The organism is Stutzerimonas chloritidismutans, assembly GCF_020783375.1.
Lineage (GTDB): Bacteria > Pseudomonadota > Gammaproteobacteria > Pseudomonadales > Pseudomonadaceae > Stutzerimonas > Stutzerimonas kunmingensis.
This window is the reverse complement of record NZ_CP086067.1, coordinates 166781-223313: the sequence shown is the minus strand read 5'-3', so window position 1 is coordinate 223313 and position 56533 is coordinate 166781. Positions and strand designations below refer to the sequence as shown.

50 protein-coding genes, 1 other RNA gene and 1 pseudogene (2 of these 52 cut by a window edge) are annotated in these 56533 nt (G+C 65.1%); 17 read left to right on the top strand and 35 right to left on the bottom strand.

Translation table 11 applies throughout. From position 1 onward, the window contains the following. Window positions 1-2272 carry the 5' portion of an exodeoxyribonuclease V subunit gamma gene (gene recC, locus LLJ08_RS01085; protein WP_228207989.1) on the bottom strand. The gene continues 1028 nt to the left of window position 1, outside the view, so 2272 of the gene's 3300 nt are visible here — the first part of the coding sequence; it begins with the start codon at window positions 2270-2272; its stop codon lies off the left edge, out of view. Window positions 2273-2498: 226 nt separating this feature from the next. Between recC and LLJ08_RS01080 the strand changes: the two genes are divergently transcribed. Next, window positions 2499-3395 (top strand): cache domain-containing protein, encoded by an 897-nt coding sequence (locus LLJ08_RS01080; protein ID WP_228207988.1) that lies wholly within the window; start codon window positions 2499-2501, stop codon window positions 3393-3395. A 139-nt stretch (window positions 3396-3534) separates the two neighbouring features. Then, window positions 3535-5220: a Na/Pi cotransporter family protein gene (locus tag LLJ08_RS01075; protein WP_042928218.1), complete on the top strand. Its 1686-nt coding sequence runs from the start codon at window positions 3535-3537 to the stop codon at window positions 5218-5220. A gap of 16 nt (window positions 5221-5236) precedes the next feature. Here LLJ08_RS01075 and LLJ08_RS01070 read toward each other — a convergent pair whose 3' ends face one another. The 5 genes from LLJ08_RS01070 to LLJ08_RS01050 all read right to left on the bottom strand — a co-directional run bounded on the left by LLJ08_RS01070 (window position 5237) and on the right by LLJ08_RS01050 (window position 10563). Next, window positions 5237-6259: an AbrB family transcriptional regulator gene (locus LLJ08_RS01070; protein ID WP_228207987.1), complete on the bottom strand. Its 1023-nt coding sequence runs from the start codon at window positions 6257-6259 to the stop codon at window positions 5237-5239. Between the two features lies 1 nt (window position 6260). Further along, a complete protein-coding gene (locus LLJ08_RS01065) occupies window positions 6261-7775 on the bottom strand; it encodes a tripartite tricarboxylate transporter permease (protein ID WP_041015074.1) in 1515 nt (504 codons plus the stop codon). Window position 7776: 1 nt separating this feature from the next. After that, window positions 7777-8220, bottom strand: a complete 444-nt coding sequence (locus tag LLJ08_RS01060) for a tripartite tricarboxylate transporter TctB family protein (RefSeq protein ID WP_023443992.1) — start codon at window positions 8218-8220, stop codon at window positions 7777-7779. Between the two features lie 78 nt (window positions 8221-8298). Next, complete coding sequence (locus LLJ08_RS01055; protein WP_221103559.1) at window positions 8299-9273, bottom strand: Bug family tripartite tricarboxylate transporter substrate binding protein; 975 nt, start codon at window positions 9271-9273, stop codon at window positions 8299-8301. A 27-nt stretch (window positions 9274-9300) separates the two neighbouring features. Beyond that, complete coding sequence (locus LLJ08_RS01050; RefSeq protein WP_041015072.1) at window positions 9301-10563, bottom strand: OprD family porin; 1263 nt, start codon at window positions 10561-10563, stop codon at window positions 9301-9303. Window positions 10564-10744: 181 nt separating this feature from the next. Here LLJ08_RS01050 and LLJ08_RS01045 point away from each other — a divergent pair, with 181 nt between their 5' ends. Further along, window positions 10745-11416 carry a response regulator gene (locus tag LLJ08_RS01045; RefSeq protein ID WP_014818677.1) on the top strand — a complete coding sequence of 224 codons (672 nt, stop codon included), beginning with the start codon at window positions 10745-10747 and terminating at the stop codon, window positions 11414-11416. Further along, a complete protein-coding gene (locus LLJ08_RS01040; protein ID WP_090520740.1) occupies window positions 11409-12809 on the top strand; it encodes a sensor histidine kinase in 1401 nt (466 codons plus the stop codon). Before LLJ08_RS01045 ends, LLJ08_RS01040 begins: the two co-directional genes overlap by 8 nt. A gap of 14 nt (window positions 12810-12823) precedes the next feature. Here the strand turns inward: LLJ08_RS01040 and LLJ08_RS01035 are convergent, their stop codons facing one another. From LLJ08_RS01035 to LLJ08_RS01015, 5 genes are all read right to left on the bottom strand, one after another. Beyond that, entirely contained in the window at window positions 12824-14743 is a 1920-nt protein-coding gene (locus tag LLJ08_RS01035) for a sensor domain-containing diguanylate cyclase (RefSeq protein ID WP_228207986.1), read from the bottom strand. 208 nt (window positions 14744-14951) lie between these two features. Beyond that, complete coding sequence (locus tag LLJ08_RS01030) at window positions 14952-16874, bottom strand: sensor domain-containing diguanylate cyclase (RefSeq protein WP_046617466.1); 1923 nt, start codon at window positions 16872-16874, stop codon at window positions 14952-14954. 131 nt (window positions 16875-17005) lie between these two features. Continuing rightward, window positions 17006-18592, bottom strand: a complete 1587-nt coding sequence (locus tag LLJ08_RS01025; RefSeq protein WP_042928209.1) for a methyl-accepting chemotaxis protein — start codon at window positions 18590-18592, stop codon at window positions 17006-17008. 123 nt (window positions 18593-18715) lie between these two features. Then, window positions 18716-18880, bottom strand: coding sequence for a hypothetical protein (locus LLJ08_RS01020; RefSeq protein WP_014818674.1), 165 nt, complete (start codon window positions 18878-18880; stop codon window positions 18716-18718). Window positions 18881-19177: 297 nt separating this feature from the next. Further along, on the bottom strand, window positions 19178-20761 hold the full coding sequence (locus LLJ08_RS01015) for a methyl-accepting chemotaxis protein (RefSeq protein WP_228207985.1): 1584 nt from the start codon (window positions 20759-20761) through the stop codon (window positions 19178-19180). Window positions 20762-21371: 610 nt separating this feature from the next. On the opposite strand from LLJ08_RS01015, the gene LLJ08_RS01010 reads away from it, so the two are divergent. Further along, on the top strand, window positions 21372-22337 hold the full coding sequence (locus LLJ08_RS01010; protein WP_014818672.1) for a TAXI family TRAP transporter solute-binding subunit: 966 nt from the start codon (window positions 21372-21374) through the stop codon (window positions 22335-22337). 119 nt (window positions 22338-22456) lie between these two features. Beyond that, complete coding sequence (locus tag LLJ08_RS01005) at window positions 22457-25009, top strand: TRAP transporter permease (protein WP_228207984.1); 2553 nt, start codon at window positions 22457-22459, stop codon at window positions 25007-25009. 110 nt (window positions 25010-25119) lie between these two features. On the opposite strand, the gene LLJ08_RS01000 is transcribed toward LLJ08_RS01005, so the two are convergent. The 4 genes from LLJ08_RS01000 to LLJ08_RS00985 form a co-directional block, all read right to left on the bottom strand. Then, window positions 25120-26349 (bottom strand): nucleoside recognition domain-containing protein, encoded by a 1230-nt coding sequence (locus LLJ08_RS01000; protein WP_228207983.1) that lies wholly within the window; start codon window positions 26347-26349, stop codon window positions 25120-25122. 409 nt (window positions 26350-26758) lie between these two features. After that, window positions 26759-26929 (bottom strand): DUF1328 domain-containing protein, encoded by a 171-nt coding sequence (locus LLJ08_RS00995; protein ID WP_003282841.1) that lies wholly within the window; start codon window positions 26927-26929, stop codon window positions 26759-26761. Window positions 26930-27038: 109 nt separating this feature from the next. Beyond that, a complete protein-coding gene (locus LLJ08_RS00990; RefSeq protein WP_003303271.1) occupies window positions 27039-27275 on the bottom strand; it encodes a hypothetical protein in 237 nt (78 codons plus the stop codon). Window positions 27276-27454: 179 nt separating this feature from the next. Continuing rightward, entirely contained in the window at window positions 27455-27886 is a 432-nt protein-coding gene (locus LLJ08_RS00985; protein ID WP_228207982.1) for a PA2169 family four-helix-bundle protein, read from the bottom strand. A gap of 313 nt (window positions 27887-28199) precedes the next feature. Between LLJ08_RS00985 and algB the strand changes: the two genes are divergently transcribed. Genes algB through LLJ08_RS00970 form a run of 3 tightly spaced genes read left to right on the top strand, consistent with a single transcriptional unit; the run spans window position 28200 to window position 31756 of the window. After that, window positions 28200-29546, top strand: coding sequence for a sigma-54-dependent response regulator transcription factor AlgB (algB, locus tag LLJ08_RS00980; RefSeq protein ID WP_228207981.1), 1347 nt, complete (start codon window positions 28200-28202; stop codon window positions 29544-29546). Then, entirely contained in the window at window positions 29543-31330 is a 1788-nt protein-coding gene (locus LLJ08_RS00975) for a KinB sensor domain-containing domain (RefSeq protein WP_228207980.1), read from the top strand. Before algB ends, LLJ08_RS00975 begins: the two co-directional genes overlap by 4 nt. A 21-nt stretch (window positions 31331-31351) precedes the next feature. Next, window positions 31352-31756, top strand: coding sequence for a DUF1330 domain-containing protein (locus tag LLJ08_RS00970; protein ID WP_228207979.1), 405 nt, complete (start codon window positions 31352-31354; stop codon window positions 31754-31756). A 1-nt stretch (window position 31757) separates the two neighbouring features. Here the strand turns inward: LLJ08_RS00970 and LLJ08_RS00965 are convergent, their stop codons facing one another. From LLJ08_RS00965 to LLJ08_RS00945, 5 genes are all read right to left on the bottom strand, one after another. Beyond that, window positions 31758-32546, bottom strand: a complete 789-nt coding sequence (locus LLJ08_RS00965; protein WP_228207978.1) for an N-acetylmuramoyl-L-alanine amidase — start codon at window positions 32544-32546, stop codon at window positions 31758-31760. A gap of 130 nt (window positions 32547-32676) precedes the next feature. Then, window positions 32677-34500 (bottom strand): GGDEF domain-containing protein, encoded by a 1824-nt coding sequence (locus tag LLJ08_RS00960; protein WP_228207977.1) that lies wholly within the window; start codon window positions 34498-34500, stop codon window positions 32677-32679. Beyond that, on the bottom strand, window positions 34497-35366 hold the full coding sequence (locus tag LLJ08_RS00955) for an endonuclease/exonuclease/phosphatase family protein (protein WP_041015059.1): 870 nt from the start codon (window positions 35364-35366) through the stop codon (window positions 34497-34499). Before LLJ08_RS00955 ends, LLJ08_RS00960 begins: the two co-directional genes overlap by 4 nt. 6 nt (window positions 35367-35372) lie before the next feature. Continuing rightward, window positions 35373-36002 (bottom strand): thiol:disulfide interchange protein DsbA/DsbL, encoded by a 630-nt coding sequence (locus LLJ08_RS00950; RefSeq protein ID WP_228207976.1) that lies wholly within the window; start codon window positions 36000-36002, stop codon window positions 35373-35375. Between the two features lie 182 nt (window positions 36003-36184). Further along, window positions 36185-36817 carry a c-type cytochrome gene (locus LLJ08_RS00945; protein ID WP_014818660.1) on the bottom strand — a complete coding sequence of 211 codons (633 nt, stop codon included), beginning with the start codon at window positions 36815-36817 and terminating at the stop codon, window positions 36185-36187. A gap of 267 nt (window positions 36818-37084) precedes the next feature. On the opposite strand from LLJ08_RS00945, the gene yihA reads away from it, so the two are divergent. After that, window positions 37085-37738, top strand: a complete 654-nt coding sequence (yihA, locus tag LLJ08_RS00940; protein ID WP_125897330.1) for a ribosome biogenesis GTP-binding protein YihA/YsxC — start codon at window positions 37085-37087, stop codon at window positions 37736-37738. A 183-nt stretch (window positions 37739-37921) separates the two neighbouring features. On the opposite strand, the gene gcvP is transcribed toward yihA, so the two are convergent. The 10 genes and pseudogenes from gcvP to LLJ08_RS00890 all read right to left on the bottom strand — a co-directional run bounded on the left by gcvP (window position 37922) and on the right by LLJ08_RS00890 (window position 50258). Further along, window positions 37922-40798 carry an aminomethyl-transferring glycine dehydrogenase gene (gene gcvP, locus LLJ08_RS00935; protein ID WP_228207975.1) on the bottom strand — a complete coding sequence of 959 codons (2877 nt, stop codon included), beginning with the start codon at window positions 40796-40798 and terminating at the stop codon, window positions 37922-37924. Between the two features lie 58 nt (window positions 40799-40856). Further along, on the bottom strand, window positions 40857-41246 hold the full coding sequence (gene gcvH, locus LLJ08_RS00930; protein WP_003303288.1) for a glycine cleavage system protein GcvH: 390 nt from the start codon (window positions 41244-41246) through the stop codon (window positions 40857-40859). Window positions 41247-41298: 52 nt separating this feature from the next. Beyond that, window positions 41299-42381 carry a glycine cleavage system aminomethyltransferase GcvT gene (gene gcvT, locus LLJ08_RS00925; RefSeq protein ID WP_228207974.1) on the bottom strand — a complete coding sequence of 361 codons (1083 nt, stop codon included), beginning with the start codon at window positions 42379-42381 and terminating at the stop codon, window positions 41299-41301. 212 nt (window positions 42382-42593) lie between these two features. Beyond that, complete coding sequence (locus LLJ08_RS00920; protein ID WP_014818655.1) at window positions 42594-44210, bottom strand: ABC transporter permease; 1617 nt, start codon at window positions 44208-44210, stop codon at window positions 42594-42596. A gap of 118 nt (window positions 44211-44328) precedes the next feature. Then, entirely contained in the window at window positions 44329-45330 is a 1002-nt protein-coding gene (locus tag LLJ08_RS00915) for an extracellular solute-binding protein (RefSeq protein ID WP_014818654.1), read from the bottom strand. A gap of 109 nt (window positions 45331-45439) precedes the next feature. Continuing rightward, the gene (locus LLJ08_RS00910; protein ID WP_228207973.1) at window positions 45440-46660 is read right to left on the bottom strand and encodes a 2-octaprenyl-3-methyl-6-methoxy-1,4-benzoquinol hydroxylase; all 1221 of its coding nucleotides are present in this window, start codon (window positions 46658-46660) and stop codon (window positions 45440-45442) included. After that, a pseudogene (locus tag LLJ08_RS00905) lies at window positions 46660-47147 on the bottom strand (DUF4442 domain-containing protein). Before LLJ08_RS00905 ends, LLJ08_RS00910 begins: the two are co-directional and overlap by 1 nt. Before the next feature lie 25 nt (window positions 47148-47172). Beyond that, a complete protein-coding gene (gene ubiH, locus LLJ08_RS00900) occupies window positions 47173-48351 on the bottom strand; it encodes a 2-octaprenyl-6-methoxyphenyl hydroxylase (RefSeq protein WP_228207972.1) in 1179 nt (392 codons plus the stop codon). A gap of 1 nt (window position 48352) precedes the next feature. After that, window positions 48353-49687 (bottom strand): Xaa-Pro aminopeptidase, encoded by a 1335-nt coding sequence (pepP, locus tag LLJ08_RS00895; RefSeq protein ID WP_045666866.1) that lies wholly within the window; start codon window positions 49685-49687, stop codon window positions 48353-48355. 16 nt (window positions 49688-49703) lie between these two features. Further along, complete coding sequence (locus LLJ08_RS00890; RefSeq protein WP_221103574.1) at window positions 49704-50258, bottom strand: YecA/YgfB family protein; 555 nt, start codon at window positions 50256-50258, stop codon at window positions 49704-49706. A 130-nt stretch (window positions 50259-50388) separates the two neighbouring features. Between LLJ08_RS00890 and LLJ08_RS00885 the strand changes: the two genes are divergently transcribed. From LLJ08_RS00885 to LLJ08_RS00870, 4 genes are all read left to right on the top strand, one after another. Beyond that, the gene (locus LLJ08_RS00885; protein WP_003303302.1) at window positions 50389-50598 is read left to right on the top strand and encodes a TIGR02449 family protein; all 210 of its coding nucleotides are present in this window, start codon (window positions 50389-50391) and stop codon (window positions 50596-50598) included. Continuing rightward, complete coding sequence (locus tag LLJ08_RS00880) at window positions 50595-50909, top strand: cell division protein ZapA (RefSeq protein ID WP_003303305.1); 315 nt, start codon at window positions 50595-50597, stop codon at window positions 50907-50909. The genes LLJ08_RS00885 and LLJ08_RS00880 overlap by 4 nt, the downstream gene beginning before the upstream one ends. A 33-nt stretch (window positions 50910-50942) precedes the next feature. Next, window positions 50943-51121: non-coding RNA, 6S RNA (ssrS, locus tag LLJ08_RS00875), on the top strand. 6 nt (window positions 51122-51127) lie between these two features. Next, a complete protein-coding gene (locus LLJ08_RS00870) occupies window positions 51128-51730 on the top strand; it encodes a 5-formyltetrahydrofolate cyclo-ligase (RefSeq protein ID WP_023444013.1) in 603 nt (200 codons plus the stop codon). 28 nt (window positions 51731-51758) lie between these two features. Here the strand turns inward: LLJ08_RS00870 and LLJ08_RS00865 are convergent, their stop codons facing one another. Continuing rightward, a complete protein-coding gene (locus LLJ08_RS00865) occupies window positions 51759-51911 on the bottom strand; it encodes a hypothetical protein (RefSeq protein WP_014818647.1) in 153 nt (50 codons plus the stop codon). A 195-nt stretch (window positions 51912-52106) separates the two neighbouring features. Between LLJ08_RS00865 and LLJ08_RS00860 the strand changes: the two genes are divergently transcribed. Further along, the gene (locus LLJ08_RS00860) at window positions 52107-52556 is read left to right on the top strand and encodes an EVE domain-containing protein (RefSeq protein WP_045666867.1); all 450 of its coding nucleotides are present in this window, start codon (window positions 52107-52109) and stop codon (window positions 52554-52556) included. 1 nt (window position 52557) lies between these two features. Here LLJ08_RS00860 and LLJ08_RS00855 read toward each other — a convergent pair whose 3' ends face one another. After that, window positions 52558-52944, bottom strand: a complete 387-nt coding sequence (locus LLJ08_RS00855; protein ID WP_232019535.1) for a flagellar basal body-associated FliL family protein — start codon at window positions 52942-52944, stop codon at window positions 52558-52560. A 231-nt stretch (window positions 52945-53175) separates the two neighbouring features. Between LLJ08_RS00855 and LLJ08_RS00850 the strand changes: the two genes are divergently transcribed. Continuing rightward, window positions 53176-54156, top strand: coding sequence for an NADPH:quinone oxidoreductase family protein (locus LLJ08_RS00850; RefSeq protein ID WP_090520706.1), 981 nt, complete (start codon window positions 53176-53178; stop codon window positions 54154-54156). Between the two features lie 55 nt (window positions 54157-54211). Here the strand turns inward: LLJ08_RS00850 and secB are convergent, their stop codons facing one another. From secB to LLJ08_RS00835, 3 genes are all read right to left on the bottom strand, one after another. Then, complete coding sequence (gene secB, locus LLJ08_RS00845) at window positions 54212-54706, bottom strand: protein-export chaperone SecB (protein WP_014818643.1); 495 nt, start codon at window positions 54704-54706, stop codon at window positions 54212-54214. A 64-nt stretch (window positions 54707-54770) separates the two neighbouring features. Then, complete coding sequence (gene grxC, locus LLJ08_RS00840; RefSeq protein ID WP_041015047.1) at window positions 54771-55025, bottom strand: glutaredoxin 3; 255 nt, start codon at window positions 55023-55025, stop codon at window positions 54771-54773. 2 nt (window positions 55026-55027) lie between these two features. Next, complete coding sequence (locus LLJ08_RS00835; protein ID WP_014818641.1) at window positions 55028-55441, bottom strand: rhodanese-like domain-containing protein; 414 nt, start codon at window positions 55439-55441, stop codon at window positions 55028-55030. Window positions 55442-55581: 140 nt separating this feature from the next. Between LLJ08_RS00835 and gpmI the strand changes: the two genes are divergently transcribed. Continuing rightward, window positions 55582-56533: the 5' portion of a 2,3-bisphosphoglycerate-independent phosphoglycerate mutase gene (gene gpmI, locus LLJ08_RS00830; protein WP_014818640.1), read on the top strand. The gene runs 596 nt beyond the window's last position; 952 of the gene's 1548 nt are visible here — the first part of the coding sequence; its start codon is at window positions 55582-55584; its stop codon lies off the right edge, out of view.

Here is a 56533-nt window from a genome sequence, read left to right as displayed (position 1 = left end):
AAAACGGCTGCAGCGGGTGGGCGACGAGAATTTTCTGGCTGGCCGTCTTGGGTACGGACTCGCCGGTATGCTCGGAAGCCTGTGCAACGGGCAGTTCGGCGGTCATGTCCACTGCTTCGAGCACTTCGCTGAGCAGCACCGACGGCGGCAGCACAGCGTTGTCGCGCGGGTCGCGGCCGACATAGGACAGGTACAACGCCTCGCGCGCCGAGAGCAGGGTTTCCAGCAGCAGGTAGCGATCATCCAGCCGCCGGGCACGGTCGCCGCGGCGTGGATGCCGGCCGATCAAATCGAAGCCCGAGGGCGGCGTACGCCGGGGAAAGGCCCCATCGTCCAGCCCAAGCAGGCAGACCACGCGGAACGGCAAACTGCGCATCGGCACCATGGTGCAGAAGGTCACCGCGCCGGTAAGAAAGCCCGAGGCGCCACCACCCTGCTGCAAGGCGGTGCTGAGCTGCTGGTGCACCAGTTCCAGCTCGATGGGCTGCGTCAGGTCCGCGGCCTGTGCCTGGTCGCGCAACGCCGCGCAGGCCTGGGACAGCAAGAGCAGCGTGTCGCCGGCTTCGCGCTCGTCGAACAGGGTGTCGATCAGGATCTGCAGGTCATCGGCCCACTCGGCCAACGGACGCGGCCGCGCCAGCTGATCGGCCAGCGTGCCGAGCCGATCGACGAATTCCACCAGCCGCCCCAGCAACTGCCCGCGCGCGCCTTCCAGCGCATCCAGCGGCCAGTGCTCGCCGAGCAGTGGCGCGTGGTCGCCAGCCAGTTGTGGCGGCGCGGCGAAACCCAGCAGCAGCCGGTCGAGCCCCTGGCGCCAGGTAAAGGCCGACTCGTCCGGCAGCCCGAGACGTGCCCGTTGGCCGCCGTCACGCCCCCAGCGCACGCCCGCTTCGCGTAGCCAGTCGCGCAGCAGCGGCAGGTCTTCGCTTTCGATCCCGGCGCGCCGGGCAACCGCCGGCTGCTCCAGCCAGGCGAGGATTTCCTCCGCGGCAAATCTGCTCTGCGCCAGCATCAGCAGTTCGAGGAAGGCCTCGATCAGCGGCATCTCGGCGCGCAGGCTGCGGTCGGCCAGGCTGTAGGGAATTCGCGGGCTGCCCTCGCGTGGGGCGAACACGGCTTCGATAAAGGGTGCGTAGCGCTCGATATCCGGGGTCAGCACCACCACCTGATCGGGCGTCAGAGCAGGGTTGGCGGCGAAGCGCGCCAGCAGCTGGTCATGCAGGATTTCCACCTCGCGCAGCGGCGAATGGGCGATATGCACTTCCAGCGAGCGGTCGTCCTCGGCGAGCGTGATGCGCTCATCGGGCTGCCGGGTGCGCAGCCGCAGGATGTCGTTCTGCAGCGCGTGCAGCAGGCTGTCATCGCGCAGGTCTTCGTCCTCGGAATACAGGCCGAATTCCTGGCTGCCTTCGCTGGCGGTCAGGCTGAACAGGGAATCGAAGAAGTCCCGGCCCTGCTTGCCGAGACTGGCCAGCAGCGGATGGCCGACATCGAGATACCAATCATCAGCGCCGCTCTCGGGCTGGCGCGCCAGCTCACGGATATCGCGAATCTCGCCCCAGGCTTCGCGGCTCGGGTTGAGCGCGCAGACCACCACGTCGATATGTCGCGCCAGACCATCGAGCACGCGCAGGTGGTGCGGTGGCAGGCTGCTGATGCCGAACACCAGCAGGCGCTCGGGCAAGCCGGGCAAGGGCTCGTCGCTGTAAAGCCGCTGCAGCAGATCGTCGAGCAGCCGCGCGCGGTGCGGATGGCCGTCCTTGGTCAGTTCGCGCCAGAGCAGCGCCTGCCAGGCTTCGTCCGGGCCTAGATCGAAGGTTTCGCCACGCTCCCAGGCGGCCAGCCAGTCGTCGCGATAAAGCAGGTACTGGTCGAAGACGTCGGCGATCTTGGCCGCCAGCGACAGCCGCCGGCGCTCGTCGCCGCCATCGAGGTACTGCGCCAGACGCGGCGCCAGCTCGAGGTTGGTCGGCTCGCAGAGCCAGCCATAGAGGCGCCAGGTCAGGGTGGTCGGGGAAAACGCCGACTGCTCGGGCAGGCTGCCAAGCACCGTGCGGCTCAGGTCCCAGACGAATTTGGCCGGCAGCTGAATCTCCAGCTGCATGGCGATGCCCTGCTTGCGCGCCAGTTCCAGCGTTAGCCAGCGGCCCATGCCCTGGCTCGGCACCACCACCAGCGCCGGAGCGAAGGGATCGGCGAGCGGCTGGGCGAGCAGGCGCGTGGCCAGTTCGCCGAGGGTTTCGAGGTCAGGGGCGTGGTAGAGGCTGAGCATGAGTACACCGCGTGAACAGAAGTCGCTAGGTTACAGGCCGCTCTGCAGGGGAGCGAGCCGTGCACTTGAGTCTGTATCCCGGTTGCGACAACTCGTGTCGCGGCGAATCTCCTCCTTTCGCCCTGTCCTTTTGCTTCTCTCGACCAATATCAATTCCGCTGCTGCTGCCTAGCATGGGGATACGGGGCGGCCGCTTAGTCGCCCGCCATCAGGTCAGGAGTCGTTCATGAACCGGAACCGCAAGAAGCTGCTCGCCCTTTCCCTATCCGCCACGCTGGGCGCCGTGCCGCTGCTCCTGCACGCACAGGAGCCAGCCCAGCAGCGAACGCTCGGCTCGGTGGAGCGCAGCCACGCCAGCCAGGCCCGCGCCCTGCTCGACCAGGCCGTGCTGACCTTCCAGGCCAAGGGCCCGGAGCAGGCACTGGCCGCCTTCAACGACCGCAACGGTGAATTCGTCCACGGCCAGTACTACATCTTCGTGCTCGGCGAGGACGGCACCATGCAGGCCAGCAGCGGCCCTTCGGCCAGCCTGGTCGGACTGAACGTCGCTGAACTCAAGGATGCCGCCGGCAAATCCTTTATGCGTGAAATCCTCGACAAGTCGGCCAAGCAGGACAGCGGAGAAGTCGAATACCAGTGGCTCAACCCGGCCGACAACAAGGTCGAGAACAAGATCAGCCAGTTCCGCAAGGTCGGTGACCACGTGCTTTGCGTCGGCTACTACATCCCGCGTGCCACCGCCGAGCACGCCAAGGCGCTGCTCGACCGCGCCGTTCAGCAGGTCAAGGACAAGGGTGCCGAGGCCGCCTTCCGCAACTTCAACGACCCGCGTGGCGGCTTCGTCGTCAACGACGAGTACGTCTTCGCCATCGGCCTGGATGACGGTCGCTACCGCGCCAGCGGCAGCTCGCCGAACCTGGTGGGTGTCGATGTGCGCAACGTCAACGATGCCGCCGGCAAGCCGCTGTTCAAGGAGATGATCGAACTGGCCCGCAAGCAGGGCTCCGGCAGCGTCGACTACGTCTGGCGCAACCCGGCGACCAACGCGGTCGAGCAGAAGCACACGCTGATCCAGCGGGTCGACGACGTACTGCTCGGTGTCGGCTACTACACCCGTCCCTGAGGATCGGGCGATACGGGCTTTGTGACGTTTCGGTGAACGGGGCCGGCAGGCCAGGGTCAATCGAGTATCCCCGGTAAGCGCTGCGTCCTTGTGACGCAGGCTTTCGTCGTTGCTGCTCGCCGGGGCAGGAGCCCGACCGATGCTGACCCTGTTGCACCTGCTGTCGTCCATCGCCCTGCTGGTCTGGGGTACGCATATCGTGCGTACCGGGATCATGCGAGTGTATGGCTCGCACCTGCGACGGGCGCTCGGCCAGAGCATGGGCAATGCGCCGCTGGCCTTCGGTGCCGGCATCGGCGTCACCGCGCTGGTGCAGAGCAGCAATGCCACCGCGCTGCTGGCCATCTCCTTTGTCGCCCAAGGTCTGATGGCGCTGCCCACGGCGCTGGCAATCATGCTCGGCGCGGATGTCGGCACTGCGCTGATGGCCCGCGTGCTGACCCTCGATCTTTCCTGGCTGTCGCCGCTGCTGACGCTGCTCGGCGTCTGCCTGTTCCTCTCGCGCAAACAGACCCGCGTCGGCCAGATCGGCCGCGTGCTGATCGGCCTCGGCTTGATCATTCTCGCCCTGCAGTTGATCGTGCACGCCGCCGAGCCGATCACCGAGGCGCGCGGCATGCAGGTGCTGTTCTCCTCGCTGGCCGGCGACACCCTGCTCGCGGTGCTGGTGGGCGCGCTGTTCGCCGTGCTGTCGTATTCCAGCCTCGCCGCGGTGCTGCTGACCTCGACGCTGGCCGGTGCCGGCCTGATCAGCCTGCCGGTGGCGCTGGGCCTGGTGATCGGCGCCAACATCGGCAGCGGCCTGCTCGCCTGGTTCAACGCCAGCCTGCAGCCGGCTTCGGCGCGCCGCGTGGCGCTGGGCAACCTGCTGTACAAGCTGGCCGGGCTGATCGTGCTGCCGTTTCTCGGCATGCTGGTGGCCTGGATGGACACCCTGGGTGTCAGCGCACAGACCCAGGTGATCGGCTTTCACCTGATCTACAACAGCCTGCGCTGCGTGATCCTGCTGCCCACCGTTAAGCCGATGGCGCAGTTGTGTGAATACCTGCTGCCGGAGCGTGCGCTGGACAACGGCGTGGCGCAGCCTCGGCATCTCGACCCCGCCGCGCTGGATACGCCGAGCCTGGCGCTGGCCAATGCGGTCCGCGAAACCCTGCGCATCGGCGACATGGTGGAGCTGATGCTGGCGCGGCTGCTGGAGGTGCTGCGCGAAGACCGACCGGAGCCCGGCGACGAGATTCGCCGCCTGGACGATGACGTCGACGCGCTCTACAGCGGCGTGAAGCTCTACCTGGCGCAGATGCCGCGCGAAGACCTCGCCGAGCAGGAGGGCCGGCGCTGGGCGGAGATCATCGAGCTGGCGATCAACCTGGAACAGGCCGGCGACATCATCGAGCACATGGTGAGCAAGGTGCAGAACCTGAAGACGTCCAAGCGTCGCTCCTTCTCCGACAGCGGCCTGGAGGAGCTCGGCCAGCTGCATGCCCAGCTGAGCACCAACCTGCGGCTGGGGTTGTCGGTTTTCATCTCCGGCGACTCCCATAGCGCCCGCCAGCTGCTGCAACAGAAGCGCCAGTTCCGCAAGCTGGAGCGCGAACTGGCGCACTCCCACGTGCAGCGCCTGCACCAGCAGGTGGTGGAAAGCATCGAGACCAGCGCAGCGCACCTGGAGCTGATCGCCGACATGAAGCGCCTCAATTCACTGTTCTGCAGCGCCGCCTATCCGGCGCTGGAAGGCCCCGGCGGCAACAAGGCGCGCACAGCCGGCGAAGCGCCACGGGAGGTGATATCCGGAGAGCCCCACCTGCCGGGACGGCCGGCCTGATCCAGAGCCACGTCGGTCAGCAAGCGCGGCGTTGCCAGAGGCGAAACAGCGGCTCGGCGAGAAACATCACCAGAAACAGCCTGAGCACCTGCACAGCGGTGACCAGCGCCACCGACAGCTGCAGCGCTTCCGCGGTAAGGCACAGCTCGGTAATGCCGCCGGGCATCATGCCGAGCATCAGCGACACCTCGTCCAGCGCGGTCATCCAGCCCAGCGCGCCGCCCAGTGCGGCAGCGAACAGCATCGCCAGCAGGGTGAAAAGCAGAATGCGCAGCAGGAACGCCGGCGCACTGCGAAAGAACGGCCGGTCGAAATGACAGGCCAGTGAGCAGCCGATCAACCACTGGCCGAGCGCGCCGGCCCAGCCCGGCAGGCCGATGTGCAGGTCGAACGCCACACTGGCCAGCGCACAGGCGGTCAGCGGGCCGAGCATCCAGGGGTTGGGCTGGTTCAGCCGTTGCCAGAGCAGCGCCAGCAGACCGCCGGCCGGCAGCAGCAGCGCCAACCAGGGCCAGCTCACCGGCGCTGGCGCTGGCGCCTCCATCGACGGCAGGCCCCAGGTGAACAGCGCCGGCACGATCAGTACCACCAGCAGCAGGCGCAGGCTGTGCGCCGCCGCCACCCGCGCCGGTTCGGCCTGGTGCCGGTTGGCCAGCACCACCATCTCGCTGGCGCCTCCCGGCATGCTGGCAAAAAACGCAGTGGCGCGGTCGGTGCCACTGCGCAGCAGGATGAAGAGGCCGATCAGGCCCAGCAGCAGCGTGCCGACCGCGCCGGCGAGGATCACGCCTAGGTGCGTCAGCACCTGCTGCATGACCTCGCTGGTGAAGTGCAGGCCGATGGCGCTGGCGACGATCCATTGCCCGACCTGACGGCCGCGCGGCACCTCGCTCACCAGCCAGCCACTGCAGCGCACGGCGATCACCGCCAGCAGCGAGCCGATCATCCACGGCAGCGGCCAGTTGGCCAGGCTCGCCAGCCAGCCGCCGAGCGCACCGATCAGCGGGGTCGCCCACCAGCCCGGCAGCCGCCGATGCATGTCAGGCCTGCGCCTCGACCACGTTGCCGCGACGGCGCTTGAGGTACCAGCGCAGCGCCGGCATGCCGAGCATCGCCACGGTCAGCGCCCACAGCGCCAGGGTGATCGGGCTGCCCCAGAGGATGCCCAGCTCACCGTTGGAGATCGACAGCGCACGGCGCAGGTTGTCTTCCATCATCTCGCCGAGCACAAAGCCGAGAATCAGCGCCGACAGCGGGAAGTCCAGCTTGCGCAGCAAGTAGCCGAACACGCCGAGGCCGACCATCAGCACCAGGTCGAAGGTGGTGCTGTGCACCGAATACACGCCGACCATGCTGATCACGGTGATCGCCGGCACCAGCACCCAGTTCGGCACGGCGAGCATGCGCGAGAACAGGCCGACCAGCGGGATGTTCATCACCAGCAGGATCACGTTGCCGATGAACAGCGAAGCGATCAGGCCCCAGACCACGTCCGGCTGCTGTTCGAACAGCAGCGGGCCGGGGGTGATGTTGTACAGCGTCAGCGCGCCGATCATCACCGCGGTGGTGCCCGAACCCGGCACGCCGAGGGTCAGCATGGGGATCAGCGAGCCGCAGGCCGAGGCGTTGTTGGCCGCTTCCGGCGCCGCCAGGCCGCGCAGGTCGCCATCACCGAAGCGGCCCTTGTCGCCGGCCATGCGCTTCTCGCTCATGTAGGTCATGGCGCTGGCGATGGTCGCCCCGGCGCCCGGCAGCGTGCCGATGACGAAGCCGGCCACGGCGCTGCGCACCATGGTCCAGAAGGTCAGGCAGAACTCCTTGAAGTTGAACAGCAACCGGCCGCTGGCCTTCACCGCCTTCTGCCCGCTGTGGGTTTTCTCCAGCATCAGCAGGATCTCGCTGACGCTGAAGAAGCCGATCACCACGATGACGAACTGGATGCCGTCGGACAGGCTGACGCTGCCGAAGGTGAAGCGGTAGACGCCGGTAGTGGAATCGACACCGACGGTGGCCAGGGCCAGGCCCATCAGCGCGGCCATCAGCGTCTTCACCGGCTTGTCGCCGACCATGCCGCCAAGGCAGGCGATGGCGAAGATCATCAGCACGAAGTACTCCGCCGGGCCGAAGGCCACCGCCCACTTGGCCAGCAGCGGGGCGAACAGCACCACCCCGCAGGTGGCGATGGTGCTGCCGATAAAGGAGCTGACCGCGGACAGCGACAGCGCGATGCCCGCCTTGCCCTGGCGCGCCAGCGGGTAGCCGTCGAGGGTGGTCATCACCGCGGCGGCATCACCCGGCACGTTGAGCAGGATCGCCGAGATGCGCCCACCGTACTCGCATCCCAGGTACACCGCGGCGAGCAGGATCAGCGCGGTCTCCGGCGGCAGGCCGAGGGCGAAGGCCAGCGGCAGCAGCAGCGCCACGCCGTTGATCGGGCCGAGGCCCGGCAAGAGGCCGACCACGGTGCCGACGAAGGCGCCGAACAGCGCCACCAGCAGGTTGGTCGGTCGCGTGGCGACATCGAAGCCCTGCATCAAGAAATTCAGTGTTTCCATTTCAGCTCTCCAGCAGACGCAGCAGGCCAAGCGGCAGCGGCACGTCCAGCAGGTAATCGAACAGCCCGTAGAGCAGCACGCCAAGCAGCGCACCGCTGATCACGCTGGGCCACAGGCGACCGTTGAACAGCAGACCGAGGGCGAAACCGGCCAGGGCGGTGCTGATGACGAAACCCAGGGTTTCGAACAGCAGCGCGTAGGCCAGCAGGGCCAGCACGCACAGCACGGCGCGCTGCGCCTTGGGCCGATCGAACGCCGGCGTCGGCTCACCGTGCGGCTTGAACAGCAGCCACGCCGCACCACAGGCCATCAGCAACAGCAGCAGCAGCGGGTAGGCGCGCGGCCCGACCGGGTCGTAGGCAAAGGGCGCCTCGAAGCCCCAGGCGAGCAGGGCGAGGCCGGCGCAGGCGAGCAACCACGCCGCGGCGAAGACACGTACGTACATGACGGGATACCTCAGGGATTCGGCGATCCGGCAGCTGCCGGATCGACCGTGCGGCCCGCGAACGCGGGCCGGTTCGCGTTACTTGACCAGGCCGAACTCGCCGGCCAGCGCCTTGTAGTCCTGCACCTGCTTCTTGACGAAGGCCTCCAGCTCATCGCCGGTCATCGACAGCGGGAACAGGTCGCGCTGTTCGCGCAGCTTGGCGAAGTCCTCGTCGGCGAGCAGGGTGTCGAACTGGGTCTTCCACCAGTTGAAGTCCTCGTCAGGCACTTCCGGCCCCATGTAGAAGCCGCGGATCACCGGCCAGCTGATGTCGTAACCCTGTTCCCTGGCAGTAGGAATGTCGGCCAGCTTGCCCGGCAGACGCTCGTCGGAGAGCACGGCGAGGATGCGGATCTTGCCGGCGTCGAGCTGCGGGGTGACTTCGCCGAGGCCGCTGGAAGTGACCTGCACATGGCCGCCGAGCATGGCGGTGAGCGTTTCGCCGCCGCCCTCGAAGGCGACGTAGCGCAGCTTCTTCGGATCGACACCGGCAGCGCGGGCGATCAGCGCGGTCTGCATCCAGTCCTGGCCGCCGATGGTGGCGCCGGCGCCGAATACCACGCTGCCCGGGTCTTTCTTCACCGCAGCAATCAGCTCGTCGAGGTTCTTGTACGGCGCGTCGGCACGTACCGAAATGGCGCCGTAATCAGTGCCGACCGCGGCGAGCCAGCGCACGGCGCTCTCGTCGTAGCGGCCGAACTTGCCCTGGGCGAGGTTGAGCAGCGAGCCACTGGAGAAGGCGGTGATGGTGCCGGCTTCCGCCGCACGCTGGGCGACCACCGCGTTGTAGGCCACCGCGCCGACGCCGCCGGGCATGTAGGTGACACGCATCGGTGCTTCGAGCAGGCCGCTGTCCTTCAGGCCGCTCTGGGCCAGCTTGCAGGTCAGGTCGAAACCGCCGCCGGGCTTGGCCGGGGCGATGCACTCGGGGCGCTTGGGTTCGGCCAGCAGCTGGCTCGAGAGCAGCAGGCAGGACGACAGCAGGGCGAAACGGCGGAGTCTGGTTTTCATCGGGTAGTCCTCGCGTTCTTGTTCTGTTTACCAGATCGGCAGGCTGTAGCTGACGATCAGACGGTTCTCGTCGGCGTCGCGGGCGAAGTCGGAGCGGTACATCGCGTTGCGCCAGCGCAGCGCGACGTTCTTCAGCGGGCCGCTCTGCACCACGTACTTGAACTCGAAGTCGCGTTCCCACTCGCTGCCGTTGTTGCCGCCGCTGTACTCGGCGTTGTCGCCGGAGATGTAGCGGGTCAGGAAGGTCAGCCCGGGGATGCCCATGGCGGCGAAGTTGTAGTCGTAACGGGCCTGCCAGGAGCGCTCGTCGGCGTTGGCGAAGTCGTTGATCTGCACGAAGTTGACCAGGAACGGATCACCGCCGTCGATGTAGGCGTAGCCGGTATCGCCGCGCATCTGCTGGTAGCCGACGCTGACCTTGTGCCCGCCCAGGCTGTAGCCGAGCATGCCGTTCCAGGCCTGGTTATCGATCTTGCCGGCATTCGCCGCGCCGGTGTCGTCGCTGAGCATCACGCGCAGGTCCGCACTCAGCGCGGAGTTGTCGCTCAGCGGCTTATTCGCCAGCAGGCCGAAGAAGTGCTGGCGGTACACGTCATCCAGCTCGCCGTAGTAGTAGCGCCCGGTGAGGTTCTCGTTGAAGGCGTATTCGGCACCGGCGAAGGTCAGGTGGTCGGCCTCGGCGGCGCTGGCGAAGCGGCCGTTCTTGTTGTTCAGCTGCAGGTCCTGGGAGTTGGTCGAGGAGCGGTCGATCACCTTGTCCAGGCGGCCGCCGGTCAGGGTCAGGCCGTCGATATCGGTGGAGGTGACGGTAGCGCCCTCGAACACCTGCGGCAGCGTGCGGCTGTCGCTGGCCTTGACTACCGGCGTCTCCGGAATGTGCGAGCCATAGCGCAGTTCGGTCTCGCCGATCTTGGCCTTGGCGGTCAGACCCAGGCGGCTGAACTCGTCCGGCGTGCTGCCATCGTCGTGCACCGGCAGCAGGTCGGTGCCAGCGCGGCCGCCACCGGAATCCAGCTTGACGCCGAGCATGCCCAGGGCATCGAGGCCGACGCCGACGGTGCCTTCGGTGAAGCCCGACTGGACGTCGAGGATGAAGCCCTGGGTCCATTCTTCACGCTTGGACTGGCCGCTGCCTTCGCGGAAATCGCGGTTCAGGTAGATGTTGTGGGTCTGCAGGGTCGCGCTGCTGTCTTCGATGAATGCGGCCTGGGCCATGGGTGCCAGCGAGGCGGCGGCAACGGCCAGGGCGAGACGGGCAGGAGCGGGTGAACGTCTGACGGCAGTCAGCATCGGGGTATCTCCACTATTGTTTTTGTTGTGACGGCGCATGCGCCGCGCGTGGTGGTTCGAGCCACCTGCGAGCGATCCTAGGCGGTCAAGCTTTCGCCAGCCTTTCAGCGCTGAAAGCCAGCAGCGGCGTGAAAGTTCTGCCGCTACACTGGCGCTCCGTCGCCATCGCAGAGGACAGGCAATGCGAATTCTTCTGGTCGAGGACCACCCCCAGCTGGCCGAAAGCGTGGCGCAGGCAATGCGCGCCGCCGGCTGGACCGTGGACCTGCTGCACGATGGCGTCGCCGCCGACCTGGCGCTGGCCAGCGAGGACTACGCGCTGGCGATCCTCGACGTCGGCCTGCCAAGGCTCGACGGCTTTCAGGTGCTGGCGCGCCTGCGCGAGCGCGGCAAGACGCTGCCGGTGCTGATGCTCACCGCGCGCGGCGAGGTCAGTGATCGCGTGCATGGGCTCAACCTCGGCGCCGACGACTACCTGGCCAAGCCGTTCGAACTGTCCGAGCTGGAAGCACGGGTCAAGGCGCTGCTGCGGCGCAGCGTCGGCGGCGGCGAACGCCAGCAGCGTTGCGGCGCGCTGGTCTACGATCTGGATGCGCGGCGCTTCAGCCTGGCCGACGAGCCACTGACGCTGACCTCCCGCGAGCAGGGCGTGCTGGAAGCGCTGATCGCCCGCCCCGGTCGGGTGATGAGCAAGGATCAGCTGGCAGCCCAGGTATTCGGCCTGGACGAGGACGCCAGCGCCGACGCCATCGAGATCTACATCCACCGTCTGCGCAAGAAGCTCGAGGGCCAGCCGGTGCGCATCGTCACCTTCCGCGGCCTCGGCTACCTGCTCGAGGCGCTCGATGGCTGAGGAAGCGCTCGCCGGCAGCCTGCGCGCGCGGCTGCTGCGGCGGCTGGCGATCCTGCTCGCACTGCTGTTGCTGTTCGGCGGCCTGAGCGCCTACTGGAACGGCCGCGCCGCCGCCGATACCGCCTACGACCGCACCCTGCTCGCCTCGGCCCGGGCCATCGCCGATGGCCTGGTCACCCATGAAGGCGTGCTGCGCGCCAACGTGCCCTACGTGGCGCTGGACACCTTTGCCTACGACAGCGCCGGGCGCATCTACTACGGGGTGCTGGACATCCAGGGGCGCCTGGTCAGCGGCTACGAGAACCTGCCGGCGCCCGCTGCCGACGTCCCGCGCACCGACGACTACCCGGCGCTGGCGCGCTTCTACGACGGCGAGTTCCAGGGCCAGGGCGTGCGCCTGGTCAGCCTGCTGCAGCCGGTCAGCGAGCCGGAGGTCAACGGCATCGCCGAGATCCGCGTGGCCGAGACCCTCGGCGCCCGCGAGCGCATGGCGCGCGGTCTGCTGACCGACACCCTGTGGCGCGTCGGCCTGCTGGCGATCGCCGCGCTGGTGCTGGTGTGGCTGGCGGTCAGTGCCGCGCTGCGACCGCTGGGGCAGCTCAGCGAAGCGGTGCAGGAGCGCGCACCGGATGACCTGCGGCCGCTGCCGCTGATCAGCGTGCAACGCGAGCTGAGGCCGCTGGTGGCGGCGCTCAACGGATTCACCGAGCGCCTGCGCGGGCAGTTCGAACGCCAGGCGCGCTTCATCGCCGATGCCTCCCACGAACTGCGCACGCCGCTGGCAGCGCTCAAGGCGCGGATCGAGCTGGGCCTGCGCGAAGCCGAACCGGCGGTCTGGCGCAGCACCCTGGAAGACGCCGGACAGAGCACCGACAAGGTCATCCACCTGGCCAACCAGTTGCTCTCGCTGGCGCGCATCGAAAGCGGCGCGCAATCCATCGCCGAAGGCGGCGCGCAGCGCCTGGACCTGTCGCAGCTGGCCCGCGAGCTGGGCCTGGCGATGGCCGCGCTGGCGCACAAGCGCGGCGTCGCCCTGGCGCTGGAGGCCGAGGCACCGGTATGGATCGACGGCGAGCCGACGCTGATCAGCGAACTGCTGAGCAACCTGCTGGACAACGCGCTGGCGCATACCGGCGACGGCGGCAACGTGGTGCTGCGGGTGCTCGACGGCGCCGTGCTGGAGGTGGAGGACGACGGCCCGGGTATTCCGGCCGCCGAGCGCGATCGCGTCTTCGCGCGCTTCTACCGCCGCGACACCGGCGGCCATGGTGCCGGCCTCGGGCTGGCCATCGTCGGCGAAATCGTCCGCGCCCATCGCGCCGAGATCAGCCTGGATCAGGGCGCTCTCGGCGGCCTGCTGGTGCGGGTGCGTTTCGTACCGGCCGAGAGCTGAGGGGCGGCCGCGCCTCAGGCAAACACGGTCGCGCCATCCGGCCCGAGGTCGGCGGCCTCGACCACGCAGTTGCGCCCGCTGCGCTTGGCCTCATAGAGCGCACGGTCTGCTGCACTGAGCAACTCCAGCGGCGACGCCGCGGCTTGCGGATCGAGCGTAGCCACGCCAAAGCTGATGGTCAGGCTGACGCGCTCACCGTCGCAGTCGAGCTCAAGCCGCTCGACATCCTGCCGCATCCGCTCGGCCAGCAGCACCGCCTGCGGCCCGCCGGTTGCCGGCAGCGTGATGACGAACTCCTCACCACCGTAACGCGCCGCGAGATCACCGGCTCGCTGGCAATGCTGCTGGAGTACCGCCGCGACCCGGCGCAGGCACTCGTCGCCGAACGGATGGCCGTAGCTGTCGTTGACTCGCTTGAAGTGATCGATGTCGCCCAGCAGGACCGTCAACGGCGTGCCGTTGCGGCGTCCGCGACGGACCTCGTCTTCGAGTAGCTGATCGAACTGGCGGCGATTGGCGAGGTGCGTCAGCGGATCGGTGGAGCTCAGTCTGAGCAGCTCGGCATTCGCCAGCTCGAGACCGTGACGGACTTCCTCGAGCGCCTTGGTGCGCGCCACTACGCGCGTTTCCAGCTCTTCATTGGCACGCTGTTGGATCTGCAGTGCCTGTTGCTTGGCCTGCAGGTGCTGCTCGCGTTCGTCGGCCAGGCTGCGCGAGGTCTCCAGCGCCAGCTGCTGGGCGGCGATGCGTTGATCGCGCTCCAGGTTGATCCGTTCGGCAAGCGCCATCGATAGCAGCACGAACTCGATGAACATGCCTATCAGCTGGCCATGCAGCGTCAGCCGATTGAGTGGCATGTAGCCCCACAGCGCCAGGAGGTGAATGACGGTGAAACCCAGCAGCGTTATCCAGGCGATGCTGAACAGCCGCGCCGATACGTTGCCGCGGGCCCACAACGTGAGCGTCACCGCCAGGCTGATCAGGCAGTAGGGCAGCGCCACGTATTCCATGAACAGCCAGTGTGCATGCTCCGGAACCAGCAGCACCGCCAACAGCACCGTGATCCAGTAGCAGCCCAGCACCCAGGTGATGTGCCAGACCCAGCCGCCGTACTGGCGAACCTGCAGAAAGCGTACGACGAAAAGCAGCGGAGTAAGGAAGCACAGGGTTGCCGACAGCGTGTAGAAGCGCGCCGAGAACGGCGGTGCGCCGGGCCACAACACCAGCTGGCCGAAGCCGCTCATGGTGCCGACGTAGAACATTGCGCTGAGCAGATACAGCACGTACAGCAGATAGCTGAGGTCGCGGGTGAAAATCAGCAGGCTCAGGTTGTACAGCACGATGACGATCATGCCGCCGAAGAACAGGCTGAACAGCGCCGTATCGAGCACCTTGCCCTCGATGAAGCTCGTCTCGTCGACCAGCTCCAGCGGCAGCACCATCAGCTCGCTGGCCTCCAGCTGCAGATAGACCACCGCCTGCTCGCCGGGCTGCAGGTTCAGCGGGAAGACCAGGTTGTGATCGACCACCGGCCGCTGACTGACCGCCAGCGTATCGCCAGCGACCATGGGCTCACCCCATCGGTCCTGCCGCGGGTAGTAGACGCGCAGCGTAACGCGGTCGAGCACGGGCCACTTGAGCAACAGATACCAGCTGCTGGCATTTGCCTGGAGGTTGTGCACCGGGAATCGTAGCCATGCGCCTGCTGGCTGGCGGAGCAGATTGGGTACCTGCAGCGGCTGCCAACCCCGGTCGTCGCTGCGTGCCTGGTCGAAGCCAGACTCCAGCCGGCCAAGCGCGTACTCCGGTTGGCCAACCTGCAGCCCGGGAGCGTGCCGGCTTTCGATCATCAGGCTGTCTTCGGCCACAGCCCGGCCCGGCGCAGCACCAAGCAGAAGCATGAAGCACAGGATCAGCAGTGCATTGAACGGCATCGATTTCTCATGGCCGGTAGCGCCGCCGGAATCGAGCCGGAAACGCTTCGGAAGGACGTGGTGGTATCGGCGCGGCCCCGCCGTGCGACCGGAGCCTGAAGCGGGTCATTGTATGTAACTTTTTGTATTTAGGCGCGCAGCGGGCGGCCCCTTTTTCAGGGCATGCCAGCGAGCCGCGCGGACCTCGCGCAGGACCGTTTCATACCGCTCAAGCGTTGAGGGCCGGAGTCTGCTCGCCAGCATTGACCTCAGCGGCCAGAGCCACCTGGTCGCGACCAGCGTTCTTGGCCTGATAGAGCGCCGCATCCGCCGCCGCCAGCAGATCGGCCGGCGCGACGAGCGAGGGGGTCAGCGTGGCGACGCCAAGGCTGATGGTCAGCGCCACCGGCTGTTCGCCATGCTGCAGCTGCAGGTGCGCGATCGTGCAGCGGATCGATTCCGCCAGGGCGACGGCCTGTTCGGCGTCGAGCCCCGGCAGCAGGACGACGAACTCCTCACCGCCATAGCGCGCCGCGACGTCGCCGGCGCGCTGGCAGTGGGCAGCGAGCACTGCCGCGACCTGGCGCAGGCACTCGTCACCGAAGGGGTGGCCGTAGCTGTCGTTGACCCGCTTGAAGTGATCGATATCGGCGAGCAACACCGATAGTGGGCTGCCGGCGCGCCGCGCGCGGCGGATTTCCTCGTCCAGCAGACGATCGAAACGCCGGCGGTTGGCCAGCTGGGTCAGCGAATCGGTGGTGCTCAAGCGCATCAATTCGGCATTGGCGGCTTCCAGGCCGTGGCGGACTTCTTCCAGCGCACGGGTGCGTTCGTACACCCGCGCTTCGAGCACCTCGTTGGCGCGCAGTTGCAGATCCAGCGCCTCCTGCTTGGCCTGCAAACGGAGTGCGCGCTCCTCGGCCAGCGATTCCGAGGCGTGCAATGCCAGCTGCTGCGCGGCGATGCGCCGGTTGCGCTCGACGTTGATGCGCTCGGCCAGCGCCATGGATAGCAGCACGAACTCGGCGAACATGCCGATCAGTTGGCCATTCAGCGTCCAGGCGTTGAGTGGCAAGGTGCCGTTGAGCGCCAGCAGGTTGACCACGGTGAAGCCGAGCAAGGTGCTCCAGGCGATGCTGAACAGCCGCGCGGACGGATTGCCGCGCATCCACAGGTTGAGCGTCACGGCCATGGTCACGACGCAATGCAGCAGCGCGACGCTGTCCATGAACAGATAGCGCGCCAGGGTCGGTGCCAGCAGCAGCATGAGCACCGCCACGCCCCAGTAGCCGGTCAGGCTGATGGACACCGCCCAGACCCAGCCGCCATAGCGGCGTATGCCGAGAAAGCGCAGGGCGAACAGCATCGGCGTGAAGAAGCACAGCGCCGCGGAAAGGCCGTAGAAGCGTGCCGACAGCTCGGGGATTTCCGGCCAGAGGTAGAGCTGGCCGAAGCCGGTAATGGTCAGCACGTAGAACACCGCGCTGAGCAGGTAAAGCACGTAGAGGAAGTAGCTGCCGTCGCGGGTGAAGATCAGCAGGCTGCAGTTGTACAGCACGATCACCAGGATGCCGCCGAAGAACAGGCTGACCAGCGTGACGTCGCGAAGCTTGCCCTCGATCAGCTGCTTTTCGTCGATCAGCTCCAGCGGCAGGGCGAGGGTTTCCCTGGCCTGCAGCTGCAGATAGACCACCGCTCGCTCGCCCGCCGGCAGCTCGAGTGGATAGACGAAGTGATGGTCGGCCAGCGGTCGGCTGCTCAGTGCCACGGCATCCCCGGCCAGCATGGATTGCCCCCAGCGGTCGCTGTCCGGGTAGTACAGGCGCACCGCGACGCGGTCGAGCACCGGCCATTTCAGCAGCAGGTACCAGCGCTTCGCGGCGTCGCCCGTGTTATGCAGCCGGAGGCGCAGCCAGGCGCCGTCGCGCTGTTTGCCAAGGTTGGGTTTGTTCAGCCGCTGCCAGGGCAGATCCGCTGCGGCGATCTGGGTGAAATCCGCGTCCGGCCTGCCCAGCAGGTATTCCACTGCGCCAACCTGCAGCGTCGCCGCCCCCCTCGTCTGCAGCACCGGCGATGGCTCAGCCGCCATCGCGTTGCCGGTCCAGGGCAGCAACGTCAGGCAGGCGACCATCAGCAGTAAGGCGCGCATCATGTGGAAATGCCTCGTCGGCGCAGCAATGGCCAGCAAAGTGCCAGCCAACCGGCGTCATTTAATAAGCGCCGACGAGCGCATGATGCCACTCTGATATCAGTCTGTCCCGTGCAAGCGACAGACTGCAGCAATCACGCCCGCCGCCGCGCCCAGAACTGTTGCACCAGCTCGAGCATGCCATCGGCCAGCTGGGCGACACCGCAGGCGCTGCGCTGGCTGTGCAGACCGGTGGCAACGTGATTGTCCGAGCTGCCGCGGATGCTGACGATGCTCTGGGTGATCTCCTCGCTGGCCGAGCTTTGTTGATCCACCGCTGCGGCAATCTGGCTGCTCATGGCGCTGATCTCGTTGACCCGGCTGTTGATGCCGCCGAGCGAATGCTCGGCCTGGTCGGCATGGCTGACGCTGTGCTGCGCCTGCTCACGGCTACGCTGCATGACGTCCACGGCCTGGCGCGCACCGGCCTGCAGCGAGCCGATCATGCTCTGGATATCGGTGGTCGCGCTGGATGTGCGCGATGCCAGCTGACGCACCTCGTCGGCCACCACGGCGAAGCCGCGGCCCTGATCGCCGGCACGCGCCGCTTCGATGGCGGCATTGAGCGCGAGCAGGTTGGTCTGCTCGGCAATGCTGTGAATCACTTCGAGCACGCGGCTGATTTCCTGGCTGTGGCTTTCCAGCTGGTGAATGACTTCGGCGGCCTGCTGGATGTCACCGGCCAGCCGCGTGATGCTGCTGCCGGTGAGGCCGACGATCTCCCGGCCGCTAGCCGCTTCGCTGTCCGCGCGGGCTGCCACCTCGGCCGTGCGCTGCGCGTTGAGGGCGACTTCCTGCACACTGGCGGTCATCTGCCGAATCGCCGTGGCGATCAGATCGGTTTCCTGCTGCTGGCGCGAGGCGCTTTCGGTACTGCCATGCATGGCACCGAGCAGGTCGCGGGCGTGGCTGCTGAGCTGGCGGCTGCAGTCGGCGATGCGCCCGACCATGGCGCCGGCTTCGGTTTCCAGCATCTTCATGGCGAAGGCGATCTCGCCGATCTCGTCACGGCGTCCGGTGTAGATCAACTGGCTGACCGGGTTGTGGCCGATGCGTCGCGCCTGGCGCGCCAGCTGCGTCAGCGGTGCGAGCGCCAGCGCCGCCAAGCCAGTGGCCACCGCACCGCCAAGAACGACCGCGGCGGCAGCGGCGGCCAGCGGCGCACCGAGCAGCAACGCGCCGAGCGCCGCGCCTGCGGCACTGCCGAGGCCAGCCAGCAGCGCCACCCGGCCACGCAACCCGAGCCGCGAAGCGCGCAATGCGCCTGCGGCACGGCCCTCGCGCAGGCGTGCGTAAAGCGCCTCGGCGGCGCGAATCTGTTCGGGCTGCGCGCGGGTCCGCACCGACTGGTATTCGACGACCTTGCCGTCGCGGCCGACGGGCGTGGCGAACGCGCTGACCCAGTAGTGATCGCCGTTCTTGCAGCGGTTCTTGACGATGCCCATCCACGACCTGTTCGCCTGCAGCGTTTGCCAGAGGTCGGCAAAGGCGGCCTCGGGCATGTCGGGGTGCCGCACGAGGTTGTGCGGCTCACCGAGCAGCTCGTCTTCGCTGAAGCCGGAAATCGCCACGAAATCCGGATTGGCGTAAGTGATGGTGCCGTTCAGATCGGTGGTGGACAGGATGTTCGCCGTCTCGCCGACCGTGACTTCGCGGTCGTTGACGGGGAGGTTGGTGCGCATAAACAGATCTTCCTTGGAAATGGGGTCTGAGTACGCGAGGCAGGTTCGGCGCCGCTTCTGTTGGCAGCGCTCGCATGGATGCGGCGGACATCCTTGTACAGGGGGCCGGTTACGGTTTGGCGATCAGCGCTCGCCCTTCTCTCCCGTGTCGGTTTCCAGTTGCTCGAGCAGTTCAATCAGGCGCCGGCGCAGCTGGCCGAGCTCGCGCGATTTGAACGAGCGGCGCGTGCGTTCCAGTACCTGAATGGTTTCTTCCAGCGCAGTGCGCAGCGTCTCTTCGGTCAGCATTGATTCATCTTTCGTGCAAGCACATGCAGGTTGAGTGCCGATCTCTGTCAGGGCGCGCCTTGCAGCGAAACGAGCCCAAAAAAAAGGCGCCAGCCGTGGTGCACCCCCAAGGGAATGTCACGGCTGGCGCCTTAGCTATCAGGTCCGGTTGTCCTGAGCGGTAAAGCAGCTTTCGCAGCATGCGAAACTAGTGGCATTTTGCCTTTACGGGCGCAGCGTAACAAGCCCGGCGCAGATGGCGCGGGCAATGCGCCGCGCCCTCTCCAGCACGCACCATTTCGGCGCATCGGCAAGCCTTCAGCCGCGTCGCCGCGTCCAGAACTGCTGCACCAACATCTCCATGCTGCTCGCCAGCTCGGCGACGCCCGACGCGCTCTGCCGGCTGCGCAGGCCGCTCTCCACATGCTGATCGGAGCCGCCGCGAATGCTGACGATGTTCTGGTTGATGTTTTCGCTGACCGCGCTCTGCTGCTCGACGGCCGCGGCGATCTGTATGCTCATCGCGCTGATCTCGTTGACCCGGCTGTTGATGCCCTGCAGCGAGCGCGCCGCCTGGGCCGCGTGTTCGACGCTCTGCATGGCCTGCTCGCGGCTGCGCTGCATGACCTCCACCGCCTGCCGTGCCCCGCCCTGCAGCGCCCCGATCATGCTGTTGATCTCCTGGGTCGACTGCTGGGTCCGCGATGCCAGGCTGCGTACTTCATCGGCGACCACGGCAAAGCCACGGCCCTGCTCGCCGGCCCGCGCCGCCTCGATGGCCGCGTTCAGCGCCAGCAGGTTGGTCTGCTCGGCGATGCCGCGAATGACGTCTAGCACCTTGGTGATGTCATTGCTGTGCGCCTCCAGCTCATGGATCACGTCACCGGCTTGCTGGATGTCCTGCGCCAGTCGGCCGATGGCCGCCCCGGTACGGTTGACCACCTCGGTGCCGGTCGCCGCTTCGCTGTCCGCGCGGCTGGCTGCCTCGGCGGTGCGCTGGGCGTTGCTTGCCACTTCCTGCACGCTGACCGCCATCTGGTTGATCGCCGTGGCGACCTGATCGGTTTCGCTTTGCTGGCGTGCAGCGCTCTGCGTGCTGCTGTCCATCGCACCGAGCAGTTCGTGGGCATGCTGGCTGAGTTGACGCGAGGCATCGCCGATACGGCCGACCATGGCGCCGGCCTCGGTTTCCAGCATCTTCATGGCAAAGGCGATCTGGCCGAATTCATCACGCCGGCCGGCATAGACCAGCTGCCCCACCGGGTTGTCACCGACCCTGCGTGCCTGCTCGGCGAGGCGCTGCAGCGGCGCCAGCGCGACATAGGCCATTGCACCTGCGCCCAGCACGGCGGCAGCGGCGGTGGCCAGCGCAGCGATCAGACCCGCTCCAGCCAGCAGCGCGCCGACCACGCACGGCGCGGCACCCAGCGCCGCCAGAAGCGCGACGCGACTGCGGGCGCTCAGCGGTGCACGGCGCAGCGCGACCGGTGGACGCTTGTCGCGCAACTGCGCGTACAGCTGCTCGGCGGCTGCGATCTGAGCCGGTGCGGGCTTGGTGCGTACCGATTGGTATTCGACGACCCGACCGTTGCGGCTGATCGGCGTGACGAACGCGCTGACCCAGTAGTGATCGCCGTTCTTGCAGCGGTTCTTCACCATACCCATCCATGAGCTGCCGCCCCGTACGCTCGACCACAGGTCGGCGAAGGCCTCGGTGGGCATGTCCGGATGGCGGACGATGTTGTGGTGCTGACCAAGCAGCTCGCTTTCCTCGAAGCCGCTGATCTTGATGAAGTCCGGATTCACATAGGTGATGTCACCGTTGAGATCCGTGGTGGAGAGAATATTGGCGGTGTCGCTGATGGAAACGTCGCGGCCAGTGACCGGCAGGTTCATGCGCATGGTGGTCTCGTGAACAAGGCAAAGCGTGTTGTTCTTCTCCGCCACGGACGTCTCGGTCGATGCACCTTTTCGGTACCTCGTGCACTCTTTGCCAATATCGCCACCCTGCGGTGATCGCTCCTTGCTGCGGACGGCCCAGCGGGTCGTTTGTATCGGTTTTGTAGCGCCGAAGACGGGCACGAAAAAAGCGCCAGCATTGATCCACCCCTCTGGATGGCCCCTGATGGCGCTTCAGTCGGCAGGCCCGTGGTCCTGTCCGATCAGCAAGTCTCCTCGCCTGGAGACTGATATCAGATTGATATCATCGGTCTCGACTGGCAATGCGACTGAAGTCCTACTCCGCCGGTCGGCTTTTCCAAGCAACATATCAATAAGCCATCAAAGCTGTACAGATAATACCGCTTGTACAGTATTTGTACATAAAAATATGACACCTCACGCGCAACCCTTCTGCCGTAGTCCGGTCCTAGCAATGGGACGCGACGCTTGCCCGGATCGACATGGCAGGTCCGCTGGCTGTTACCGACGCGGTCGCCTGCTAGACTCAAGTTCCGCGCAGACTCACAAGGGATGCCGGGAATCCGAAAACAACCAAAAAAGGAGTGCATCCATGAAAGGCAAATCCTTGGCATGGATCTTTACCGCTGCTCTGGCGGGAACCGGCCTGAGCGCAGTGGCACAGGCGCAAGAGAAGTTCGTCACCATCGGCACGGGCGGCCAGACCGGCGTTTATTACGTTGCCGGGCAATCGATCTGCCGCTTCGTCAACCGCAACGCGGAAAACATCAAGTGCAACGCGCCGGCGAGCGGCGGCGGCGTGGCCAACGTCAACGGCCTGCGCAGCGGTGAGTTCAACTTCGGCATCATGCAGTCGGACCATCAGTACAAGGCGATGGAAGGCGTGGCGCCGTTCGAGAAAGAAGGCAAGATGGACGACATCCGTGCCGTCTTCTCGCTGCAGAGCGAAGTCTTCACCGTGCTGGCGCGTCGCGACGCCAACATCAAGGGCCTGGATGATCTGAAGGGCAAGCGCGTCAACATCGGCAACCCCGGTTCTGGCCAGCGCGACACCCTCGAAGAAATCATGAAGGAAAAGGGCTGGGACAAGTCGGCCTTCTCCCTCGCCGCCGAACTGAAGCCGGCCGAACAGGCCAGCGCTCTGGGCGACAACAACATCGACGCCATGACCTACTTCGTCGGTCATCCGAATGGCGCCATCCAGGAAGCCACCACCACCGTCGATGCCGTTCTGGTGCCGATCACCGGCCCGGAAATCGACAAGCTGCTGGCTGCCAAGAGCTACTACACCAAGGCTGAGATCCCTGGCGGCCTGTACAAGGGCAACGATCAGCCAACGCAGTCCATCGGTGGCAAGGCCGTGCTGTCCACTACTGCCAAGGTCGATGCCGAAGTGGTCTACCAGCTGGTGAAGTCGGTGTTTGAGAACATCGAGCGCTTCCAGCGTCTGCACCCGGCATTCAAGGATCTCAAGCCGGAAGAGATGATCGAAGTCGGCCTGAGCGCGCCGCTGCATGAAGGCGCCGAGCGTTACTACAAGGAACGCGGCTGGCTGTAAGGCTCAGCGGGCCGCGTCGCGGATACGGCCCTGAACGTCGATGCCTTAGCCGAAAACCCGTGCGCCGTATGGCCACGGGTTTTCGCGGTTCCGTTACCTGAAAAAACAGGCCTCAATTCATGCAAGACAAACAACTGTCCACCGAGGAACTGATCGCCCAGGATGTCGGTGCGCGCTTGCCCGAGGGCCCGATGGCCGCGGTCATCGCCGGGCTGGCGCTGCTCTGGTCGCTGTTCCAGCTGTGGATCGCCTCGCCGCTGCCCTTCGTACTCGGGTTCGGCGTGCTGAACGACACCGAGACCCGCTCGATCCACTTGGCGTTCGCGCTGCTGCTGGCGTTTCTGGCCTACCCGGCCTTCAAGAAGTCGCCCCGCGACCGCGTGCCACTGTTCGATATAGCACTGGGGCTGATCGCTGCCGCGACCGCCGCCTACCTGTTCATCGCTTACGAGCAACTGGCGCAGCGCCCCGGCAACCTGACCACCATGGATCTGCTCACGGCCTGCCTAGGCATTCCGCTGCTGCTGGAAGCCACGCGTCGCGCGCTTGGCCCGCCACTGGCGATCATTGCCCTGGTGTTCCTCGTCTATAGCGTCGCCGGCCCCTGGATGCCCGGCCTGCTGGCCCATCGCGGAGTGAGTTTCACCGCGCTGGCCAACCACCAATGGATCACCACCGAAGGCGTGTTCGGTATCGCCTTGGGCGTTTCCACCAGTTTCGTCTTTCTTTTCGTGCTGTTCGGTGCAATGCTCGAACGTGCTGGTGCTGGCCACTATTTCATCCAGCTGGCCTTCAGCATGCTCGGGCATTTCCGCGGTGGCCCGGCCAAGGCCGCGGTCGTGGCCTCGGGCATGACCGGCCTGATCTCCGGCTCGTCGATCGCCAATGTGGTGACCACCGGTACCTTCACCATCCCGATGATGAAGCGCACCGGCTTCTCGGCCGAGAAGGCCGGCGCGGTGGAAGTGGCCTCGTCGGTGAATGGCCAGATCATGCCTCCGGTGATGGGCGCCGCGGCATTCCTGATGGTCGAATACGTCGGCATCCCCTATGTCGAGGTGATCAAGCACGCGTTCCTTCCCGCGCTGATCTCCTATATCGCGCTGGTCTACATCGTCCATCTCGAGTCGCTCAAACTCGGCCTCACCGCATTGCCGCGGGCCAACGTCGCCAAGCCGTGGATGCAGCGCCTGATTGGTTTCGCCTTCGGCGCGGCGCTGATTTCCGGCCTGTCCCTAGGCGTCTATTACGGCCTTGGCTGGCTGAAACCGGCGCTTGGCGATTCCGCGCTTTGGGTCATCGGCGCGTTACTGGCATTGGTCTATCTGGGCCTACTGAAGATTGCCGCAAGCAATCCGCCACTGCCCCATGAGGATCCTGACGCTCCGCTCGAGCATCTGCCGGAGACGCGTCCGGTGCTGCTTTCCGGCCTGCACTTCCTGCTGCCTGTGGTGGTGCTGGTCTGGTGCCTGATGATCGAACGCCTGTCGCCCGGCCTGTCGGCATTCTGGGGCTCGGTGATGCTGGTGATCATCCTGCTCACCCAGCGGCCGCTGCTGTCGATGCTGCGCAAGGACGGCGCCCATGAGCACGGCACCTTCATGGATGGCGTCGTCGATCTGCGCGAGGGCCTGATCGCCGGTGCGCGCAACATGATCGGCATCGGTATCGCCACCGCCGCAGCCGGCATCATCGTCGGTGCCGTGTCGCAGACCGGCGTCGGCCTGGTGCTGGCTGATCTGGTCGAGCTGCTGTCGATGGGCAACCTGCTGCTGATGCTGCTGCTCACGGCCTTCCTCAGCCTGATCCTCGGCATGGGCCTGCCGACCACCGCCAACTACATCGTCGTGTCCAGCCTGCTGGCACCGGTGATCGTGGCGCTGGGGCAGCAGAACGGCCTGATCGTGCCGCTGATCGCGGTGCACCTGTTCGTCTTCTACTTCGGGATCATGGCCGACGTCACGCCACCGGTGGGCCTGGCATCGTTCGCTGCCGCGGCGGTGTCCAAGGGCGACCCGATCAAGACCGGTATCACCGCCTTCTACTACAGCCTGCGCACGGCGGCGCTACCGTTCCTGTTCATCTTCAACACCGACCTGCTGCTGATCGACGTGGACTTCTGGCACGGCGTGCTGATCTTCGTCGTCGCAACCATCGCCATGCTGGTTTTCGCTGCCGGCACCCAGGGCTACTTCCTGGTGCGCAGCCGCTGGTATGAAAGCCTGTTGCTGCTGCTGGTGGCCTTCACGCTGTTCCGTCCGGGTTTCTGGATGGACATCATCCACGACCCCTATCGCGACATCGAGCCAGCCGCGCTGGTCGAGACGCTGGAACGGGTGGAAGAAGACAGTCAGCTGCGCCTGCGCGTACTGGGTGAGGATGACGTGGGCGACCCGCGCGAGTTCGTCGTGCTGCTGGCCATTCCGGAAGGCGGAAGCGGCGAAGAGAAGCTCGAGAAGATCGGCCTGATGACGTACGAGGACGACGGCAAGGTCCTGATCGATAGCGTGACCTTCGGCAGCCCGGCCGCCGAGGCGGGCCTGGAGTTCGACCAGCAGATCCTGCGCGTTCGCGCACCGACCGATCGCTGGCCGAAGGAATTCATGTGGATTCCGGGCTTCCTGCTGTTCGGGTTGATCGTCTGGATGCAGCGGCGCCGCCGCCAGCGCTGACTGCAGTCGCTGCAAGAGAAACCCCGGCCACAGTACATGTGGTCGGGGTTTCTTTTTTAAGCGCTATAAACGCCCGTCAGATTCGGAGCCGGGCAGTGCGCGGCTTCGGCTCAGCCGAAGAACCAGTAGCACACGGCAATCGCGGCAATGATGCCCGCCAGATCCGCCACTATCGCGCAACCCACCGCATGGCGCGCGCGCTGGATGCCTACCGCACCGAAGTACACCGCCAGCACGTAGAAGGTCGTCTCGGTACTGCCCTGCACCGTGGCTGCCACGAGAGCAGGGAAGCTGTCCACGCCATGACTCTGCATGGTCTCGATCAGCATCGCCCGCGCCGCGCTGCCGGAAAACGGTTTGACCAGCGCAGTCGGCAGGGCATCGACGAAGCGCGTGTCCCAGCCCAGCGCCTCCACCAGCCAGCGAATGCCTTCCAGACCAAACTCCAGCGCGCCGGATGCGCGCAGAGCGCCGATCGCGCAGAGCATGGCGATCAGGTAGGGCAACAGGCTCTTGGCGACATCGAAGCCCTCCTGCGCGCCCTCGACGAAGGCCTCATACACCGCCACCTTGCGCAGCGCGCCAACGACCAGAAAGGCGATGATCAGACCGAACAGGGTCAGGTTGCCCAGCAACGAAGACAACGACGCCAGCGCGGTCGCCGACAGCCCGGCCAGCAGCGCCATGAAGCCACCGAGCAGCAGCGCACCGGGAACGAAGTACGCCAGCACTACCGGATCCCACAGGCGCAGTCGCTGCACCAGCGCCACCGCCAGCAGGCCGGCCAGCGAAGACGCACTGGTCGCCAGGAGGATCGGCAGAAAGACCAGGGTCGGGTCTTCCGCGCCCTGCTGTACGCGGTACATGAAGATCGACACTGGCAATAGCGTCAGCGATGAGGTGTTGAGCACCAGAAACAGGATCTGCGCATTGCTGGCCACGGTCGGCAGCGGGTTGAGCTCCTGCAGCGCGCGCATCGCCTTGAGGCCGATTGGCGTCGCGGCGTTGTCCAGTCCGAGGCCATTGGCGGCGAAGTTCAGGGTGATCAGTCCCAGCGCCGGATGGCCTGCCGGCACTTCAGGCATCAGGCGACGGAACAATGGCCCGAGCAGACGCGCCAGGAGTTCGATAAGGCCGGCCTTTTCCGCGATGCGCAGAAATCCCAGCCACAGCGTCAAGGTGCCGAACAGCACGATCATCACTTCTACGGCCAGCTTGGCCATGGCGAACAGGCTTTCCACCAGCGCGGCGAACACTGCAGGGTCGCCACCGATCAGCCAGCGCCCGAGGGCGGCAACCGCGGCGATCAGAAAAAAGCCCAGCCAGAGGCCGTTGAGCATGTCGTTCTCCCGTCGAAAGCTGGACGCGATGATAGCGGTGCGGGCGCGCACGGGTCATCCGCAGATCAGTAGACGGCAAGAGGAAACGATGAGGTGGAAAGACTGCGACAAGACGATATGAAGCGGATCAGACATTTGTTGCTGCATGCCGGGAGCGATGGCGCTCCCGGCCGCAGCTTCACAGAACCCGGTCCTATATGAAGGAGGTACTCCCTGTACCCCTAGGTCACTCCGCAATGCAGAACAACCCGACCCCCTGGTTCCCCCCGCTGAGGGGTGAAGCGCGCGGAGCGATTAGGCCCGCACGCTCTGGATCACCTTCGAAAGCCGAACATGACCCGGCGAAATTGGCATCCCATGCCGCTGCAACTCCTCAATCAGCCGCCCTTGCGGGCGGCCATCGATTGCATCACACGCGTGGACCGCGGCCGCGGCCGAAGATCAGCGACGCTACGAACAGAACCAGAAAGACCACGAACAGGATCTTGGCGATCCCCGTTGCAGTGCCTGCGATACCACCGAAGCCCAGTACCGCAGCGATGATGGCGATGATCAGGAAGGTAATGGCCCAACTCAGCATGGTGTGACTCCTCTTGTTTCAGGAACGGTTCTCAGCGGATCGGTCAGTGCGATCGGCATCGAGTGTGTTAAGCATCCCTGCTGATTCGCTTGCACGTCCCCTTCGTTGCTCAAAATACCCAGCGCTGTTCAGACGGCGCCTGGCGATAGTCGATGGTCTGCGGCTCTTGGCCGGTCCGCATGAGCTCAATAGGTTGAGCGTCATACATGCCGATTCGTTCCGCGGAATTCTGTTGCGCCTGGCTGAGCGGTTGCGACAGTGGGCGCTCGGCACCCATGATCAGCATGACTACCGCAGCAGAGAGGAACCCCTTGCTGGCCAATGAAAAGCGGGCTTGGCGATTCATCCTCAACTCCTTCTAAGCGTGGCGACGTCGTTTCGTTGAAGGGAATATTGCAGGCGCCGTGCCAGCCCGCATTACAATTTAAAAACCTTATAAATCAACATCTTAGCGATTACGCCCAGCGTCCCGGCAACTCAAATTGCATGAGCAGCCCGGCAACGCCGGGCGTTTTGCACGAACGCTTAATGCCTGGCCTCCTTCAGCTGTCGCATGCGCTCATGGCAGGTACGCAGCTTGGGCAGCTCTATGGCGAGCAATGCCCTGACGTCCGGCTCGGCATCGCCGACGGCATCCTCGAAGGCATGCAGAATGTTGGCTTCGGTCTGCTCCAGCTGGTCGACATAGGCCCTGTCGTGGTCGCCGATGCGTGATCGCGTGTCGGCATAGAGTTCGCGCATCCGGCCGGTCAGCGTCCCGCCCTGCGATGGGTGCTCATGGCTGGCCGCAACCTTTACGCTGAGCGCCTGGATGATCTGCGTCTTGGCCTGGGCCAGGTCGCGAAACAGGTGCTGCAACTCGACGTCCTTTACTTCGTCGGCGGCATGCTGGTAGAAACGCTGCCCGTCGCGGGTGATCTCGATAAGCTCGTTGAGCTGATTCATGGAATGATTCATGACACCTCCTGCATGGATTGCGACAGATACGCCACACGCCCGCTCGACGGGAAGTGACGCCCCTTTCATCAGGGTCGCAAGCCGCATGCCAGGCCGGCGCAAGCGCCAGCGGTAACCAAATCAGCCACTTGGGCGACGCCACTGAAGGCGTCGGAGTGCAGCATGCAGGAAAGCCTTGCCGATACCGTGCAACTTGCAAGACTTTTCATAGACTAAAGGTCTCGCCAGCAACGCAACGGCGCCGCCAGGTGCCCGACACACCATAATCCGAAGCATTTTTCAGCGACCGATTCGCCTTTTGATGGGAGCATCCATGGACCAAACGACGGACAACGGCGGACGCATCCTCCTGGTGGATGACGAAGCGGCGATCCTGCGTACCTTCCGTTACTGCCTAGAGGACCGCGGCTACACGGTCATGACTGCCGCCAGCGCGGCACAGGCCGAGGCCATTCTGCAGCGTCAGGTGTTCGACCTGTGCTTCCTCGACCTGAGACTCGGCGAAGACAACGGCCTGGACGTACTGCAACAGATGCGCCTGCTCGCGCCGTGGATGCGCGTGGTCATCGTCACCGCCCATTCGGCTGTCGACACCGCCGTGGACGCCATGCAGGCCGGCGCCGCGGATTACCTGCTCAAGCCATGCAGCCCGGAACAGCTGCGCCTGTCCGCCGCCAAGCAGCTGGAAGTCCGGCAGATGGCGGCCCGACTGGAAGCGCTGGAAGGCGAGATGAAGCAGCGCAGCGACGCCCTCGGTTCGCACAGCCCGTCGATGATGGCCGTGCTGGAAACCGCGCGGCAGGTGGCAGACACCGACGCCAACATCCTCATCCTCGGCGAATCGGGCACCGGCAAGGGTGAATTGGCTCGTGCCATTCATACCTGGAGCCGGCGCTCGAAGAAGGCCTTCGTCACCATCAACTGCCCGTCGCTGTCCGCCGACCTGATGGAAAGCGAGCTGTTCGGACACAACCGCGGCGCCTTCACCGGCGCGACGGAGAGCACGCTGGGCCGGGTCAACCAGGCCGACGGCGGCACGCTGTTCCTCGACGAGATCGGTGATTTCCCGCTGGCGCTGCAACCCAAGCTGTTGCGTTTCATCCAGGACAAGGAGTACGAGCGGGTCGGCGACCCGGTCACCCGCCGCGCCGATGTGCGCATCCTCGCGGCGACCAACCTGAACCTCGAAGAAATGGTGCGCGAGGGCAAGTTCCGCGAGGACCTGCTGTATCGCCTCAATGTCATCACCCTCAACCTGCCGCCCATGCGCGAGCGCCCCGAGGACGTGCTGACCCTGGCTGAACGCTTCCTTGCCTCGTTCGTGAAGAACTATGGCCGGCCAGCGCGCGGTTTCAGCGATGCGGCGGTGGCCGCACTGAAGACCTACCGCTGGCCGGGCAACGTGCGTGAACTGCGCAACGTGGTGGAGCGGGCGAGCATCATCTGCCCGCAGCAGATGATCGAAGTCAGCCACCTCGGACTGGGCGAACAGGTAGGCAGCAACGCGCCACGCATCGGTGAGCCGCTCAGCCTGGAGGCGCTGGAGAAAGCCCATATCGCCGGCGTGCTGAGCACCAGTGACACCCTGGATCAAGCAGCGCGCATCCTGGGTATCGATGCCTCGACCCTCTACCGAAAACGCAAGCAGTACGGCCTATGAAACTCCAGATGAAGCTGCGGACCCGCCTGTTTCTCGGCTTCTCCGCGCTGATGACGGTTGCGCTGCTGGGCCTGCTGCTGGCGCTGGTCAGCGTCATGCAGATGGCCAAGAGCCAGGAACAGCTGATCCGCAACAACTTCGCCATCATCGAGATCAATCAACAGCTGCGGCAGACACTGGGCAACCACCTGATCGTGATGCTTACCGACAGCGGTCGCAGCGAGGCCCTGGAACCGCTGAGCCAATCGTTTCAGCAGACGCTCGAGCGCGGTATCGCCGAAGCCAGCGACGAGACCGACCGGCAGGCTTTCCAGGCCGTCGCCAGCGCCTACGCCAGCTTCCTGCAGCAGGTCGATGCCACCAGCAACCAGAACCTGACCCTGCTGGGGGACAACCCACTCAGCCAGGCCTTCAATCAGGTGCGCAGCCTGATGACCGACATGCAGCGCACGGCTTACGACAAGATCCGCGATACCGAGCTGCGCAGCCGTGACCGGGCGTCGCTGCTCGCCGGCCTGCTGGGCCTGACGGCGATCGCGGTACTGCTGATCGGCTTCATCACCGCACACAGCTTCGCCCGCCGCTTCGGCGAACCGATCGAACGGCTGTCCGCCGCCGCCGACCAGATCGGCCGCGGCGACTTCAACATTTCCCTGCCGACGCCGCACATCGCGGAGCTGTCCTCGCTGAGCCGCCGCTTCGGCCTGATGGCTCAGGCGCTGCACGAGTTCAAGCAGACCAACGTGGAGGCGCTGGTCAACGGCCAGCAGCGTCTGCAGGCACTGCTCGATAGCATCGACGACGGCCTGCTGATCGTCGACCGCGACGGACGCCTGGAGCACGCCAACCCGGTCGCCCAGCGGCAGCTGGCCTGGGAGAACGAGCATCTCGGCTCGACCCTCGGCGAAGCGCTCGGCTACCCGGACCTGGACAATGCCGCGCGGCAGGTGCTGGACGACAAACCACTGTCCGACCCACCCGAAGACCTGATCATCGAGGCGGACGGCGAACGCCGCCTGCTGGCCTGGCGCATCAGCCCGGTGAGCCACCACGATGGCAGCATTAGCGGTGCGGTCATGGTGCTGCACGACGTCACCGATCAGCGCACCTTCGAACGGGTGCGCAACGAGTTCGTGCTGCGGGCCTCCCATGAGCTGCGCACGCCGGTCACCGGCATGCAGATGGCCTTCAGCCTGCTGCGCGAACGCCTGCGCTACCCGGCCGGCAGCCGCGAGTCGGACCTGTTCGACACCGTACACGAGGAAATGCAGCGACTGGTCCGGCTGATCAATGACCTGCTCAACTTCTCGCGCTATCAAAGTGGCCAGCAGAAGCTGGAGCTGGAGCAGTGCCACATCCCCGAACTGCTCGAGGCCGCGCGTCAACGCTTCGAGGTCAACGCCGCCGAGCAGGAGGTTCAGCTCAAGCTGGAGTTGCAGCAGCCGCTGCCGACGCTGATGCTCGACCGCCAGCAGATCGAGCGGGTGATGGACAACCTGCTGAGCAATGCCCTGCGCCACACGCCCAAGGGCGGCGAGGTTCGGCTGCTGGCGCGGCACCACGGCGAGCGGATGATCCTCAGCGTCGAGGACAACGGCGAAGGCATTCCCTACAGCCAGCAGGCGCGCATCTTCGAGCCGTTCGTGCAGATCGGTCGCCGCCGTGGCGGTGCCGGACTGGGCCTTGCCTTATGCAAGGAAATCGCTCAGCTGCATGGTGGGCGTATCGGCGTGCATTCACGGATCGGCCACGGCACCATCTTCTACGTTGCGCTGCCGATCTGACAGCGCCATCGAGGAGGCCACATGCCGAGCCTGAACCCCAGCGCCGAACAGCTCGCCAACTTCGCGGCGACGATGCCTTCGGGCGTGCCGATCCTGATGCTCAACCTGCTGCGCTATAACGACCAGGCGACCTATCCGTCAGGTAGTCAGCACAGTCCGTGCAGTGGTCGCGAGGCCTACGCCCGCTACAGCCGCGTGGCACTGGCCAAGGTGCAGGCCAGCGGTGGCGCGGTGGAAGTCAGGACCAAGGCCCATGCCGCGCTGATCGCCCCGCCGGACGAGCAGTGGGACGACATACTGCTGGTCAGCTATCCATCCAAGGAAGCCTTCCTGGCGATGATCGGCGACAGCGACTATCAGGCTGCAGCCGAGCACCGTAGCGCCGCGCTGGCCGACTCGAGACTGATCGGCACCACCCGCTACTGAGTCAGCGCCCCGCCTGATTGCCGAGCACCTGCAGCATCGCGGCGGTCTCGGCATCGGGCTCGCCGTCGAAGCGAGCCGGGCGGTATTTCATCTGGAACGCAGCGATCACGTTACGCGTCTCGTCGTCCAGATGGCCGTGGCGCGGCACCCGGTAACCCTGCACCGCCAATGCATCCTGGAACCAGGTGATCGTCGGCAGCCCGGCCGATGCATAGCGCATCCGCTCGGCCGCCACCGCATCGGCGTCGGGCCAGGGCAGCAGCCCCTCCTCGGCCAGGCGTTTCCAGGGGAACAGCGGCCCCGGATCGACCTTGCGCTGCGGAGCGATGTCGCTGTGGCCGATGATGGCGCCCGGCTTGAGGTCGTGACGCGCCATGATGTCCTTGAGCAACACCACCAGCGCGTCGATCTGCTCTTCGGAGTACGGATACCAGAGCCGGCGCCCGTCAGCGCTTTCCACGTAGCCGCGGTTGACCAGCTCGATGCCGATCGATGTGGCGTTGAGCCAGGTGCGCCCGTTCCACTCACTCTCGCCGGCATGCCAGGCGCGGCGGTTTTCATCCACCAACCGGTAGATGGTCGCCGGCGATTCGCCGATCAGGTAGTGGCTGCTGACGTCGCGGCCGCTGAGCAGCTGCAGCGAGCGGGGCAGGTCGGTCGAGGTGTAATGCAGGATGATGAACTGGGCGCGGCTATCGTGGCCGGTCGAGCTGTAGCTGGTATCGATGCGCGGACCACTGGCGCAACCGGCCAGCAGCAGGAGCATCAGGACGGCGGGGATGGCTTTCATCGGGACGACCTCTGTGTCGACGTCGAAATGACGCAGATGAGCAGCAGCCCGTTGCGCGGGGCTCCGCTCATGTCGGTGCGGTGAGGGGCGTGATTATACCGGCCGATCGGGTCCGGGCCAGGGCAGCCGGTCAGGCCGCCTCGACGCGATTGCGCCCCGAATCCTTGGCCCGGTAGAGCGCGCTGTCGGCACGCTCGAAAGCGCGCTCGGTGCTGTCACCTTCGCTGAACGCGGTCAGGCCGGCCGAGAGCGTGATGGCAACGCGCTCGCCCTTGAAGTGGAACGGACAGCTGCCGATCGACTCACGCAGCGACTCCATCAGCTGCAGGCCTGCCTCATAGGGCGTGTTGGGCAGCAGCACGACGAACTCCTCGCCACCGAAGCGGGCGATGAAATCGGTCTTGCGCAGACGCTTGTGCAGCTCGGTGCCAATGATCTTCAGCACCCGATCACCAGCCAGGTGACCGTAGCCATCGTTGACCCGCTTGAAGTGGTCGACGTCCAGCACGGCCAGCAGCAGGTCGCCGCCGTAACGTTGCCAGCGGGCGAACTCGAGCTCCAGACGCTCGTTCCATGCCGCCCGGTTGGGTAGGCCGGTCAGCGGATCCTGCAGCGCTTTCTGACGCTGCTCCTCCAGGTGCCCACGCAGGCCGCGTGCTGCCTGTTCGAGGCTGCCGACCCGGCTGACCAGCTGCTGCAGGCGCTCACCGAGCTTCTGTTCCTGCTCGCTGCGCTGTTGCCGGTAGGTGTCCACCGTGGTCAGCAGGCCATCCAGGCGCGCCTCGACCACCTGCTTCAGGCTGGTCAGATCCTTGGCCTGGCGCATGCTGTCCTGCAACCCGCCAACCTGTTCACGCAACTCCGCATCCAGCGCCTGAGCGGCGTCGCGTCCTTCGTTATGCCCCTGGTGCGCGGCGAGGAGATTTTCCTGCATCGCAGTCAGGCGCTCGTTGAGCGTCTGCAGGTAGTTTTCGAAATCTCGCTGACCCTGGTCGCTAAAGGCGATCATCAGCATCGCGAGATCGTCCAGCACCGGCACCAGTTCATACCAGTTCAAGCCGTGCTGGATGCGCGCCCGCAGGGTCTGCAGTTGCGGCTGGTGCTGTTCCGGCAGATGAAGGCTGTCCAGCAGGCTGCCGAGGGTCGCCTCCACGCGGTCCGCGACGACGCTGAACGCGGGCTCCGGCGAATCCGGCAGGGCATACGCAGCAGCGTTCTGCTCCGCCTCGGTTTCCGCGATAGCTTCTTCGTCGGCCGGTGCCTCGGCCGGCGTCTCGGCAAGCGGCATGTCCTCGAGCAGCGGGGCAGCCTGAACGGCAGGCTTGGGCAGCCCTAGCGCTTCCACTACTACCGGGCCAGCGTCGACCTCATTGACTGCGGCGGGCAGCGGGGTTTCCTCACCCCGCTCGGCTGCAGGCGGCGCCAGCGGCATGTCCCGCCCGCCAAACAGGCGCTTCAGAAAACCGCTCTGCTGCGGCGCCGCCAGCCCCTGCAGATCCAGCACCTGGCCCTGCAGGTCACTCAGCTCGCCGAGCAGCACCGGCAGCTCACGCAGCCTGGCGGCACGCTGGTCCAGCTCCTTGGCAAATCGCTTGAGCGGCTTGCGCAGCTCCGCCGGCACCGACATGCCCAGTAGCTGGGAGACCAGCCGATGCAAAGCCTCGGTCAGGCGAACGGCCCGTTCCTGACGGTGGCGTTCGGACTCCAGCACAGCCTTCTCCAGGCGCGGCACCAGCTGGCTGAGCCCCTCATCCAGATCGCCGTCGCGGAGGATCTCTCGCATTTCGTGCAGGCAGCGCTCGACCGCGGGATCGGCACCCTCCACCGCCAGGCTGCTACGCACCAGGCTGCGCCGCAGCAGATCGACGCGCTGCTCCCAGCGCGCTTCGAGCTGCTCCTGCCGCTCGGCGAGCTGAAGATACTTTTCCTTCCAGCGTTCGACTTCTTCGCTCATTTCGTTTCTTGTACCTGTACCGGCAGGGAATCGGCCTGAAGCGAGTCCGGCAAACGGATCTCCACTGCCACCGGCAGATGGTCGGAGATCGGCAGCGCCAGCACATCGACGCGTTCCAGCGTCAGGCTCGGGCTTAGCAGAATATGGTCCAGACAGCGTTGCGGTCGCCAGCTCGGGAAGGTCGCTTCGATCTGCGGCGCGAGCAGGCCGAGATCACGCAGCGGCGAATTTTCCAGCAGATCATTGGCGTGGGTATTCATGTCGCCCATCAACACCTGATGCCGGTAGCCGCCAATCAGCTCGCGGATATAGGCCAGCTGACGCGTCCGCGCTCCGCCTCCCAGGGCCAGGTGCATCATCACCACCACCAGCGCGTCCGGTCCCTCGCCGAAACGCAACAGAATCGCCCCGCGCCCCGAAGGGCCAGGCAGCGGGTGATCTTCCAGGCCTTGTGGTTCGAGCCGGCTGAGGACGCCGTTGCTGTGCTGGGCGAAACGCCCGAGATTGCGATTGAGCTGCTGATACCAGTAGGGAAAGGCGCCCAGATGGGCGAGGTGCTCGACCTGATTGACGTAACCGGAGCGCAGGCTGCCACCGTCGGCTTCCTGCAGGGCGACCAGGTCATAGTTACCCAGTACTTCGCCGATGCGTTGCAGGTTGCTGGCGCGACCGGGATGCGGCAGCAAATGCTGCCAGCTGCGCGTCAGGTAGTGGTGGTAGCGCTCGGTGCTGATGCCAACCTGGATGTTGAAGCTAAGCAGCCTTAGCCGCCCATCGGCGGGCAGCCCGCTACTGGCCAGGCACTGCGAATTGACGCGCGCCTTGCCTGGGCCGGCAAGGCGCGGAGCGCTCCAACGGCGCAGCATCGCGGGTTACCGCGCTGCGCGTTCTTTTTCGATGAGGAAGTCCGCCACCTGCAGCGTACGCTCCGGGCCGCCAGACGAGCCGAGGTCGAAGCGGTACTTGCCGTTGACGATCATCACCGGTACGCCGGTGATCTGATAAGCCATGCCGAGCTTCTTCGCCTGCTCAACCCGGCCACGTACACCGAAGGAGTTGTAGGCCTTGAGAAATGCCTGCTTGTCGATGCCCTGACCGGCGAGGAAGTCAGCCATTTCCTCGGGAGTGGCGAGCTTCTTGCGCTCCTGGTGATAGGCGGCAAACACCGCGTCATGCACCTTCGGCTCAACACCCATGGATTCCAGGGCGATGAACAGCTGTCCATGCGCATTCCAGATGCCACCGAACATGGCCGGAACACGCTTGAACTGGACGTCATCCGGTAGCTGTTCGGCCCAGGGCTTGATCACCGGTTCGAACTGATAGCAGTGCGGACAGCCATACCAGAACAGCTCGACCACCTCGATCTTGCTCGGGTCGGCAACGGGGACCGGGCTGCTCAGCTCGACATATTCCTTGCCGGCCTGAAACTCCGCTGCCTGGGCTGCGACACCGAACAGGCTCGCAGCGGCAAAAACGGCAGTGAGTAGGAAATTGCGCATGAAATACTCCTGTTTACGACGGACCGATGGCGCAACAGGCTGCAGCAAAACGTCAGGACTCGCCAGCGTTTTTCATCCGCGCGTGTAAAGCCGTGACGAAGATTGTGTAGCCAGGCGTGCAAACGCAAAAGGGCGCCGGAGCCAACGGCCCCGACGCCCTTCTGTTCAACCTGCCGCTGTTATCAGTGCAGGCCCTGGATGTAGCTGGACAGCGCTTCGATGTCCTTGTTGCTCAGCTTGGCGGCGACGCCACGCATGATCATGGTGTCGCCGTCGTTGGTGCGATTGCCTTCGCGGAAGTCGGTCAGCTGCTTGGCGGTGTACGCCGCGTGCTGCCCACCCAGCTTGGGGAAGCCAGCCAGGTCGTTACCGACGCCGTTGGGTGCGTGGCAACCGGTGCACGCCGGCATGCCCTGATCGAGCTTGCCACCACGGAACAGTTTCTCGCCCTGCTTTGCCAGAGCCGGATCGGCGTAACCAACACTGCCCTTCTGGCTTGAGAAGTAGGCGGCGATGTCTTCCAGATCCTGATCACTCAGCGGGTCCAGCATACCGGTCATTTCCAACACCTTGCGACCTACGCCTTCCGGGGCACCCGGTGTGCTGCCAGCCTTGATGTCCTGCAGTTGCTTGAGCAGGTAACGCTCACCCTGGCCAGCCAGTTTCGGGAAATTCGGCGCCGGGCTGTTGCCATCGACACCGTGGCACGCACCACACACTGCAACTTTGCCCTGACCAGCTTCGGCGTCTCCAGCCGCGTGGGCCATACCGGTGATGCCAAGGGTCAACAGCAGACTCACGAGTACTTTGTTCATCAGCTAATCCAACTACGGCTAAGGGTTTGAAAGGAATTCATCGGGTCGCGCACGGCCATCGAACCGGGGCGACGCTCGTTATAGTGGCACGCTGGGCATCCGCATTGCGGTGGTAACTACCGCCGCACCGGCGTCCGGATCAGGCTGAACACCACACGTGGCCCGATATCAGGCCAAAGCGCACATAAAAACTGCGGCATTATATACTCCCGTTTCTGAAACGGAAACGAACCATTGCCGCACCCGCGTGCACTCACCGGAACGACCATGCTACCGAAAAACCCGATTCTCGGCCTTTGCCAACAGGCCACCTTCATGATCAGCGCCGCCAAGGTCGATCAGTGCCCGGCCGACGAGGGTCTGGAAGTAGCCTTTGCCGGCCGTTCCAACGCAGGCAAGTCGAGCGCGCTGAACACCCTGACTCATGCCAACCTGGCGCGCACTTCGAAGACCCCGGGCCGCACCCAGCTGCTCAACTTCTTCCGCCTCGATGACGAACGCCGACTGGTCGACCTGCCCGGCTACGGCTACGCCAAGGTGCCGATCCCGCTCAAGCAGCACTGGCAGCGCCACCTGGAAGCCTACCTGGGCAGCCGCGAGAGCCTGGCCGGCGTGTTCCTGATGATGGATATCCGCCATCCGCTGACCGAGTTCGACCGCATGATGCTGGACTGGGCGAGCGCCAGCCAGATGCCCTTGCACATCCTGTTGACCAAGTCCGACAAGCTGGCCTTCGGCGCCGCGAAAAACGCGTTGCTGGCAATCCAGCGCGATATCCACAAAGGCTGGGGCGCCGATGTCAGCGTCCAGCTGTTCTCGGCACCGAAGCGGCAGGGGGTCGAGGAAGCGCAGCTGGTGCTGGCGAACTGGTTGGGAATGCTGGACGAGGCAGCCGAAGACGAGCACGTGCCTGAGGCATAGAGTGGGTCAGGCGTTGCCGACTCCTGCAGCCCTGGGCCGGAACTCCGGTGGATGTAAAAAGCGACATCCACCCTACGAAGTCCGGCACCAATCGCTAAAACCACCCGAATTTCAACGCACCAATCGCCTCGCAGAAGCAGGAAAGGCGCCAGGAATCGACGCCCACCCGGCCCTCAGCGCAACTCAGTCGCGATAGGCATCCACCGGCACGCAGGCGCAGAACAGGTTGCGATCGCCGTAGACGTTGTCCACCCGGTTCACCGCCGGCCAGTATTTGTGGACACGAGCGTGGGCGCTCGGCGTTACCGCCTCGGCGATGCTGTACGGCCGATCCCACTCGCCGATCACGTCAGCCAGCGTATGCGGCGCGCGCACCAGCGGATTGTTGTCCGCCGGCCACTCACCACCCTGGACCTTGGCGATCTCCGCGCGGATGCTCAGCATCGCTTCGACGAAGCGATCCAGCTCGGCTTTCGACTCGCTCTCGGTGGGCTCGATCATCAACGTGCCGGGCACCGGGAAGGACATGGTCGGCGCGTGGAAGCCGTAGTCCATCAGGCGCTTGGCGACGTCTTCCTCGCTGATTCCGGTCTCGGCCTTGAGCGGCCGCAGGTCGAGGATGCACTCGTGGGCGACGCGGCCGTTGCGCCCGGCGTAGAGCACTGGAAAGGCGTCGCCCAGGCGATTGGCCAGGTAGTTGGCGCCGAGAATCGCGACTTCCGTGGCGTCGCGCAGCTGCGGGCCCATCATGACGATGTACATCCAGCTGATCGGCAGGATGCTCGCGCTGCCCCAGGGCGCCGCGCTGACCGCGCCGTTGCCCGGCTGTGGGCCTTCCAGTTCGACCACTGGGTGATTGGCCACGAACGGCGCCAGGTGCGCCTTCACGCCGATCGGCCCCATGCCTGGGCCGCCGCCGCCATGGGGGATGCAAAAGGTCTTGTGCAGGTTCATGTGCGAGACGTCGGCGCCGATGTCCGCCGGCCGCGCCAGGCCGACCTGGGCGTTGAGGTTGGCGCCGTCCATGTAGACCTGGCCGCCCTGGTCGTGGATCGCCGCGCAGATCTCGCGCACGTTTTCTTCGTAGACGCCATGGGTCGACGGATAGGTGATCATCAGGCAGGACAGCCGGTCACCGGCTTCGGCGGCCTTGCGCTTGAGGTCTTCCAGATCGACGTTGCCGCCCTTGTCGCACTCGACGATGACCACACGCATGCTGACCATCTGCGCCGAAGCCGGGTTGGTGCCATGGGCCGAGGACGGAATCAGGCAGATGTCGCGCTGCCCTTCGCCGCGGCTCTCGTGGTACTTGCGGATCGCGACCAGGCCGGCGTATTCGCCCTGGGCACCGGAGTTCGGCTGCATGCTGATCGCGTCGAAGCCGGTGATCGCACAGAGCCAGGCTTCCAGCTCTTCGATCATCAGCTTGTAACCCTGGGCCTGACCGCGCGGAACGAACGGATGCAGGTTGGCGAATTCGGTCCAGGTGATCGGGATCATCTCGCTGGTGGCGTTGAGCTTCATGGTGCAGGAGCCGAGCGGGATCATCGCCTGGTTCAGTGCCAGGTCCTTGTTCTCCAGCTGCTTGAGGTAACGCAGCATCTCGGTTTCGCTGTGGTGCGTGTTGAATACCGGGTGGCTGAGGTAGTTGCTCTCGCGCAGCAACGCCTCGGGGATTCCGCCCGGCAGCTCGCTGGCATCCAACGTAGCGATGTCGAGGCCGTGATCGACACCGAGGAAGATCGCCAGGAGCTGTTCAACGGTGCGCTCGTCGCAGGTCTCGTCGAGGCTGACGCCCAGCCGGCCGCGGCCGAGGATGCGCAGGTTGATCTGCGCCGCTTCGGCGCTTTCGATGATCGCGGTCTGCGCGCCACCAACCTCAAGGGTCAGGGTGTCGAAGAAATGCTGGTTGAGGCGAACGATGCCCTTCTGTTCCAGGCCGGCAGCGAGAATGGCGGTCAGCCGGTGGACGCGCTGGGCGATGCGCTTGAGGCCCTGCGGGCCGTGATAGACGGCATAGAAGCCGGCGATATTGGCCAGCAGCACCTGGGCGGTGCAGATGTTGGAGTTGGCCTTCTCGCGGCGGATGTGCTGCTCGCGGGTCTGCAGCGCCATGCGCAGCGCGGTGTTGCCGCGGGCGTCCTTGGACACGCCGATGATGCGGCCCGGCATGCCGCGCTTGAACTCGTCGCGGCTGGCGAAATAGGCCGCGTGCGGGCCACCGTAGCCCATCGGCACGCCGAAGCGCTGGGTCGAGCCGAGCACCACGTCGGCGCCCAGTTCGCCCGGCGGGGTCAGCAGCAGAAGGCTGAGCAGATCGGCGGCGACGCACGCCAGCGCCTGCTGCGCATGCAGCTGCTCAATGGCCGGACGCAGGTCGCGAATCTCGCCATGGGTATCCGGGTACTGCAACAGCGCGCCGAACACTTCCTGTCCGGCCAGCTCGGCCAGCGTGCCGACCACCAGCTCGAAACCGAACGCCTCGGCGCGGGTCTGCACCACGGAGAGCGTCTGCGGATGGCAGTTCTCCTCGACGAAGAAGCGGTTGCTCTTGCTCTTGGCCATGCGCCGGGCCAGGGTCATGGCCTCCGCCGCTGCGGTGCCTTCATCCAGCAGCGAAGCATTGGCCAGATCGAGCCCGGTGAGATCGATGATCATCTGCTGATAGTTGAGCAGCGCTTCCAGACGGCCCTGGGCGATTTCCGGCTGATAGGGCGTGTAGGCGGTGTACCAACCCGGGTTCTCCAGCACGTTGCGCAGGATCACTGGCGGGGTGATGGTGCCGTGGTAACCCATGCCGATCAGGCTGGTCCAGAGCTGATTCTGCTCCGCATACCCACGCAGCTTGGCCAGCGCGGCCTGCTCGTCCAGCGCCGGCGGCAGGTTCAGCTCGGCCTGCAGGCGGATCGCCGGCGGCACGGTCTGCTCGATCAGCTGTTCGCGGCTGCTCAGGCCCAGGGCGTCGAGCATGGCCTGCTGTTCGCCCTGATCCGGGCCGAGGTGACGGCGCAGGAAGGCATCGGGTTGCTGGAGTTGGGAAAGGCTCGGCATATACGGCATGGTCGCTACTCTCGGAAAAACAAAAGCCCCGACAGAGCGGGGCTTTTGCGGATGATGCTTAGGCGTCGGCGTCGCAGGCAGCCTGGTAACCGGCCGCGTCGAGCAACTTGTCCAGCTCCGACGTATCGCTCGGCTGCAGGCGGAAGAACCAGCTGCCGTAAGGGTCGCTGTTGACCAGCTCCGGCGAATCGGCAAGCGCCTCGTTGACCGCGATCACCTCTCCAGCCACCGGCGCATAGATGTCGGACGCGGCTTTCACCGATTCGACCACACCGGCTTCCTGGCCGGCATTGAGCTGGCGCCCGACCTCGGGCAGCTCGACGTAGACCACATCCCCCAGCGCTTCCTGGGCGTGATCGGAGATACCGACGGTGATGCTGCCGTCCGCTTCGAGACGGGCCCACTCGTGGCTGGCGGCGTAACGCAGATCGCTGGGGATATTGCTCATTGTTGGGTCCTCAAGGCTGTTGACAGCAGTCGCGCAAAACAGTCGGTCGAATTTACACCAGTACCTTGCCGTGGCGCACGAATGTCGGCTGCACGACCCGCACCGGATACCACTTGCCACGAATCTCCACTTCCGCGCGCTCGGCGGTCCCGGCCGGCACGCGGGCCAGGGCGATGGACTTGCCAAGCGTAGGAGAAAAACTGCCGCTGGTGATCTCGCCGTCGCCGACGCCATTCACCCGCACCACCTGATGAGCACGCAGTACGCCGCGCTCCTCCAACACCAGGCCGACCAGCTTGGGCAGGTCGTCACGAGCCCGCTGCTGCTCCAGGGCGGCACGGCCGACGAAGTCACGCTCGGTCGGCTCCCAGGCCACGGTCCAGCCCATGTTGGCCGCCAGCGGCGATACGTCTTCAGTCATGTCCTGGCCGTACAGGTTGAGGCCGGCCTCCAGACGCAGGGTGTCGCGCGCACCGAGGCCGATCGGCGGGATGCCGGCGCCGACCAGCTCGCTGAGGAAGTCCGGCGCCTGCTCCGCGGGCAGGATGATTTCCAGGCCATCTTCGCCGGTATAGCCGGTACGCCCGATGAACCAGTCGCCATCGGCCATGCCCTGAAAAGGCTTGAGATCGTGAATCAGCCCTGCCCGGGCCTGGCTCACCAGCTCGGACGTACGCGCGCGTGCATGCGGCCCCTGGATGGCCAGCATGGCCAGCTCGGGGCGCTCTCTGACCTCGACGGCGAAGCCGGCCGCCTGGGCCCGCATCCACGCCAGATCCTTGTCGCGGGTGCTGGCATTGACCACCAGGCGATAACCCCAATCGGTCAGGTAGACGATGAGGTCATCGATCACCCCGCCGCGCTCGTTGAGCATCGCGGTGTAAAGCGCCCGACCGGTGCTTTTCAGGCGTGCCACGTCGTTGGCCAGCAAGCGCTGCAGATAGTCGCGGGCCTGCTCGCCGGAGACATCGACCACGGTCATGTGCGAGACGTCGAACACCCCGCAGTCACGACGAACCTGATGATGTTCTTCTACTTGGGAGCCGTAATGCAGTGGCATGTCCCAGCCACCGAAGTCGACCATCTTGGCACCGAGAGCAAGGTGCTGATCGTAGAGGGGAGTACGCTGACCCATGGGTTTCTCCTTCCGGGCAGGTCGCCGAATCGGCATTGGAAAAGTCAGTAAAGCCGGGCCCTGCGGGGGTCGGCGACTTTCGAATGGCGCGCATTGTAGCCCCAAGGTGGCAGCAGGTCACGGCAGATCAGGTGGCAGGAGACTGGAGGTCGAATCGCGGCCCGCAGTAGCGCGGCTGCGTCGCTCAGCACCCTGCCGCCAGAGCTGCGTGACTAGCCAGGGCGCCGCGCCGAACGGCGAATCAGCAGCACCACCGGCAGCAGTCCGACCAGCACCAAGGTCAGTGCCGGGAGCGACGCGCGGGCCCATTCGCCTTCACTGGTCATTTCGAAGATGCGCACGGCCAGGGTGTCCCAGCCGAATGGCCGCATCAGCAAGGTCGCCGGCATTTCCTTGAGCACGTCGACGAATACCAGCAGTGCCGCGCTCAGCGTGCCTGGCAGCAGCAACGGCAGGTAGACCCGGAAGAACAGCGCCGGGCCACCGACACCCAGGCTGCGTGATGCCTGCGGCAGCGAGGGGCGAATCCGCGCCAGGGCGTTTTCCAGCGGGCCGAAGGCGACCGCCATGAAGCGGATCAGATAGGCCAGCAGCAACGCGCCGAGGCTGCCGAGCAGGATCGGCTTGCCGCCAGCGCCCAACCAGCTCGACAGCGGAATGACCAAGTGCCGGTCGAGGTAACTGAACGCCAGCATGATCGAAACCGCCAGTACCGAACCCGGCAAGGCGTAGCCGAGATTGGCCAGGCTCACCGCGCTGCGGATCGAGCGCACCGGCGCCTGACGTCGGGCGAACGCCAGCAGCAGCGCCACGCTCACAGTGATCAGTGCGGCGATAGCACCGAGATAGAGCGTGTGCAGGATCATACCGGCGTAACGCTCGTCGAGATCGAAGCGACCGCGCTGCCAGAGCCAGGCCAGCAGCTGCAACAGCGGGATGATGAACGCGCAGAGAAATACCAGGCCGCACCAGGCGCTGGCCGCGAACGCCTTCACACCGGTCAGCCGATACAGCGCCGCGGAGCGCGCTCGCTCATTGGCCGGTCGCGCAGCACCGCGCGCCCGGCGCTCGCCGTAGAGCACCAGCATCACCGCCAGCAACAATAGGCTGGCCAGCTGGGTGGCGCTGGTCAGACTGAAGAAGCCGTACCAGGTCTTGTAGATCGCAGTGGTGAAGGTATCGAAGTTGAACACCGACACCGCACCGAAGTCAGCCAGGGTTTCCATCATTGCCAGGGCCAGACCGGCACCGATCGCCGGTCGCGCCATCGGCAGCGCCACGCGCCAGAAAGCCTGCCAGGGCGACTGGCCGAGCACCCGCGCCGCTTCCATCAGTCCCTTGCCCTGAGCGAGAAAGGCCGAGCGCGCCAGCAGATAGACATAGGGGTAGAACACCAGCACCAGCACCGTGATCACACCGCCCGTGGAGCGCACCCGCGGAAAGCGGATGCCGCTACCGAACCACTCGCGCGCCAGGGTTTGCACCGGACCGGCGAAATCGAGCAGCCCGATGAAGACGAACGCCAACACATAGGCAGGAATCGCGAACGGCAGCATCAGCGCCCAATCCAGCCAGCGGCGACCGGGAAATTCGCACAATGCCGTCAGCCAGGCGAGGCTGACGCCGAGCACCACCACGCCGATGCCCACGCCGAGAACCAGCGTCAGGGTATTGCCCAGCAGACGCGGCATCTGCGTGTCCCACAGGTGCGACCAGATCTCGGTATCGATACTGCTCCAGCTGAACAGCAGGATGCTCAGTGGCAGCAACACCAGGGCTGCGACAGCAAACGTGATGGGATACCAGCGGCGCTCGACGGGATGGGACACTCAAGCCTCGACAGCAAAAAAGACGACGCCCCGGACCAGGCCGGGGCGCCGAGTATAACCGCAGCGGTGAACGTGGCGGCCGGAGCTGCACGTCACCGCTGCAAGCGCGGAGGGCTGATCAGTTCCAGCCGGCGCGGTCCATCAGCTTGATGGCTTCGGCCTGGCGCTTGCCGGCCACTTCCACCGGAATGGTGTCGGCCTTGAACTCGCCCCATGCCGCCACTTCGGCAGACGGCTTCACGCTCGGGTTGGCCGGGTACTCCATGTTGATGTCGGCGAAGATGCTCTGCGCTTCCTCACTGGTCATCCACTCCACCAGCTTGCGCGCGGCGTCCGCGTTCGGTGCGTGCTTGGTCAGGCCGATGCCCGACAGGTTGACGTGCACGCCGCGGTCTTCCTGGTTCGGCCAGAACAGCTTGGCCTTGAGCTGCGGGTTCTGCGCGTGCAGACGACCGAAGTAGTAGGTGTTGACGATGCCGGCATCGCATTGCCCGGCGTCGACGGCCTGCACCAGCGCCGTGTCGTCGGCGAAGACGTCGGTGGCGAGATTGCCGACCCAGCCCTTGATGATCTCTTCGGTCTTCTCGGCGCCGTGAGTCTCGATCATGGTCGCGGTCAGCGACTGGTTGTACACCTTCTTGCTGGTGCGCAGGCACAGGCGGCCGTCCCAACGCTCGTCGGCCAGCGCCTCGTAAGTGCTCAGCTCGCCGTCCTTGACCCGCTCCGGCGAGTAGACGATGGTCCGTGCGCGCAGCGACAGGCCGGTCCAGGCGTCGTTGGAGGAACGATACTGGGCCGGGATGTTGTCCTTGACCACCTGAGAGTTCAGCGGCTGCAGGATGCCCATTTCCTCGGCTTGCCAGAGGTTGCCGCCATCGACGGTGAGCAGAAGGTCCGCCGGGGTGTTCGCGCCTTCGGCCTTGATGCGGGCCATCAGCGGGGCTTCCTTGTCGGTGATGAACTTGATCGCTACACCGGTCTTCTCGGTGTAGGCGTCGAACACCGGCTTGATCAGCTCATCGATACGCGAGGAGTAGACCACTACTTCGTCGGCAGCCTGGACGGCACCCGACAGCGCCGTCAGCGCCAGGGCGGCGAGTAAACCTTTGCTTGCCTGCATGGAACAGCCTCTTGGTGAGTTGGAACAGAGGCTGAATAGTAGTGAATGTTATTTACCTTCTCAATGCGACAAATCGTGCAGGTAATGTTTTGTAAATATCAATCTGACATCAGGGCTTGGCGAGTTCCGGCAGATCGCCGCTCAATCCGAGCGCCTTACGAACGAACAGCGCCTTCGCCTCCGGTAGCGCCTGTACGGCCTTGAGACCGGTATTGCGCAGCCAGCGCAGCGGCAGTGGATCAGCCTGGAACAGCCGCTCGAAGCCTTCCATGGCTGCCATCATCGCCAAGTTGTGCGGCATGCGCCGACGCTCGAAGCGGCTCAGCACCTGCACATCGGCCACCCGCTCACCGCGGGCAATCGCCGCCTTGAGCACTTCCGCCATCACGGCGGCATCCAGCAGACCAAGATTCACGCCCTGCCCCGCCAACGGATGAATGGTGTGTGCGGCATCGCCGATCAACGCCAGGCCCGGCTGCACATAGCGTTTGGCATGGCGTTGGCGCAGCGGGATGCACAGCCGCGGATCGACCTCGAGCACTTCGCCCAGGCGCTCCTCGAAGGCTCGCCCAAGCGCCGTTCGGAATGCCGCGTCATCCAGCGCCATGAGCCGCCTGGCTTCAGCTTCAGTAACCGACCAGACAATCGAGCACCAGCGTCGGTCGCCATCGCGCTCGAGCGGCAGAAACGCCAGGGGGCCGTCATCGGTGAAGCGCTGCCAGGCCGTACGCTGGTGCGGCTCGCTGCAACGCACGCTGGTGACGATGGCCTGATGCAGATAATCCCATTCGCGGGTTTCGCAGCCAGCCAGGCGGCGAATCGCCGAGTTGGCGCCATCCGCGGCGATCAGCAGGGGCGTACGCAGCTCGCGGCCGTCGACCAGCGTCAGCTGCCAACCGTCAGGGGTGCGCGCCAGCTGCTCGACGCGTGCGTCGCCGATCAGCTGCAGTCCGCCGCGGCGCTGCATTGCGTCCAGCAGCGCATCCTGCACCACACGGTTTTCGACGATATGCCCGAGCACTTCGGCATGTACGGTCTCGGCGGAAAAATGAATCTGCCCGGTGCCCGAGCCGTCCCATACGTGCATGTCGGTGTAGGGGCTCGCGCGGCGCGCGGCGATGCCCGGCCATGCACCGACCCGCTGCAGGATGCGCTGGCTGGCTGCGGACAGCGCACTGACCCGCGGTTCGAAGCCGCCCTGCGGGTCGAAGTCGACGACCTCGAGCGGGCTCGCATCGAGCACGACGATCTTCAGCCCGCAACCTTCGAGGGCGAGTGCCAGGGTACTGCCGACCATGCCGGCACCCACGATGATCAGATCCGCTTGCATCACTTCTCTCCTGGCTGCCGCGCCCGCGGCTTGAGTCGTATGTAGAGGGTCTTCTGCACCCGTGCCACCAGCGTGCCCTCGCCGTCGCGCACTTCGACATGCATTCTGGGCAGGTACTTGCTGCCGTCGGCCGTGTGCGCGCGGATCTCATCCAGCAGCCTGTCGCTGATGGCGAATTCGGCGTAGACCGCGCCGCGCCCGGGGCTGACGAATTCTATGTTGGCTGCCTTGTCCCAGACGATGTAGTCGCGCCCGAGATTCTCCATCAGCATCAGCACGAAGAACGGGTCGACCATCGAATACAGCGAGCCGCCGAACTGCGTACGACATAATTGCGGTTGTACCAGCGCAGCACCATCTTGACCTGAACCAGGCGCATATCCGCGCTGATGTGCCGCACCCGAACACCGGCTCCGATGTATGGCGGGTAGAAATTCATGGCCCAGCGCAGAAACCGCGCCTTGCGCGCCAAACGGGAGCCGCTCATGCCGAGTCCTTTTGGTTGCCGCTCTTCAGCCAGCGCGAGTGCCCAGGCCCATCGCCTGGCGCGCAAACCAACGCTTGGCGGCGGGCATGAGGTCCAGCCCGAGCAGACCGAGATTGCGTCCGGCCGCGACCAGCCGACCGGAATCACCGAACAGCCGGGTGACCTGATCGGAGAAACCGACCGTCACGCGCTGATCGAAGCGCTGCCTGCGGGCATACTCCTGCAGCACCGCCAGGTCGCCCAGCGCGGCGTCGCTGCGCAGCAAAGCGACGCTCAGTGCCTCCACATCACGCAGCGACAGGTTGTAGCCCTGCCCGGCGATCGGGTGCAGGCTGTGCGCCGCGTTGCCGAGCACCACCAGACCCGAACGTACCTGCTCTTCGGCCTCGATCAGCGTCAGCGGATACAGATGCCGGGCACCGACCTGCTGCAATGCGCCCAGGCGATAACCGAAGGCTTCCTGCAGTTCGCCGAGGAAAACCGCCTCGTGCGCCTGCGCCAGGCGCGCGGCATCGACCTGGGAGCGCGTCCATACCAGCGCACAACGATCATCCTGCAGCGGCAGCAGCGCCATCGGGCCATCTTCGGTGAAGCGCTCGAACGCCAGACCGCCGTGCGGTTTGCCTGGCGTGATGTTGGCGATGAGCGCGGTCTGGCCGTACGGCCGGCGCGACACCTGGATGCCAAGCTGCTCGCGCAGCCCGGAGCGGCCACCATCTGCGAGCACGGTGAGGTCGCACTCCAGCTGCTGACCATCGGTAAAGCTCAACCGGTAACCGGTGGCGCCGGGCTCCAGTCGCTCGACCTCGGCCGGACAGTGACGGATCACCACCTGATCATCCAGCGCCTGCCACAGGCAATGCCCGATCCAGGCGTTCTCGACCACGTAACCCAGCGCCTCGACGCCTTCGCGTGTGCAATCGAGGCGTGCCGCCCCGAAACTGCCACGCTCGGATACATGAATGCGCAGAATCGGCTCGGCGCGCTCGGCGATGTGTTCCCATAGGCCCATGCGCTGGTAGATCAGCCGAGTGCCGTAGGACAGCGCCGTGGAGCGCGCGTCATAGCTGGGCTGGTACTCGTGGCCGGGCTCGAACGGCTCGATCAGATGGATGCGCCAGCCGCGCGTCCGGGCGCCGTCCTGCAAGGCCAGCGCGAGACTGGCACCGACCAGCCCGCCACCGATGATCGCCAGGCTCTGCATGTCAGGCGACCTGCTCACGAGCGGCGGCCATCAGCGCCTCGATCTCGGCGACGCTTTTCGGCACGCCACCGGTGAGGATTTCGCAGCCGGTCCGGGTCACCACCACGTCATCCTCGATGCGCACGCCGATGCCGCGCCACTTCTTGGCGACGTTCTGATTGTCCACGGCGATATAGATGCCCGGCTCGACGGTCATCGACATGCCCGGCTCGAGCACGCGCCACTCGCCGCCGATCTTGTAGTCGCCGACGTCATGCACGTCCATGCCCAGCCAGTGCCCGGCGCGGTGCATGTAGAAGGGTTTGTAGGCCTCGCTTGCGATCAGTTCGTCGACCTCGCCCTGCAGCAGGCCCAGCTCGACCAGCCCGGCGGTGATGACCCGTACGGTGGCCTCGTGGGCCTCGTTCCAGTGCTTGCCGGGTGCGATGTGCTTGAAAGCCTCTTCGTTGGCCTTGAGCACCAGTTCGTAAATGGCCTTCTGCTCGGGCGAGAAGCGGCCGTTGACCGGAAAGGTGCGGGTAATGTCGCTGGCGTAGCAGTCGATTTCGCAACCGGCGTCGATCAGCACCAGGTCGCCATCCTTCAGCGGCGCATCGTTCTCGCGGTAATGCAGGATGCAGGCATTGCGACCTGCGGCGACGATGCTGCCGTAAGCGGGCATCTTCGCCCCGCCCTTACGGAACTCGTAATCCAGCTCGGCTTCCAGGTGGTACTCGAACAGGCCGGCGCGGCTGGCCTGCATGGCACGGATGTGTGCACGGGCGGAAATCTCCGCGGCATGCTTCATCACCTTCACTTCGTTACTCGACTTGTACAGACGCATGTCGTGCAGCAAGTGATCGAGCGCGACGAACTCGCTGGGCGGCTGCGCGCCCTGGCGCGCCTTGGCGCGAATGGTCTTGATCCACTCCATCAGCCGATGATCGAAGGCTTCGTTGGTGCCGATGGCGTAGTAGACACGGTCGCGGCCTTCGATCAGCCCGGGGAGGATGTCGTCGATGTCGCCGATGGGAAAGGCATCGTCGGCACCGTATTCACTTATCGCGCCGTCCTGCCCGGCACGCAGGCCATCCCACAGCTCGCGTTCGGGGTCGCGTTCGCGGCAGAACAGCACGTATTCGCCATGCTCACGCCCGGGAATCAGCGCGATCACCGCCTCCGGTTCGGGGAAGCCGGACAGATACTGAAAGTCGCTATCCTGGCGGTAGACATGCTCGACATCGCGGTTGCGGATATACATCGGCGCCGCCGGCAAAATGGCAATGCTGTTGGGTTCCATCTGCTCCATCAGCGCCTTGCGCCGGCGGGCGTATTCCGATTTCGGGATGCGAGTCATGAGCGGAACGATTTCCTCAATGCAGGGAAGGTTTCGGAGCAGCAGGTACCGGCTTGGCGCACTCGGTGAACAGCAGCAACGGCGCCACGCGCAGGTACTCCATCACTTCCATGTAATCGGTCTCGCCGTCTTCGGACTCTTCCAGCGAGTCCTGAATCTGCGCGATGGCCGAGAGATCCTGCAGTACTTCCATGGCCTCGGCGCTCAGCGCGCGGTCGCCAGCGGTCAGACCGAAGCCGGCGAGAAAGCCCTGGCACCACTGGCCCAGCGCGACAGCGCGCTCGGCCAGCGGCGCATCATCGCTGGGCAGCAGCAGAACGACGGCGATGTCGTCGCCGGCGAGCTCACCCTTGACCATCTCCTGCAGGCCGATCAAGGCCTGACGGATATTGTCCTGCGGCGCTTCGCCAAGCAGGTCCGAGGCATCGGTCAGCCAGGATTCGACATCGAAGCCGGCACCGGCGCAGCTGCGCCCGAGCAACAGGCCATGCAATTCGGCAGGAGAAACAGTTTGCGGTGCGCCAGCCAGAAGTGTGGCGAAAGCGGCATATGGGGAATTCTGAATGGACATGGCGGCTAGGCGCACGATGGCGCAATGACTAGAATGAAGGCTTCGTATCCTAGCACCGGCGGCCGCGGCAAGACCATCGAAGCCCCCGGGCATCGCCTCCGTCTTCACTCAGTGCCCCAACAGGAATCCCATGGAAGACGCCGATCTTAAAGCGCTGACCACCAAGCTGGAGCAGCTGATTCAGCGCATCGAACAGCTCAAGGCGCAGAACCACCTGCTACTGGCCAACGAGCGGAACTGGCGTGAAGAGCGCGCTCATCTGATCGAAAAGAACGAAATGGCCCGCTTGAAGGTCGAATCAATGATTTCGCGCCTGAAAGCCCTGGAGCAGGACTCATGACCCAGCCGAACACCGTCACAGTGCACATCATGGACAAGGAATATTGCATTGCCTGTCCGCCAGAGGAACGCAGCAATCTGGAAGGCGCGGCCCGCTATCTGGATCGCAAGATGCGCGAGATCCGCAGCAGCGGCAAAGTCATCGGCGCCGACCGCGTTGCGGTGATGGCCGCGCTGAACATCACCCACGAACTGCTACACAAGCATGATCGCCTGGATGCCGAAGCCAACAGCGCGCGCGAGCACGTACGCATGTTGCTGGAGCGCGTCGACAGCGCACTGGCCACCGACCCGAACCCTTCCGGCAACTGATCAACGGTAGCCGGTTTGCGTTATACTCCGCCCAACTCCCTGGCATGTTCGCCAGTCGGCGATGACCCTCTCCCGATAAGCAACACCATGGAGGCTACACGTGGTGCCGGTGTGCATGTCCGCCTGACGGAAAGCCTTAAGGTACTCTGTAGTCGCCACCTTGAACTCTCGGGTTCAAGGGCCTACGCTGGCAGCGGCATGCTGGGGAGCCACTTCTTATGATCGTAGCCGAAGGCCTTTCGCGCCCGGCGCTACGCCGCAAGCTGCGCCACGCTCGACGCCAACTGACACCCGCCCAGCAGCGCCTGGCCGCTCGCCGTCTCTATCGGCAGCTGGCTCAGCATCCCCGGTTTCGGCGCGCCCGGCATATCGCCCTGTACCTGCCCAATGATGGCGAAATCGATCCGCGCCTATTGCTGCAAGCGGCTCAGCGCCGCGGCAAGGCAACCTATCTTCCGGTACTCAACCCCTGGCCACGTACGCGCATGGTGTTCCAGCGCATCGAGCCTGGCGAACAGCTGCGCCGCAACCGCTTCGGCATTCTGGAACCCGTGATCCGGACCGCTCGGCAACGCCGCGTCTGGGCGCTGGACCTGCTGCTCATGCCACTGGTGGGCTTCGACGGAAAGGGCGGACGGCTTGGCATGGGTGGCGGCTTCTATGATCGCAGCCTGGCGTATCGCGCCATGCGCAAAAAAAGTCACAAACCGACATTGTTGGGACTGGCTCATGAATGTCAGCGCGTCGATCGACTGCCGCTAGAGAGCTGGGATGTAGCGCTTCAGGCTACGGTGACGGACCAGGGCTGGTACGCCGGGTGATGGAACGCCGCGTCCATGCGGCACGAGGTCATCGCTGCTGAGCCTGCTGCACCTGAATGACCGGGGCCATGCCCGCCGCGCCATCGTGCTGATCCCACAGACTCTGCGTATAGCCCGTGGTGACTACGCCGAGACCAAAGATAAAGACCAAAATCCACAGAATATCGGGCTTACGTTTCATTTGTGTTCGCCTCCCCCTACCAGGCGAAATGCTTGCGTCGAGTCGATGTGTTTTCGTTCTAGGACTCGATAGGCCACCTTACAGCTGCGGCATTTTCCGTGAAGCGTCGGCACCGCGCAAACAGGTATTGCAGCCGATTGTCGGAGATTTTGCCATCATGGTCTGATCGAACCGTCTGATAGAAGAGCAAGGTTCATGCCTTACTGGTTAATGAAGTCCGAACCCGACGAATTTTCCATCTGGGACCTGAAAAGAATGGGTCACGGACGCTGGGATGGTGTACGCAACTACCAGGCGAGAAACTTCATGCGCCAGATGCAGGAAGGCGATCAGTTCTTCTTCTATCACTCCAGTTGCGCCGAGCCAGGAATCGCCGGCATCGGCAGGATCAGTCGCAGCGCCTATCCCGATCCCACTGCCCTCGACCCTGCCAGCCCCTATCACGATGCCAAGGCTCGCGATGATGCAAATCCGTGGAGCGCGGTCGATGTCGAGTTCGTCGATGCCTTTGCGACACCGTTGAAATTGGCGCGTCTGAAAACCGAGCCAGCATTGCACGAACTGGCACTGGTGAAGAAAGGAAGCCGCCTGTCGGTGATGCCGGTCAGCGAAGACGAATGGCAGGCGATCCTGGCGATGCGCTGAGCTACTGGATGATCAGATTGTTGAACAGCAGATCATCCACCAGCGGTTTGCCTTCTTCCTGCTCCAGCACCTCGCGCACCTGGCGCAAGGCTTCCTGACGCAGCTGTTCCTTGGCTTCGGGGCCGCTCAGCGTCTCGTCGGTCTGCTGGGAAAACAGCATCACCAGCTGATGGCGAATCAGCGGCTCGTGATGCTTGACCCGATCCTCCACCTCCTTGTTGGAGATACGCAGCGCAACATCGGCCTTGTAGTACTTCAGTCGCTCGCCGGAGCCGTAGTTGCCAACCATCGCAGGCGTCAGCGCGTAATAGAGTGTCTGCGTGGCGGCGGCGTCTTCGGCCGGCTCCTCAGCCAGCGCGGGCCCAGCCAGGGCGAGGCAGAAAAACATCGAGATGAGGTATTTCACGCGGTACTGCTCCAAGGGATTCCTGCGCCAGCATAACCAGTCGCCGCGGCCCACCCAAGCCTATCGCGCAACCGCCTGCCACTTATACGCCGCCATTACAGTGAACGATGCTGATTGCCTCGCCACGCAGCGCTCCTAGACTGGAAAGTCCTGAGCAGTCGAGCCATCCCATGTCGGGCGGCAAGCGTCCGACCAGTCGAACAAGGAAAAGCGATGAAAGCCGTCCTGTGCAAAAGCTTCGGCCCGCCTGAAAGCCTGGTTGTCGAAGATGCCCCCTCCCCTCAGATCAAGCCGAGCGAGATCCTGCTCGACGTGCATGCCGCCGGGGTGAATTTCCCTGACACGCTGATGATCGAGGGCAAGTATCAGTTCAAGCCGCCGTTCCCGTTCTCGCCCGGCGGCGAGGCGGCCGGCGTGATTGCCGCAGTCGGAGAGAAGGTCAGCCACCTCAAGGTCGGCGACCGGGTCATGGCGCTCACCGGCTGGGGCAGCTTTGCCGAACAGGTTGCCGTGGCCGGTACCAACGCACTGCCGATCCCGCCGAGCATGGACTTCGAGACCGCTGCCGCCTTCAGCATGACCTATGGCACATCGATGCATGCGCTCAAGCAGCGCGCCAATCTGCAACCCGGCGAGACCTTGCTGGTGCTCGGTGCCTCCGGAGGCGTCGGCCTGGCTGCCGTGGAGATCGGCAAGGCCATGGGCGCGCGAGTCATCGCCGCCGCCTCCAGCGCCGAAAAGCTGGAGGTGGCGAAGAATGCCGGCGCCGACGAACTGATCAACTACAGCGAAGTCAGCCTGAAGGAGCGCCTGAAGGAACTCACCGGCGGCCAGGGTGTGGATGTCATCTACGATCCGGTGGGCGGCAAGCTGTTCGAGGAAGCCTTCCGCAGCATCGCCTGGAACGGCCGCATGCTGGTGGTGGGTTTCGCCGCCGGTGGCGACATTCCGGCGTTGCCGGCCAACCTGCCGCTGCTCAAGGGTGCCGCACTGATCGGCGTGTTCTGGGGCGCCTTCGCCCAGCGTCAACCGCAGGACAACGCCGCGAATTTCCGTCAGCTGTTCGCCTGGCATGCAGAAGGCAAGCTCAAGCCGCTGGTGTCGCAACGCTTCGCGCTGGAAGAGGCTGGCCAGGCTATCGCCACGCTGGGGCAGCGCAAGGCGGTCGGCAAGCTGGTGGTGCAGGTACGCTAATGCGCAGAAGGGGAATGCAGGAAGCGTCAGACGCTTCCTGCATGATCCGCATGGATCAGTGGGCGGTGCTGGGGGCTTCGCCGGCGCTCTGCATGCGCGCCATTTCCTGGGCGTAGAGTGCGTCGAAGTTCACCGGAGCCAGCATCAGCGCCGGGAACGAACCGCGGGTCACCAGGCTGTCCAGCGCCTCACGGGCGTAAGGGAAGAGGATGTTCGGGCAGAACGCGCCAAGGGTGTGGCTCATCGCAGCCGCTTCCAGACCCTTGATCAGGAAGATCCCGGCCTGCTGCACTTCGGCAATGAACGCAACTTCTTCGCCGGTCTTCACGGTGACCGAAAGGGTCAGCACGACTTCATGGAAGTCGCCCTCAAGCGCCTTCTGCTTGGTGTTCAGGTCCAGCGCGACACTCGGATTCCATTCCTGACGGAAAATTTCCGGGCTCTTCGGCGCTTCGAAGGACAGGTCGCGGACGTAGATGCGCTGCAGGGAGAACTGCGCGCCCTGTTCGTTCTGCGACGCTGCGCCGCCGTTGTTAGCTTGTTCGGTCATTTCTGCAACCTTCTATCCAGTTGTGCGTGTCGTTTGAATTGTTCGCAGACCCGCGTTGCCGGCCTCAAGCCTGCAGCAACGGGTCGAGACGTCCGGCGCGCTCCAGAGCGTGCAGCTCGTCGCAGCCGCCGACGTGTTTCTCGCCGATCCATATCTGCGGCACCGAGGTGCGTCCGGCCTTGCTGGCCATCTCGGCGCGCAGGGACGGGTTGCCATCCACGGGAATTTCCTCGTAGGCGACACCCTTGCGATCGAGCAGCGCCTTGGCGCGGATACAGAACGGGCACCAGGCGGTGGTATAGATGACGACGTTGGGCATGATTACTTGACCACTGGCAGATTGTCGCCGCGCCAGCTGGAAATCCCTCCCGACAACTTGGCGGCGGTGAAGCCTGCCTTCTGCAGCTCACGGCAGGCCGTTCCGGCGTGCTGCCCCATGGCGTCGACCACGATGATGGTCTTGGCCTTGTGCTTTTCCAGCTCGCCTGTGCGGCTGACCAGCTTCTCGTAGGGAATGTTCAATGCATCGACGATATGACCCGCGTCGAACTCCTTCTTGACGCGCACGTCCAACACCACGCCCTCGCCACTGTTGACCAGTGCCGTCAGTTCGCGATTGCTCAGGCTCTTGCCACCCTTGCGGGTCTCGGTGATGAACAGAAGGATCAACAGCACCACGAACAGGCTGCTGAGTACATAGTGGTTAGAGACAAATTCAATCAGGTTAGCGAGCATCAACGGGTACCCGGACGATAAAATGCGGGCCAGTATACACAGCCCCTCCTACCGGCTGAACCCTGATGATTCGTGACCTCGCCCCGGCCAGCCAGTAGACTGGCTGCCCTTTTCCGCCCCCGTGCAAGGAGCCCGAAAGCATGTCCGTCGCCCCCACCGCCACGCCCAAACCCCTGGTACTGATCATTCTCGATGGCTTCGGGCACAGCGACAGCCCGGACTTCAACGCCATCCACGCCGCCCGCAAGCCGGTCTACGATCGCCTGCTGGCCAGCCAGCCGCACGGATTGATCTCTGGCAGCGGCATGGATGTCGGTCTGCCGGACGGGCAGATGGGCAACTCCGAGGTCGGCCACATGAACCTAGGCGCCGGGCGTGTGGTGTATCAGGACTTCACCCGGGTGACCAAGGCGATCCGCGACGGCGAGTTCTTTGCCAACCCGACAATCTGTGCCGCCGTAGACAAGGCCGCGGGGGCCGGCAAGGCGGTGCACATCCTCGGCCTGCTTTCCGACGGTGGCGTGCACAGCCATCAGGATCATCTGGTCGCCATGGCCGAGCTGGCGGCCCAGCGCGGCGCCGAGAAGATCTACCTGCATGCCTTCCTCGACGGCCGCGACACCCCACCGAAGAGCGCACAGCACTCCATCGAACTGCTTCAGGCCACCTTCACGCGCCTGGGCAAGGGGCGTATCGCCAGCCTGATCGGCCGCTACTTCGCCATGGACCGCGACAACCGTTGGGATCGCGTACAACAGGCCTACGAGCTGATCGTCGACGGCAAGGCCGAGTACCGCTCAGACTACGCCGTGGATGGCCTGATCGCCGCCTACGAGCGTGGCGAAAGCGACGAATTCGTCAAGGCGACCACCATCGGCGAACCGGTGCGCGTCGAGGATGGCGACGCCGTGGTGTTCATGAACTTCCGTGCCGACCGCGCCCGCGAGCTGACCCGCTGCTTCGTCGAACCCGGCTTCAATGAATTCGAACGCGCCCGGGTGCCGCAACTGGCCGAGTTCGTCATGCTCACCCAGTACGCCGCGAGCATTCCCGCACCGGCAGCCTTCGCCCCGGAAGCGCTGACCAACGTGC

Excerpts from the sequence above, each read along its gene's own strand:
- secB (WP_014818643.1), bottom strand. The coding sequence starts at position 54,706 with ATGACCGAACAAGCTAACAACGGCGGCGCAGCGTCGCAGAACGAACAG.
- LLJ08_RS00835 (WP_014818641.1), bottom strand. The coding sequence starts at position 55,441 with ATGCTCGCTAACCTGATTGAATTTGTCTCTAACCACTATGTACTCAGC.
- LLJ08_RS00945 (WP_014818660.1), bottom strand. The coding sequence starts at position 36,817 with ATGAACAAAGTACTCGTGAGTCTGCTGTTGACCCTTGGCATCACCGGT.
- LLJ08_RS01045 (WP_014818677.1), top strand. The coding sequence starts at position 10,745 with ATGCGAATTCTTCTGGTCGAGGACCACCCCCAGCTGGCCGAAAGCGTG.
- LLJ08_RS01075 (WP_042928218.1), top strand. The coding sequence starts at position 3,535 with ATGCTGACCCTGTTGCACCTGCTGTCGTCCATCGCCCTGCTGGTCTGG.
- LLJ08_RS00915 (WP_014818654.1), bottom strand. The coding sequence starts at position 45,330 with ATGCAGGCAAGCAAAGGTTTACTCGCCGCCCTGGCGCTGACGGCGCTG.
- yihA (WP_125897330.1), top strand. The coding sequence starts at position 37,085 with ATGCTACCGAAAAACCCGATTCTCGGCCTTTGCCAACAGGCCACCTTC.
- ubiH (WP_228207972.1), bottom strand. The coding sequence starts at position 48,351 with ATGCAGAGCCTGGCGATCATCGGTGGCGGGCTGGTCGGTGCCAGTCTC.
- LLJ08_RS01050 (WP_041015072.1), bottom strand. The coding sequence starts at position 10,563 with ATGCTGACTGCCGTCAGACGTTCACCCGCTCCTGCCCGTCTCGCCCTG.
- LLJ08_RS01000 (WP_228207983.1), bottom strand. The coding sequence starts at position 26,349 with ATGCTCAACGGCCTCTGGCTGGGCTTTTTTCTGATCGCCGCGGTTGCC.
- LLJ08_RS01035 (WP_228207986.1), bottom strand. The coding sequence starts at position 14,743 with ATGCCGTTCAATGCACTGCTGATCCTGTGCTTCATGCTTCTGCTTGGT.
- LLJ08_RS01020 (WP_014818674.1), bottom strand. The coding sequence starts at position 18,880 with ATGCTGACCGAAGAGACGCTGCGCACTGCGCTGGAAGAAACCATTCAG.
- LLJ08_RS01080 (WP_228207988.1), top strand. The coding sequence starts at position 2,499 with ATGAACCGGAACCGCAAGAAGCTGCTCGCCCTTTCCCTATCCGCCACG.
- LLJ08_RS00990 (WP_003303271.1), bottom strand. The coding sequence starts at position 27,275 with ATGAATCGCCAAGCCCGCTTTTCATTGGCCAGCAAGGGGTTCCTCTCT.
- LLJ08_RS00950 (WP_228207976.1), bottom strand. The coding sequence starts at position 36,002 with ATGCGCAATTTCCTACTCACTGCCGTTTTTGCCGCTGCGAGCCTGTTC.
- gcvP (WP_228207975.1), bottom strand. The coding sequence starts at position 40,798 with ATGCCGTATATGCCGAGCCTTTCCCAACTCCAGCAACCCGATGCCTTC.
- LLJ08_RS00910 (WP_228207973.1), bottom strand. The coding sequence starts at position 46,660 with ATGCAAGCGGATCTGATCATCGTGGGTGCCGGCATGGTCGGCAGTACC.
- LLJ08_RS00985 (WP_228207982.1), bottom strand. The coding sequence starts at position 27,886 with ATGAATCATTCCATGAATCAGCTCAACGAGCTTATCGAGATCACCCGC.
- grxC (WP_041015047.1), bottom strand. The coding sequence starts at position 55,025 with ATGCCCAACGTCGTCATCTATACCACCGCCTGGTGCCCGTTCTGTATC.
- LLJ08_RS00970 (WP_228207979.1), top strand. The coding sequence starts at position 31,352 with ATGCCGAGCCTGAACCCCAGCGCCGAACAGCTCGCCAACTTCGCGGCG.
- gcvH (WP_003303288.1), bottom strand. The coding sequence starts at position 41,246 with ATGAGCAATATCCCCAGCGATCTGCGTTACGCCGCCAGCCACGAGTGG.
- LLJ08_RS00880 (WP_003303305.1), top strand. The coding sequence starts at position 50,595 with ATGACCCAGCCGAACACCGTCACAGTGCACATCATGGACAAGGAATAT.
- LLJ08_RS00865 (WP_014818647.1), bottom strand. The coding sequence starts at position 51,911 with ATGAAACGTAAGCCCGATATTCTGTGGATTTTGGTCTTTATCTTTGGT.
- LLJ08_RS00850 (WP_090520706.1), top strand. The coding sequence starts at position 53,176 with ATGAAAGCCGTCCTGTGCAAAAGCTTCGGCCCGCCTGAAAGCCTGGTT.
- LLJ08_RS01025 (WP_042928209.1), bottom strand. The coding sequence starts at position 18,592 with ATGCGCACCAACCTCCCCGTCAACGACCGCGAAGTCACGGTCGGCGAG.
- LLJ08_RS00855 (WP_232019535.1), bottom strand. The coding sequence starts at position 52,944 with ATGTTTTTCTGCCTCGCCCTGGCTGGGCCCGCGCTGGCTGAGGAGCCG.
- LLJ08_RS01030 (WP_046617466.1), bottom strand. The coding sequence starts at position 16,874 with ATGATGCGCGCCTTACTGCTGATGGTCGCCTGCCTGACGTTGCTGCCC.
- LLJ08_RS01060 (WP_023443992.1), bottom strand. The coding sequence starts at position 8,220 with ATGTACGTACGTGTCTTCGCCGCGGCGTGGTTGCTCGCCTGCGCCGGC.
- LLJ08_RS01040 (WP_090520740.1), top strand. The coding sequence starts at position 11,409 with ATGGCTGAGGAAGCGCTCGCCGGCAGCCTGCGCGCGCGGCTGCTGCGG.
- LLJ08_RS01005 (WP_228207984.1), top strand. The coding sequence starts at position 22,457 with ATGCAAGACAAACAACTGTCCACCGAGGAACTGATCGCCCAGGATGTC.
- LLJ08_RS01055 (WP_221103559.1), bottom strand. The coding sequence starts at position 9,273 with ATGAAAACCAGACTCCGCCGTTTCGCCCTGCTGTCGTCCTGCCTGCTG.
- LLJ08_RS01070 (WP_228207987.1), bottom strand. The coding sequence starts at position 6,259 with ATGCATCGGCGGCTGCCGGGCTGGTGGGCGACCCCGCTGATCGGTGCG.
- LLJ08_RS00860 (WP_045666867.1), top strand. The coding sequence starts at position 52,107 with ATGCCTTACTGGTTAATGAAGTCCGAACCCGACGAATTTTCCATCTGG.
- LLJ08_RS00995 (WP_003282841.1), bottom strand. The coding sequence starts at position 26,929 with ATGCTGAGTTGGGCCATTACCTTCCTGATCATCGCCATCATCGCTGCG.
- LLJ08_RS00975 (WP_228207980.1), top strand. The coding sequence starts at position 29,543 with ATGAAACTCCAGATGAAGCTGCGGACCCGCCTGTTTCTCGGCTTCTCC.
- LLJ08_RS00960 (WP_228207977.1), bottom strand. The coding sequence starts at position 34,500 with ATGAGCGAAGAAGTCGAACGCTGGAAGGAAAAGTATCTTCAGCTCGCC.
- LLJ08_RS00885 (WP_003303302.1), top strand. The coding sequence starts at position 50,389 with ATGGAAGACGCCGATCTTAAAGCGCTGACCACCAAGCTGGAGCAGCTG.
- LLJ08_RS00955 (WP_041015059.1), bottom strand. The coding sequence starts at position 35,366 with ATGCTGCGCCGTTGGAGCGCTCCGCGCCTTGCCGGCCCAGGCAAGGCG.
- LLJ08_RS01015 (WP_228207985.1), bottom strand. The coding sequence starts at position 20,761 with ATGCGCATGAACCTGCCGGTCACTGGCCGCGACGTTTCCATCAGCGAC.
- gcvT (WP_228207974.1), bottom strand. The coding sequence starts at position 42,381 with ATGGGTCAGCGTACTCCCCTCTACGATCAGCACCTTGCTCTCGGTGCC.
- LLJ08_RS01010 (WP_014818672.1), top strand. The coding sequence starts at position 21,372 with ATGAAAGGCAAATCCTTGGCATGGATCTTTACCGCTGCTCTGGCGGGA.
- LLJ08_RS01065 (WP_041015074.1), bottom strand. The coding sequence starts at position 7,775 with ATGGAAACACTGAATTTCTTGATGCAGGGCTTCGATGTCGCCACGCGA.
- LLJ08_RS00870 (WP_023444013.1), top strand. The coding sequence starts at position 51,128 with ATGATCGTAGCCGAAGGCCTTTCGCGCCCGGCGCTACGCCGCAAGCTG.
- pepP (WP_045666866.1), bottom strand. The coding sequence starts at position 49,687 with ATGACTCGCATCCCGAAATCGGAATACGCCCGCCGGCGCAAGGCGCTG.
- LLJ08_RS00890 (WP_221103574.1), bottom strand. The coding sequence starts at position 50,258 with ATGTCCATTCAGAATTCCCCATATGCCGCTTTCGCCACACTTCTGGCT.
- algB (WP_228207981.1), top strand. The coding sequence starts at position 28,200 with ATGGACCAAACGACGGACAACGGCGGACGCATCCTCCTGGTGGATGAC.
- LLJ08_RS00965 (WP_228207978.1), bottom strand. The coding sequence starts at position 32,546 with ATGAAAGCCATCCCCGCCGTCCTGATGCTCCTGCTGCTGGCCGGTTGC.